The organism is Sphingomonas sp. CROZ-RG-20F-R02-07 (genome assembly GCF_022662335.1).
Classification (GTDB): domain Bacteria; phylum Pseudomonadota; class Alphaproteobacteria; order Sphingomonadales; family Sphingomonadaceae; genus Sphingomonas.
The window spans coordinates 1-56,738 of the sequence record NZ_JAKNQJ010000004.1; the positions used below are offsets into that span (position 1 = coordinate 1).

Consider the following 56,738-nt stretch of genomic DNA (forward strand, 5'->3'; position numbering starts at 1 on the left):
CTGTATCGCAAGGTCACTGTCGCGCCGGCTGTACCTGCGATCGGAGGAATTGTTCGTGGGTCTGTCGGATGGCGCTATGTTGAGCGATGCCGACATCGCGGCGCTGGTGAGGGACTTCTACACCGTCACCCTCAAGCGCGACGGCGATCAGCGCCTCATGGCCGACATGCCCGATGCTTTCCGTGCCGAGCGGGCTGAGCATTACCGCGATCTGGCCGACCGTACGCGGGAGGACCTGGCGAGCAACGCGTTCGGGTCGGTCCGGCAGATCACCTCCGTAATACTCGCTCGGCGCTACGGCGTCGATGCGACGTTCGACAAGCTCAACATCCGCAAGGTCAGCCAGGCGATGCTGCGTGCCGGCATCGAGATCGCCGAGACGCTGAAGGCGAGGGCGGAAGGGAACTTCGACTACGAACCGCGGGACAAGCTGCTGGCGAGCGCCCTCCTCAATGACGGGGCCACACCAACGCCCCCGCCGGCCCCGATCGTAGAACCCGAGGTGGCCACAGGACCCCTCTTTGCGGCGGCGGCCGAGGCGTTCCGAGAGGACCAGCTTCGGCGCAAGGTGTGGGAGCGGCAGACGGCGCTACAGGCTCGCAAGTCATACGAACTGCTCGTCGAGCATTTCGGCAATCGCCCCGTCGCCAGCTTCACCAAGCCCGAGGCGGCGTCGTTCAAGGCGCTGCTCGAAGACCTCCCGGCCAACTACGGCAAGGCGGCCGAATTTCGCGGGATGACCGCAAGCGACATCGTCTCCGCCACCAAGGATCGCGACATCGAGCGCCTATCGTCGCGTACCGTTCAACGGCACTTCCACGCCTTGTCGTCGCTGTGGGAAACGGCGGTCGAGCGCGGTCACGCGCCGGCAAACATCTTCAACGGCTGGAGGTTCGCCGCCGCGAAACGTGCGCGCGATCAGCGGGTAATGTGGACCAGCGACGAGCTGCGGACGCTATTCGCGAGCCCGGTATGGGCAGGGTGCCAGTCGCCGAGCCGCCGGTCCAAGCCGGGCGACGTGATCATCCGCGACGAGAAGTTCTGGCTGCCGCTGATCGCCGTGTTCTCCGGCCTGCGTCAGGAGGAGATTTGCCAGTTGCGCCTAGCCGACCTGCGGGAAGTGGATGGCGTTCTGGTGTTCGACGTCAACGCGCGCGACGGCCAGCAGCTCAAGAATGCAAATGCAACCCGCCTCGTCCCCATGCACGACGAGTTGGTCAGGTTGGGGCTGTTGGCATACGTCGCGTCAACGCGGCGTGAGGGTCAAACCATGCTGTTCCCGCAGTTCCGACCAGGAGGGGCGGACGACCGGCTCGGACATAACTACTCCAAGTGGTTCACGCGCTATCGGCAGGATACCGGTCTGTATGCGGTCAAGCGCGACTTTCACTCCTTCCGCCATAGTGTGACGACATTCATGGCGCGCGCCGGTGTGCCCAGGACAACGATAGACGAAGTGATCGGACATTCGACGCCTGGCGAGAATGCCCGCTACAATAAGGGATTGACGACGCGGAACCTGAAGGAGGCCATGGATCGCTGGGCTGTCGGTGTCGACCTCAGCGACCTCTACCCGAAATAGCGCCAAACGCTGGCGCATGTGCGGGCCGAAACTGTAGACAGCTAGGTCCGAACGGCGCACAAATCTCTGGCGCCGCCGCCCTTACCCCTACCTTCCCCTCTCTACCCTTACCTATACCTTCACCTATACGACCACCTTCCCTGCCTCCCTTTGGGGGAAGGTTTGTAGAATGAAGTTTATTGATATGTCTTTCGCAACGGTTCGTCAGGGAGATGCTCCCTTGATGATCGAGGCTATCAATACCCTGTTGAGGCGAGGCGTGGATGTGCGCCGCCCCGAGGGCAACCCGCACCATCTCAAGGTATCGTCGTCTGTGAGCTACTATCCGACCACGGGGCGAATCGTACCGGACGGAAGACACGCTTTGCCGCAGCGTGGTCTGGTCGCCCTGACCCAAGTCCTGTCTGACGGCCTTGATCGGCCGATCATGTAAACAAGTCCCGCCGATCGACGAATCCTCCATGCCCGCGCTGCTGCGGGGAAAAGCGAGGAGGGTTCATGGTACCCGTACACGGCCGGCCCGGCGGCCAGCTTCCCATCATTCCGGTCGCGCTGCTCAAGAAGCATCACGTTCACGAAAAGTACGACACCCGGTTCCGCAGCTGCGCGCGCCTCCTGCAATCGCTGTGGCGCGAGCGGCAGGGGCTCCCGATCGGCGTTCATCGCGACCGCGAGGGCCGCAAGCGTCGGCTCGGGTCGATGCTGTCCACGCAGGCGACGGATACCGGCCGCAACTTCATGAACCCGGCGGTCGCGCATCTGGTTCGTCGCGAGGTGGCGTACCAGGAGGCCGGCGCGCTGATCGATCGCCAGCGCCTCTATGGCAACCTTCTTTCGTCCATGCCGCTTGCGTTTAACGCCTTCGCGCCGCTGGCCTTCGACAAGGCGCTCGCAGCGAAGGTCATGCGGTCCCTGCTCCCCGACCGCGACATCGCAATCGTTCGTCAGGTCCGCTTCGAGCACTCCCCCGGCCGGCGGGACCCCGCCCTGACCGGCGACCGCAGCGCCTTCGACGTAGCGCTGTTCTACGAGCGCAGTGACGGCGGCCCCGGCTTCGTAGGTATCGAGGTCAAATATTCCGAGGGCATGACCGAACCCGCGCCGTCCGCCCTGAACGAGCGTTACGAGGTGCTGGCCCCGGCGTCCGGCCTGTTCAAGGAACCGCTGCACGCGGCGTTGCGGGTCAATCCGTTGCAGCAGGTCTTCCGCGAACATCTCTTGGCGCAGGCGATGCTGATGCGCGGGGATGTCGCGGAGGCGACGTTCGTCTTCCTCGCGCCCAGGCACAACCACCTCGTGCAGCAGGCGGCGTCGCTCTACACGTCGTTCCTGACGCCGTGTGACGACACGCAGGCGAGGTTTGCGAACGTCCATCTGGAACAGTTCGTCGATGCGCTCGGTTGGGCCGGGGCAGGGGACGAGGCGCTCAGCCTTCATGACCGCTACCTCGATTGGCGTCAGGTCGATCAGGTGGTCGAAGATGCGCTGCTTCGTTCGGGGCAGGGATGGGACCCCATCGTCCCCGCCAGCCGCCCGCTGCGCTTGATCGGGCAGGCGGCGTGATGCGCCGCGGTACGTTCCTGCCGCGGCGGACGCTGGCGCGCCTGCTCGCCAACGGACGCCGATCGGCGACCGGGGTGCGGACCGACCCACCGCCGGTGGTGAAGCTGTTCACCCCCGACGCCGGCGCCACATGGCTGCTTGCCGAGGTCGACCCGCGCGATCCCGATCGTGCGTTCGGCCTATGCGATCTGGGCGTCGGTGAGCCCGAGCTTGGCTATGTCAGCTTGGCCGAGCTGGCGGGTGTGCGTGGTCGCTTGGGGCTGCCCATCGAGATCGACCGGTGGTTCGTCCCCGACAAGCCGCTGTCCGGCTTCACCGACGCCGCCCGTGCCGCCCGCAGGATCATCGCATGATCCCGCTTGCGTTCGCGGCGGTCCGTCCCTTATCGTTCGCTCGCTTCCGCGACACTCGGAAGCGGGGCGTGAGAACCTCTTTGTGCAGCACCCTGGTCGGTTTCTTGGCCGGGTGGCATGCGCGCATGTCCAGCCGGCTCGCCGGTAAAGGCGCATGCGCGCTGAGCTGTGCCAGTGTTCTCAACATCCGGCTTCGGCCGTCGCCCCGACTGGACACAGGGGGACGGCAGATGCGGTTGTCAAGATTTGTAGTGGCGCTGGGAGCGTTCGCTTTCACTACGCCCTCAACCACCCCGGCGGCGGCGCCAGCACGCGGGCGGCCAGATCAGGCGTCGGTGACGCCGCCGAGCAGCTTCCTTGGTGGATGGCTCCAGGTGGACCGCTTCCCCCTGGGCTTCAAGCTAAGCACCCTGGTTGCCCGGATGCAGGAGAACCACACCGCGATCAGGTGGCAGAAGGGCAGCCTTGGCTGGATCATGCGGGCGACGAGCTTCAATCAGCTTACCCAGCAGAAGCACAACCTCGGGTTCATCTTCACGGAGATGGAGCCGGGGTCCGGTTCGATCGGTGAGATCGGGGGTCGACAGCTGCTGTTGGCGGGTGCGTTGGTCGACGGACAGGAGTTCGTCGGCCGTCCCTTGGCGGCGTTCGCCAACATGACGTTCCAGGGCCTCATCGGCAAGGATATGGACCCTGCCGCGGGGTATCCCTCGCGGGAGGCCTACAAGGCCGACTGCCCAAACCGGGTCGCGAAGAAGAAAGCAGAGACAGCCGCGCAGGTCGCGGAGTGGAAGCGTACCGGCAAGTACGTCCCCGGTTGGCTGGATAACGGTCCCGACAACCGCTTCGACCTCCGCGGTAACATCTTCGAGGACTGCCAGCAGAGATAGCCAGAGCGTTTCCTAGCGCGCGCAGAACCCGTCCGGGGCGAATGCTCCATCACCGCACCTTCCCGCTCCCCATCGAGAGGACGCATCATGCGCTTCATCGTCGACCTATACCGTATCCTGATCTTGTTGATCCTCGCCATCGCGCTGGTGCTCGGCTCCTGGTTGGGCATCTCGCTGATCGGCGGCCCGCTCGCGAGCGATCCGCTGCGGCTCTATTACGCGACGCTACTGGTCGGCGGCTTCATCGTTATCGTCCTTGGTCTCGGCATTACCGCGACGTTTATCTCGATCCATGACCGCATCGCAGACATCGCGTCACAAAGCGAACGCGCCGCGGATGTACTTGCGCAGGGGAGTGCGCGATGAACCGGCGACATATCCAGACGGGGCTGCTGTTTGTCGCGGTCTGCGTCATCATCGGCTTGGGCCTCGCATTGTTCACGATGTCGCGAGGGTCGACCGATACCGGCAACAGCACGGCGATGATCGATAATACCGCGGGGTTCATCGACAACACGACCGATGCGGCCGACGTGAAGCAGACCGCCACCGATTTCCTGGTCACGGATGGGTTGCGCCGCCACCCCCCGACCTGGGAGAACGTTGGCGAGGGGCCGACAGGCACCGTGTTCTGCTCGACCGACAAGGCTCATATCACCAATGGTTCAAGCCGCCGATTAAACCTTAAGGTGGCAGTTAAGGACGGCGACGAGACCACCCCGTTGGGGTCGCTGGCCGCAGGCCAGACGCTGGCGTTCGATGCCGGTGATCCCGCCGTGTGGATCATTGCCGATGCCGATAATGACGCGGCGCTGTTCCAGTACGAGGTGAACGACTGCCGGAAGGGGCAAGCGGAACCGGCGGCGGCAGCAGCGACGCCGGCCGCCGAAACGCAGATCGCCGACGACGGCTATAGACCGGGACGTTGCCGCCTCGTCGTCGGAGGTCAGATCATCATCGACGGCACTTGCTCCTACCAGGACGACGGCCATGGCAACGTCGACACGATGAGCAAAAGCGACGGCAGCGGCTACCGCGCGATGATCCAGCAAGATGGACCCGATGCAAAGGGTTATTGGAGCAGCCGGCGCGGCAGCAACCGGGCGTTCGATGAGCTAGGCGTGATGGTCCAGTCTGGACCTTGCTGGAAGAACGACGCCGCCGAGATTTGCGTCCGGCCGGCGTGACCATGTCGAGACACGAGCCGGCATCGTTGGTCGTTCCTCCAGCCTCGCCGAGCGTCGGCATCTTCTGGTTCGTGCCAGACGGCGGGGTATCACGGCTCCTGTGCGATCTCACCCCGCTAGGTCAGGCTGAACCGTACGGTGACATGCTGACCCATGATCGTGGGCATGCCGAGTTCTGGGACTATCTCATCGGCCTCGGAGCTGCCCGCCTGCGGGCCGCGGGCATCCCGATGATCCCGCTCACCGCAGAATACGAGGAATACCCGCGGGGGCGCGTCGTCTACGATCGGAGGCAGGCTCTCTTCGTGGCGTATGCCGATCGCCGCGTTCAGTCAGCCGCCTTCCGAACCCGCGTTGTCGCTGAGTTCGAATTGGAGGGACGTCGCATCGTCTGGAAGATGGACAGCCATTATGATCGCAGTCGAGGCATACCATCGCGTCAGGGGGGCTGACGGTCGCCGGCATGCCCACCCGATCCGCGATGACGCCCCGACTGCGCCGTTGCGACCAAAAATCCGTGCACAGACAGTCACTTATATGCCTGTCCCGCAAAGCTAGCTTGGAAATCGCTAATGTGCGACGAAACGAAGCATCAGAAATCGAGGTCTCGTAGCTGGTCACGCAGTTCGGCGGATCGTTCCCGGGCCAGGCGATTGGAGAGCAGGGCACCTGAGAGCAGATCCTCCCAATGCGCAGGTTGTCGAAAGCCTGCCTTCATCTGCCGGAGATGGCATAGGTTCTGGGATGCCCCTGTCATCCGCCTGATCGGCAGAGGGCTCGAATGCTGACGCCGGGTCACACCGATGAGGTCGAGCACGTTGGCTGCCTGACCGTGGCGATCACGCGTGATTGCGGGCGCCATCGTCTTCAAGATATATAGGACTAGCTTCGCTTGAAGGGCGATCTGCATCTCCTCGGTCTTGCCCCCAAGCGGGCGGAATCGAACGGCATCAGGAGACGCACCGAGTCCGTCGTACCTGTCCGCCACCCATTGAGACAACCAGCCGGCGATCTCACCCAAAATGCCCCGATGGACCGCGATCAGCTCATGGACATGCCAGCCGTGGTTAGTGCAGCTCTCGTGCGCATATACGTAGAAGTGCTCCATCTCGCATCCCAATGCCCGCCCGGCACCGTCGATCTTTCTCGCGAGGAACACGTTCATGCTCGTGAGGGCTGCCTTGGCGGACGGTTCGTCGGGCATCCCGAGCTGCGCGAAATTGAGGGTGATATGGCCGTTCAGCAGCAGGCCATGCTGGTCGTTCAGGAATGCGACGCTGTCGAGAAGGCGAGAGCCGCTTTTGAATGGGATTTGGGTCATCGGTAGCCTCATCAGAGGCCCGCGACATGCGAAGCCCCTAATAGCGCGAGATTATTACGTCTTTTACACTTCCCGCCGCTCGATCGAGCGATACTCTAGGCTTCGCCCCGAGCTGTGAGTCGTCTCGGCAGGTGGGTTTGATACGTCCTATCGCCGGCCAAGGGGGTCTTCAGCTAGCGCGCTTTCAGGTCGGTGCCTACGGACGACCGCTGGGTTTCTCTTAGTTCGGACTGTGCCCTGCCAGCCGCGAGATGCCCCTTCGGCTGGACTGGGCAAACCGCTACCGCTACACGCCGGAACGAAGGGTGAGCAAACGATGGCGCGGACCGAACGAGAACGTAGCGCCGGGGAGACGATTGAGCCCGCCTTCATGTGGCGCATTCCGGGCGATGCGCGGCGAGCGAGCCTGGCGGTCACGCGCGCTGACATCATCATCACGTCGCCGCCCTACTGGAAAAAGCGAGACTACGGCGTTGAGGGCCAGATCGGCCAGGAGCCGACGCCGCAAGAGTTTGTGGCGATGATCATCTCCTGCCTTGATGACTGGCGGCGGATCATCCCCTCGTGGGGATCGATCTTTGTCAATATCGGCGACACTTACAGCGCAAAATCACTGGCAGGCGTGCCAGCTCGGCTCGAAGTCGCCGCGCGCGATGCCGGCTGGATCGTTCGGAACCGGATTATTTGGGCCAAAGAGTCCGGCATGCCTGAACCCGCTCAGAACCGGCTAGCCTCGCGTTACGAGTACATCTTCCACTTCTGCCCGACCCACGACTACTACTACGATATGTTCGGCTATTCAGAGAAATACGGGAACGGCACTAATCCGGGCGACGTGTGGAAGATCGGCCTTCGCCGCGACGTCAGCCGCCACCTCGCACCATTCCCACCCGAGCTAGTCGAGCGGCTGATCGACCTGGCGTGCCCGAGCCTTGTATGCAGCACCTGCGGCAAGCCGCGCGAGCGGATCGTGGAGCGGACCCACGAACTCGACATGTCGCGGCCGCAAGCCCGACGCGCAGTTGAACTTGCCCGACAGCATAAGCTGACACCCGCCCATTTCGACGCGATCCGGGCAACCGGCATTTCGGATGCCGGCAAGGCCCTCCACGTCCAGACCGGCACCGGCCGCAACTCGGCTGCCGTGAAGGCGCTCGCCGCCGAGGCGAAGACAGCCCTCAAAGGCTACTTTCGCGAGTTCACCTTTACCAAGAAGCGGACTGCCGGCTGGACAAGTTGTGGCTGCAACGCCGCTTTTCGGCCGGGGATCGTCCTCGATCCTTTCATGGGAACCGGCACCACGCTCCGAACGGCTTGCGCCATGCAGCGGAGCGGCGTCGGCATCGACCTTGCCCTGCTCACAGAATCACGCGTGGAGATCGTGCCTGATGGCGACGGCTGAACCCATTTATCTGCCGACGCTGCCGCGGGTGCGGCAGGCGATGGCCACGCTGATCGGTCTGGGCGCGCACCGCAGCGTCGCCGGTTATCTCGCGGTGCTGAACGAAGCCGCGACGGCGCAGCGTGAAGACAAACTCCGGCCCGATTTCCGCGCCTTCTTCGATCGCTTCTTCCGCATCGGCGATCCGCCGCAGAAGAAGCCCTACGCCGTGCCGCTTACGACGAACCCGAATTCGATCCTCTTCAATGCCAACGTGGCGGGATCATATGCGCCGAGTTCAATCCGGCCGGTCAGTCCTTTGTACAACGTGCTCACGATTGAAGGCGGCGGCACGCAGGCCGTCTTTACCCTCCGCGAACACCACGCCGAACTCGCCCGGCAGACGATGCTGCCGGAGGCGCTGCCGCTCTACGCCTTTGCCACGTTCTTCTACCGCGATTTTGGCTTCGATAGCCTGCCGACCCGCGCGGTGATCGAGCAGGCGGTCAGCCGCGACTTCTGCTTCGCACTCGGCGGCGAGCCCTACGGGCACGGGCTGTTCGCTGACGATTTCGCAACCTTCTCGGCGGCCGACTACGAGCAGATCGAGATTGCCGCATGATCCGCAGCGACAAGGCGCGCCAGCTGACAGCCGAGCAGCTCGGGTTGGTCCTGGAGGATGCCGCCGCACCGGTGCCGCCGCCGGCCGCAAGTTCCGACGATGCAGCTTTGTCCGCCGACGATGCCGAGCTTGTGGCCGTTCAAAACGCGATAGCGGACGGGTACGCGGGCGCCATCCTGAGCGGGGTGCCAGGCACCGGCAAGAGCCGCAAAGCCGCGCTGATTGCGGCGGCGCTGACTGGCGGCGATCCCGGTCGCACGCCGTTCGTGCAGTTCCATTCTTCCTACCAGTACGAGGACTTCATCGAAGGCTATGTCCCGGAGGGTCAGGGATTCACGCGGCAGCTCAAAGTATTTGGGCAGCTCTGCCTCGATGCTAGCGAGACCACCGGTCTCTACGTGATGGTCATCGACGAGATCAGTCGCGCCGATGTCGCCCGCGTTTTCGGCGAGGCTCTGACCTATATCGAACGCAGCAAGCGCAACCGGCAGTTCAAGCTTGCCTCCGGCACCGACCTCAGCGTCCCGGACAATATCTTCATCCTCGCCACCATGAACCCGTGGGATCGCGGCGTCGACGACTTGGATGCGGCGCTCGAACGCCGCTTCGCCTTCATCACAATGCCGCCCTCCGAGACGGCCTTGCGCGCGCTCCTAACGGAAAACGGGCTCGAACCGGCCCTGGTCGAGCGGGCTGCCATCTTCTTTCGCGCCTTGCAGGCGCACCAAAACGACCGCTGCCACCTCGGCCACGGCTTCTTCGTGCACGCGCACGATCTCGCCAGCTTGGCGCGCCTCTGGGACTTGCAGCTTGCCTACGTGCTGCGCCGCGCCTGCCGGGACAATGACGCCGCCTTCGCGCAGCTGGCGCAGCAGTGGGAGGCGGTGATCGCGCCGCCGCCGGCCGGCGGCGCGCAGCAGTCGTAACACGGACGCATGACGCTCATCATCAAGGCGCGCGAGCATAAGCCGGTCGTCGTTCCGGCCGAGCTGATCCTGCAAGATCGCAGACTTGACCTGTTTCCGGACCTTAAGGGCGAGAAGCTGTTTCGGATCAGGCTGCGCGCCGACGTGCTCGAGGTCCAGCCGACCGGTTACATCGGCTTTATCCCATTAAATAACCGCGTCGCGATCGAGGTTGCCCCGCGTATGCCGGTCGCGAACGTCGAATATCTGATGGCGCGTAGTAAAAGGGGCCCGGCCGAAACGCTGCCTTACCTGCATTCCTTCGGGGCGGGTGCCGTCAATGCCGCGCCCTTCATGCAATTGCTGGCCACCCGCTACGCGACATTGCTGGACGAGCTGCGGTACGAGGGCGTCTATAAGACTTACGCCCGACGCTGCTATGTCAGCGCCAGTCCGAGCGGGCGGCTGCTACCCCTTCAGACGGCCCTCCGCAGTCGGACGGCACAGCGGGCTACCGCCGTCTATGAGCGCTTCGACCGCACGATCGACAATCCGCCCAACCGCGTAATCCTCACGGCAGGACGGCGATTGCTGCGCGGCGCGCTCTTCGGCGGCGGCGGCGAGCCGAAGCTGGCGCGCTTCATCGAGCGCGGCTTAGAGCTCCTAGATGGCGTTCCAGACGACCCCGAGCCTGAGGTGCCGTCGATTGCCGGGCTTCCAGAACAACGGCCGATGTTACGGCAGCTGGTGGCGCTGTCCGCCGTCATCCTGCGCGAAGAGGGTATCCGCCTCCGCGGCGAAGGCCTGCTGCGGCTGCCGTCTTTCCTTATCAAGATGGAGGATGTATTCGAGGACTACACACGGATTGTGCTGCAAGAGAGTGTCGAATTCATCGGTGTAGACGTTTACGACGGAAACAAGCAGCCACCGGCAGGCGCGGCGAAATTGCTGTTCACCGATCCAGGCGTTTTCGGCAACCGCGACACAACGCCCGACATTGTCATCAGCCGCAACGGCGCTCCGATCGGCATTGTGGAGGTTAAATACAAGCCGTGCGAGACTGCACCCGAACGCGACAATCTCAACCAGCTGCTGACCTATGCGATCACCTACGGCGTAAAGATTGCGGTTTTACTGTATCCGGCGATGGACAAACAGCAGACTGGCGTTGAGCGCCTGGGCGCCGTGCAGGGCATCGATTGCTACCGGGCGCTGATTGACCTCTCAAACGTACAGATTGAAGTTGAGGAAGCAGCATTGAGCGCCGCGCTTGGAGCGTTGTTCGCCGCAAATGCCGCTGCCTAACACTTTGGTTGAGCAAGCTACATCGCCAATTGGCTCTACGTGCTAAAGGGCGACAGCCGCGCGATCTTCACGGTCGCCAACCACGCGCAGGCGGCGGATTGTCCGGCAGCATTGCAGCATCACCCTCAGACTGATGCGGCGATCATCGTCTTGAACGTTGATACGCTCGGCATCGGCTTAATGCGATGGATCGCGCGATGGCAATTCGCGCACAGGATCGCCAGCCGCTCTAGCTTGGTCATGCGCGGTCCACCCTTGATCGCGTCCTCGTGGTGTACTTCGCAATAAGGCATGCCATACCGTGTTGCCGCGTCGAAGCCGCAAGCCTGGCAAGATTGATCACCGCCGGCTGCCGCAATTTTCATGTCGCGCAGGTTCGCGTCACGCTCGCGGCGAAGATGTTTGACCAACTTTGCGTCTCCCTCGGCTATTTCGATGTCGGCGCTATCAGACCAGCTTGCCGGGCATGGCGCGTATTTGCCATCTTCCTCCATCCACTCCAGTCCGACGAGCACGTCTCGTTTGCGGTCACTGAATGTTAGCCGCAGCAAGTCCGGGTAGATGTCGTTCGCCTCGTTCTCAGCTTGATGCGCGTGACCGTAATCAAGGTAGGCCTTTTCACCGTCGAGACGCAGGCTGCATACCGCCACCACCGACGCCCCCCGGGGCGGCCAAGATAAGTGCGACAGCTTCGCCTGATTTGACCCCTTAAACCATGATAGTGGCAGATCATCGCGCCAGCCTTTCGCGGCGGCATTGTGCCAGGTGATCGAGATCATTGGCGACTCCTCAAATTTCTGTGCTGGGTTCGCCGACCTGTCGCGCGAGGTCTTGGCAGTCTCAGCGCCCTTGCCGCACGCTCTACTCAGAATGGCGCCGACAGCGCCACGCGTTCACTCTTTTTCGTGCGATCTGCCGAAGTATGACCGAGGCGAACTTCTCACATGGATCGCATCCCGGAGGCGTGAATGAAGCGCTGGGTCTCGCCGACACCGAGGGTTGACTGACACTTCAAATGCGCCGCTCTCCCGGACAACGGGTCTGCTCGGGCTCTTCCTCCCAGAACCAGCCCTGCGCTTCCCACTTAGCGCGTGTCCAGTCGTGCTTCAGGATATGTGCCGCAAGATTGACGATTCGCTCCCGCCGGTCGTCGGTCCGGTTCTCTTCGCGGCTTAGGTCTCGAACCAGCGCCACGAGTTCTGCGTCGTCCTTCTTAGGGTCTTCGTCGGGATTCATTCGCAAAGCGATCTCTGCCCATATCCGGCGCGCATCCTTCTCGTTCTCGATGTTGACGGCTTCGGAGATCAATAGCCGGACGGCCCCGCGCCACTCCGCACGCTGCTTGATCACATTCTCTTCAGCCAGCCGCCATCGATTGGTGATGAGGACTCCGGCTAGAGTGATTCCCGCGGCGATCACGCCGCCGAGCAAACCTGCAAGCAGCGTCGCGGTCACGCGTTGTTCACTGGACCGCTGCCGGACCCATCTCTTGTCCGCTCCTGATCCCCTTTGGCATAGCTCGACGTATGCGCCTTATGGTCGCGCTTCATCCACTTCATCTGTTCGTGCAGCTCCTCGTTCTCCCGGCGCATCCGTAGAAACGCCAGGACACCGGCGAAAACCGCCATCGAGTAGACGGCTAGGCATGCAATGAGGATCAAAGAGCCGCTCAACGCGCCGACGCCGGTTGACTAGATGCCCGCGGCGTCGCCAGCGAACCGACATCCGTGCCACCAACGCAAGATGACGCGGTGTGCCGCATGTCGGCAAGCAGAAGTTGAGTTTCCGCCGGGGGCAGGGCGGGGTTTGTCTTCTCGTCCTCGAGAAACATCAGCGCGTTGGCGCAGGCCGCTTGCCTTTGCTCGAAAGCTAGGCGGCGCTGGGCGATGAGGATCTCGCCCGACTGTTTTGTCCCGTCTACCTCGATGCGCGCCATGGCCTCGGTGTGAGTGGCGTAAGCGACGTAGCCGGCGACCGGCGCGGTCGCTGCGGCCGAAATGAGGGCGGCGATGACAACATCGCCGAACAGCCTTCCCTTTGCCAGCACTCCCTCCCATGCCGCTGCCGGCTCTTGATGCCCATATCGCCTGGGATGTTAGCATATGCCAAGCACATTGATAGCTATAGGTCGGGCGCATCAAGCGAGCGCAGCCGTTGCGGTTGACGAAGATAATGCCGTCCAGAATGCCCTTTTGACAGGCGAAGACATACTGAGCGCGCCGCCCCGGTGTGATGAGCAGTTGACCGAACGCCCCAACCCACTGCTACAGAGACCTCATCGAGCGGCACAGCTCAACGGCCGAAAACGGCAGATTTGCTGGGGATGCAAAACGGGGAACAGGCTCCTGCCGCCCCAGCCAAGCAAACATATGCCGGCCGGATCCGACGCACCCGCGTTTCGGGGGCGCTTATCGGGACGCAGTGAGTGCGCTCAAGACTTGCGCCATCGGGCAGCCGAGCGCCGCGTCCGCGATGCAGGGCGTGGGAGAAGCGGCGCGGTCATAGATGTTGCTCCGGTTCAGGCCGGTGAGGTTGCGGATCTGGTCGAGCGTCGGGGCCCGGTAGCGGATGCGGATCCGGTGCTGTCCCGTGCGATCCGTCAGGCGCTCCAGGACGATCGCGCCGCCTGGGGCGGGATCGTCGGTCGCGAAGCCGGGGACGGACCAGTGGAGGTCGAACAGCGCGGCAAGGCTCGCGACATTGGTATCGTGGCCCGAGATGGCGACGATCGCGGGCGCGCCGGGCGCATCGCTGCGCAGCGCGTCGGCGATCAGCGGTGCCAGCCCGGCGCTGTTCCGCGCGGCGAGATAGGTGGGCCGGGCGAGCAACCGGAATTCCAGCGCGTGGAGGGCGGAAGCGCGCGTGATGTCGGCCGGCGTCGCCCGGCCCCAGCCGACCTCCGCCATCGGCTTGCCATCGGCATATTCCAGCAGGAGGATCTGCGCGGCGGTCGAGCCACGGTCGAGCGCGCCCTTCAATTTGGGACGGCTGGTGGCTGTCGCGGGGACGATCGCGGTCGGCGTCGTGGCGATGCCGCAACCGGTCTTCGCCGCGCCGCACAGGATGGCGTCGATCCGCTCCAGGATCGGCTTCACGCCCGCTTCGACGCCGGCAAGCCCCGCCGGCCCCACCGCGTCGCGCACGGCGGCGGCGGCGAGGGCGGGGTCGATCGGCGTGCCCCCTTCGCCCACCGGGGAAAAGCGCGCGTCGGGCACGTCCTGCGGCGCGTGTGCGATCGGCTGGGTGCAGGCGGGCGTCAGCGCCGTGACATAGGCGGCCGCGGTAGCGATCGTCCGCTCGTCGCTGTCGGCGATCACGCGCACTTGCCCCGCGCGCGGGCATCCGGTGGCGGGCAGCAGGCGCGCCGCGACGAAGGCCGAACGGTCATAGTCGCCTGCCAGCGCGATCGCCGCCGCGCCGTGCGGCGTGAGATAGCCCGGCTCGACCGGCCACGCCGGCCACGGATCGGCGGCCGTACCTGCGGGCAGCGGCACCGCCTTGGTGGGCGGCCGGACGCCGTGGCGCATCACCACCACGACCCGGTCTACCGTCCAGCCTTTGGGCAGTGCGGGCGACTGCGCATGGGCGAGGGAAACGCCGGCCAGGCCGAGCGCGAGAGCGGCAAGCGTCTTCATCATCCGATCCCTAGAAATGGAGCTGCGCGCCCCAGCGGAAGCTGTAGTCATAGCGTTCGCGCTCGACCAGTTGCGCCTTGGTGCCGATGTAGCGCCGCCAGGGTGCGTCGGTGATGTTCAGCGCCTGGCCGAAAAAGGTCAGTTGCGGCGTGACCTGATAGCTGACGTTCGCGTCGAGCTGGCCGTTCCTGTCGGTATATTGGTCCTGCGCGGCACTCGCGCCGAGCGCGTCGAGATAGGGCGAGCGATAGGAATAGGCGACGCGTAGCGCGAGGCCGTATTTCTCGTAGAAGATCTGCGCCGAGCCGACGTCGCTCGATTGCAGGAACAGCGGGATGCGACCCGTGCGCGGGGTGGCGCCGGGGATCGTGCCTTCGCCATGCCCCGCGATATGCGCATAGTTGACTGATACGCCGAAGCCGTCGAGCGCGCCGGGCAGGAAGGTCGCACGCACCGTCGCATTCGCTTCCACGCCCTTGATATAGGCGACGTCGAGGTTGCGCGGCTGCACGACGTCGATCGCGGTATAGGCCGTGCCGGCATAGGTGCCCGATGCCGCGATCTGCGTGCCGGTGTAGATCGGGTTGTCGATCTTTTTGTAGAACAGCCCCACCGACAACAGCCCTTGGCCAGGCAGATAATATTCCGCCGCGGCATCCAGGTTGACCGCTTTGTAGGGCGTGAGATCGGGGTTGCCGAGCGTGACGGTCGGGCGCGGCGAGGTTGTGGTATCGACCGACTGATAGGGCGACAGGTCCGGATAGTTCGGCCGGCCCAGCGACGTGGTCACTGCGGCGCGGAACACCAGATCGCGGCCCGCGTCATAGCGTGCGTTCAGCCCGGGGAAAATGTCGGTATAATCCTTGGCACCGAACGCGTTATAGGCCTCGTCAAGCGCGGATGTCGCAGCGATCAGCTTGGCCTTGGTCCGGTCGCGCGTGTGTTCGACACGCACGCCGGGCAGCAGGGTGAGGCCGCCGAACTTCAGCGTCGCGCTCGCATAGCCCGCAGCGATCGCCTCGTTCACGTCGTAATCGTTGGCAAGGCTGTTGGCGCGCGAGTTTGCCACGTTCAGCGTGACGGTGCCGGGATTGGCGGCGAGGAACGCCTGCGCGGTATCGTAGCCGATGCGCGGCCCGAACGCGTAACGCCCGTCATAGAAGGTCGTGTCGCCGAGATAGGAGACGTTCGCCAGCGTGAAGGTGCGGCCGGCAGTCAGGCCATAGGTCTGATAGTCGCGCGCATTGGTCTTCTCGCGCGCGAGATATTTCGCGCCGAACTTCAGCGTCGAATCGGTGCCGAGCGGGATCGGCAGCGTCAGGTCGGCGCGGCCCTGCCACAGCGTCTCGACTGCGAGACGCACGTCATAGGTCACGCTGTTGAAGCCATAGGCCGTCTGATTCTGGCCGGGTTGCACCGTGGGGATGAAATCATAGGGCGTGCCGGACACGTCGTAATTGACCGTCAGCGCGGTGCCGCTTGTGCGGAAATTATATTCCGAACGCAGCGGGTCGCGCTTCTGCGCCCGCGTCCAGCCGCCCGCCAGATCGAGATGCGCGGTGCCGAGGTCGAAGCCGCCGCCGCCCTGCACCGACTTGGTGTTGTCGTCCTCCTCGCGCCGGCGCACGCGCACGCTGCCGCGGCCGGTGAAGATGCCCGTGGTCGCGGTCTGGTTGCGAAAAGCCGACTGGTTGTCGATAATGAACTGGTCGCGCGTCTCGTTGTCGTCGTAGCGCGAGAAGGTGCCGCGCAGGAACAGCTTGGTGCGGTCGCTCGCATGCCAATCGAGGTTCAGCACCGCGCCCTCGCGAATCCGGGTCAGGTTATAGTCGCGCAGGCCGGCGCTGTCGGGCACGACATAGTTCTGGTTGGCCCCGGTGTTCGCCGCCGGCACGCGGTAGTTGGTCGAGCCCTGAAAATTCTCCGATTCGATCGGGCGCTGCGAATAGTTGAGCGAGAGCACCGCGCCGAACTGGCGGTTGGCGCCGAATTGCCCGCCGATCTGGGCATCGGCTTCATAGGGGTGGCCGCCATTGATGTGGTAGGCGCCATATTCGCCCCGCGCGTCCGCGAAGAAGGGCGTGTTGCGGTCGAAGGCGGTCAGCGTGCGGATGTTGACCTCGCCGCCGATGGCGTTCGCGTCCTGGTCCGCGGTCAGCGACTTGGTGACGATCACCGAACCGATCAGCGCCGAGGGAATGTCGTCGAGCTTGACCTGTCGGCCGTCGGGCTCCGGCGCGGGCAGCGTCAGTCCGTTCAGGACCACGTTGACGAGGTTTGGATTGACGCCGCGGATGATGACGTAGCGGCCTTCGCCCTGATCGTTTGCGACCGACAGGCCGGGGAGGCGGCGGACGGCCTCGGCCACATTCTGGTCGGGCAATTTGCCGACATCGTTGGCGTAGAGCGCTTCCACGAAATTGTTTGCCTGCCGCTTCGCCTCGATCGCCTTGCGCTCGCCGGCCGCGGTGCCGGTGACGACGATGTCGGGCATGGCGTCTGCGTCCGCGTCGCGAAGCGTGTCGGTCGGCACGTCGGATGCGGCGGCCGCGCCGACCTGGGCGTGGGCCGCGGTGGCGTTCGACACGATCGAAATGCCCGCCAGCAGGGCGGCTTGTAACCTGTGCGACATCGATGATCCCCCGATAATGCGCGGAGGCCTAGGGCGCGTCCGCGTAGGCGGGATGACGGAGCGATGACGTGGCCGTTACAACTATGGCGATCGTGCGATAGCGGTGATCGCGTCCATTCCGTCGGAGCTGGATCGCTCGGGCGCATGGCGAGCATTCGCAGGATTGTGCTCCGGTCCGGTGCTCCGCCCCGTCGATCAGCGCAATCGCGTGGTCCAAGCCGCGGACGAACGCAGCACGCCCAGCCGCCTCAATTCTTCCGCGCGATCATGACGCCGCCCAGGAAAATGGTGACCGCCCGACGGATGAGCCTGTGTAAATCGGCCTCATCCGGGGGCGGCGACAAGCCGAGCGCCGCTTCGCGCAGGGCGTCGCTCACGACCATGGACACCAACATCATCGCCGTTGCTTCGGCGTCGTCGATCGCCATCTGCCCGGCCGACGCATAGGCCGCAAGTTGATCGGCGAGCGGCCCGATCCCGTACGCCTTGATCGCTGCGTTATAGATGCGTGCCGTATCGGGAAACTGCGCGCCCTCGCTTATGAAGAGCCGATAGGACGTTATCCCTTCGTCCGAAAAGGCGAGCCGGCAGAACGCCTTCAGATATCCCGTCAGCCATGCTTCGGCCGGCGCGTCGGGGTCGGGTGCGCCGGCGACGGCGGCGAGATCTCCGGCGACGGAGCGCATCACCGCGAGCAGCAGCATCTCCTTGGATGCCACGTGGCGATAGACGGTCTTCTTCGACATCATCGCGGTCGCCGCGATCCGCCCCACATTGGCCTTGGCGAAACCATGCCTGCTGAACTCCGCCCGAGCACATTCGAGCAGGCGTTCCGGAAGCCGGTTGACGGGAAGCGCTTCGTCCATTGTCGATGAGGTACGCCGATCGGCATGAAGGGCAAACGAAAACCGGTGGGTTTCCATTGCGGCGCGGCGCCCTATATTCGGCGTCAGGACCAAAGGATGGACGATCGACGCACGCTGCCGGCTCCTGGCGCAGCGCTCGCGGGATCGGTGTCGCGTACCGGCACCGCAGCCCGACAGCCGGGCTCATGCGCAACTGCCGGGACATCCATCGCGAACTGGAGTTGCTGACCATGGCCACCATTCCGCAGCCCAAGGGCTATCCCCTGATCGGCAATATGGCCGAGATCGATCCCAACGCGCCCGTACAAAGCCTGATGCGCATGGCGCGTGCGCACGGCTCGCTGTTCCGTTTCGATGCGCTGGGACAGGGCATCGTCGTGGTGAGCAGTCAGGCTCTCATCGATGAGCTGTGCGATGAGACGCGCTTTCAGAAGGCGCTTCACCGGCCATTGCAGGAGGCGCGTTATGTCGCGGGGGACGGGCTGTTCACCGCCTATGACGAAGAGCCCAACTGGGGAAAGGCGCACCGCCTGCTGATGCCGGCCTTCGGACCCCTGGGGCTCCGCGCGATGTTCGACCGGATGGTCGACATCGCCGAACAGATGATGGTTCGGTGGGAGCGGTTCGGCGAAAACGCGACCATCGATGTCGCCGACAATATGACGCGATTGACGCTCGATACGATCGCGCTGTGCGCCTTCGATTATCGCTTCAACAGCTTATACCAGAACGAAATGCACCCCTTCGTCGCGGCGATGGTGGGTGGGCTAGACGAAACCGGACGACGGGCGCGGCTGCCTGCCGGCGCGGGCAAGCTAATGCTGCTTCGCAACCGCCGGTTCGAAGCTGATATCAAGGTGTTACGCGATGTTTCGAATCGTTTGATCGAGGAGCGCCTTCAAGACCCGCGCCTCGGCGAACGCGGCGATCTCCTCGACCGTATGCTGACCGCGAAGGACTCCGAAACGGGGTTGACGCTCAGTCGGGAGAATGTCGGCTACCAGATAATCACGTTTCTGGTCGCCGGCCACGAGACCACCAGCGGCATGCTCAGCTTCGCCACCTGGCTGCTCCTCACCCATCCGGAAGCGCTCGCCAAGGCAAGCGCGCATGCGACGCGGTGCTGGGGGGCGAGGCGCCCACGATCGACGATATCGGGCGGCTGACCTATCTGGAGCAGGTCCTGCAAGAGAGCTTGCGGCTCTGGCCCACCGCGCCCGCCTTTGCCGTCCATGCGCGCGAGACGACGACGATCGGCGGCCGCTACGAGGTCACGCCCGACGACCAGTTGCTGATCCTGACGCCGATCCTGCACAGGGATCCGGCCGTATGGGAAGAACCGGAGGCGTTTCGCCCCGAACGGTTCGATCGTGAAGCCGCCGCAAAACTGCCACCGAACGCCTGGAAGCCCTTTGGCAATGGTCAGCGTTCGTGCATCGGACGCGGCTTCGCCATGCAGGAGGCCGTCCTCGTCCTGGCGCTCATGCTGCAGCGTTTTGAGATCGGTCTTGCCGACCGCGACTACAAGCTGCTGGTGAAAGAGACGCTGACGCTGAAGCCGGCGAACCTGCATATCCATGCCCGCCGGCGGGATCTGCCGGCGAGGCAGCGGCGCAGCCAGGCGCCCAGCGCGCCGACGCGCCCGCTCCGCGCCCCGATTGACGCTGACGTCGGCGAAAACGGGCCGTTGCTGGTTCTTTATGGCAGCAATAGCGGCACCAGCGAGGCGCTCGCGCAGCGGATCGGCGCCGACGCCGCGGCCCAGGGCTATGCGCCGACGGTGGCCGCGCTGGACGACTATGCTGGCGGTCTCACCGATGGCATCCCCCTGATCGTCGTCACCGCCTCTTACGAAGGGCGTCCGCCCGACAATGCGGCGCGTTTCGTCGCGGCGGTGGAAAATCTGCCCCAAGGCGCGCTGGCAGACCGGCGTTATGCGGTATTCGGCTGTGGTAACCGCCAATGGGCCCGCACCTGGCAGGCGATCCCGAAGCGCGTAGATGCGGCGCTCGCCAAGGCTGGGGGCCAAGCGATCCTGCCGCGCGGGGAAGGCGACGCCGCCGGCGATTTGTTCGGCGCCTTCGAAAGCTGGTATGCCGATCTCTGGTCCGCGCTTGCGGCAACCGAGGGGCGCGAGGCGGCGACCCAAGCCGAGCCCCGGCTCGACGTGGAAGTGCGGCGCGGGACGCGCGAACGTGCGCTCAAGCTGGACGAGCTGAAACGCGGTAAGGTCGTGGTCAACCGCGAACTGGTCGATTTGCGCAAGCCCAAAGCCCGGTCGAAACGGCACATCGAGGTCGCGCTGCCCGAGGGCATGACCTACCGCGCCGGCGACTATCTCGCTGTACTACCGAGCAATCCGCCGGAGACGGTGCGGCGTGCGCTGGCTCGGTTCAACCTCGATCCGGACGCAGAACTGATCGTTCACGGCGCGCCCGGCGTGCCATCGGCCCTGCCGTTGGACCGTCCCGTCGCGGCCGAGACGCTGCTCAGTGACTATGTGGAACTCCAGCAGCCGGCAACACGCGGGCAGGTCGCGGCACTCGCCACCCTCATTCCTTGCCCGCCGGAGCGCAAGGAGGTGGAACGGCTGGCGCAAGAGGACGCCCATTCAACCGAGATCTTGGCACGCCGGGTGACGCTGCTCGACCTGCTCGAGCGCTTCACGTCGGCCGACATGGCCTTGGGCGCGTTCATCGCCGCGCTTCCGCCGATGCGGGCCCGCCAATATTCCATCGCTTCCTCACCGGGTGTCGATCCCGCACGGTGTGCGCTGACGGTGTCCGTGCTCGAGGCGCCCGCGCTTGGGGCCGATCATCTCCATCAGGGCGTCGCCTCCACCTTTCTCGCGCGGTTGCGGGAAGGCGATACGCTGGGGATCGCGGTGCGGCGGAGCCAGGCCGGGTTCTATTTGCCGACCGATCCGCTCACGCCCGTGATCATGGTCTGCGCCGGCAGCGGCATCGCCCCATTCCGCGGCTTTCTCCAGGAACGGGCCGTGATCCAGGCGGATGGCGAGCGACTGGGCCCTGCGCTGCTCTTCTTCGGCGTGCGCGATCCGGAGGTCGACTTCCTCTACCGGGACGAACTCGAGCACTGGCACGAGACCGGGGTGGTCAGCTTGCGGATGGCATTTTCGTCGACCCCCGACGATGGCATCGCGTATGTCCAGGACGCCATCTGGCGGGATCGAGCGGAGGTTGCCGCCTTGTTCCGCAAGGATGCGCGCGTGCTGCTTTGCGGCGATGGCGAGCGTATGGCGCCGGCGGTTCGCGACACCTTTGTTCGCATCTACGAAGCTGAAACGAAAGTAGATCATGCCGAGGCACTCGCATGGGCCGAGCAGATCGAGCAGGAGGGCGTGCGCTATGTGGCCGACATCTATGCTTGAGCCGTCCGCGGCGGCGGCCGAGGGATGGATCGATGGTGGCACAATTACGTAGCCGCCTTGCCCCCGAACATCAGCGCCCGGCAGGCCGGGAATGCCCCAGCCTTTGGCGGAGCGCTGCGCATTGATGACAGGGGCGGTGGGATCCCACTCGAAGTAGAGGTGATAGCCCTTACCCGTGTTGCCCCGCCGCGTTGTGGACAAGGCGATGTCACGACCGGCTTCAAATCTCGCCGGATCATCGACATCAGGATCCGAGAACTGGCGAACGGGGCGCGTCGGCGTGGGGGCTGGCGGGCGCGTTTGGCATTGCCGAGGCTCAGGTGGCGGCCATTTTGCCCGGCGAGAACGATCGGGCCTGACCGCTAGCGGCATCAAGGTGTCGTGAGCGGGTTTCCATGTTCCCGCTCACGACCCGTCTGCGTCGCCTTTCACTCCGCTCCAGATGCCGTTATGTCAGTTTTTTCATCATCGTGGTGGACCTGCGGGCCGCCTGCCGCGTCATCCATGGGAACCTGCTCAGGCGGGATAATTTGCTCTGCGCCGATCGCGGCCGGATCGATTTGCGGTTCTGGCTTGGCGTCATCGGTCATCGCGGCATTCCTTGGTCGGATTGATCTTCGGATCAGGCGAAATCGCCAAGTTGCGCAGCCGCTTCCTCGTCGCCGGGCTCTTCTTCGTCGGCGGGCTGCTCGACGGCATCTCCCTGTTCGCCCTCAGCATTGATGGCGCCCGTAAGCTCGCCATCGGCGGCGAGAGCGCCCTGATCGTTCGCAGTGTCTGAGAGTTTATCCTTGTCCGTCATCACCAGCTCCTGTGGTCGATACGTTACAAACGCCCCGCGATCGATTAAGGGCGCGGGCATTCACGCCACATATGGATGCTGTTCACGAACCCATTCACAGCGTGAGCGCAGCTTAGCGCCGATAGCCATCGTCGTACCCTCGGTCATGATGATGCCGATGATGATGGTCACCCCAGTGGCCGGGATGGTCGCGGCATGCCGCCAAGCTCGTTGCAGCGACTGCAAGTGCAGCGACGAGAGCTATAGGTTTCAGACGCATACCAAATTTCCTTCGTGTCATGTGCTGGATCATACAGTCACCGCGCCCGTTCGTTCCGCGTGCTGTAACCAAGCGCTACATGACCCCTGCCGTCCAATCGAATAATCGGCGTCTGATGGAGCACGGCAACTTCGCATGATCTACGTAGCGGCACGCGACTAGCGAGGCGCATACTGCAGGACCAGGTGGCGTAGGATGACGGCTGCGATTGCGCGTGCGGCGGTCGCCGTCGGCGCAGATGCGCCGGGCATGATGCACCTTAGTTCTGGGTTAACGCTGTTGCGCGCCAACAAGGATCTCGGCATCCAACTCCGAAGGGAGAGGATCGATTCTGCAAAACTTGTTCGATCGATTCGCGGCCACCGAGCAGGACCACGCACGGGCCGCTTATTGGGCAGACTTCGCGCTTCGGCGCTTTGGTGCCGATGCGCCTCTGAGACTGCGCGAAAGCCTGCTCAGAGATGGAGGCATCGAGTCGAAGCGAGCACTCCGCATGGCAATCAAGAGGGCGGAAGCCAATCTTGGCCATCGAATAGCAATCTTGACCATCTGAGAAATCGATCCACCTCCATCGCGGTTAACACACGATTAGCCAATTGGGGTTAGCCGCAGCTGCGGGGAGGCCTCTTGCATGAACGAAATGATAGTTCTTCTTACAGCGTTGCCGAAGCAACGGTATGCCGCTCGGGCCGTTGCGCAGCTCGCGATCAATCGGTTTGGTACGCGCGCGGCAGAAGAAATGGAGCGGTATCTCTCCGATCCGATCATGCGCGATGTAAGGCGGCAAACCATACTGGCTCTTCGCGAAATCAAGAAGCAGCGCGACTCTCGGATCTTTATCACGGTAGCTTGACGAGACACTGCGCCCGCTTCCGCTGCCGGCAAAGCGTCAGCCCGCGCACTTGGACGAGCTTGCCCGCCACCCGCGCCTTGTCCCAAGGCAGGAACAGGTCGCATCCACCGCACCAATCGCGCCGGCGGGCCTCGCAAGCTAAATATTGATTGCCAGACGACATGCAGCTCTCATGAGGCATCGCACGAACTGGGTTGCCGTAGCATGCCGGAAAGGCGTTCCGCGCTTGCCGGGTGATTGCTAGCTCCTCCTAGAGGCACCTTATAAATTGGTGCAGAGACTGCCAAAACCGCGGCAAACCGTTGGCGCGCCCGGCTGGATTCGAACCAGCGACCACAAGCTTAGAAGGCTCGTGCTCTATCCATCTGAGCTACGGGCGCGCGCGGACATGCGATTAGCGCGGATTGCGTGGGGACGGAACCGGGATCATACCGGCCCGCATGGATAGCGGGCAGGGAATGCGGGCGGTCGCCGCCGGCGAGGTGGCGGGGGGACGGTTCCGCTATTTCGAATTCGTCATGACCGCGTTCGTCGTCGTGTTGCTGCTCTCCAATGTGATCGGGGCGGGCAAGCGCGCGGTGATCGTGCTGCCCTGGATCGGGGCGTGGCCGTTCGGCGCGGGCATCCTGTTCTTTCCGGTCAGTTACGTCATCGGGGACATCCTCACCGAGGTGTATGGCTATGCCAATGCGCGGCGCTGCATCTGGGCGGGGTTCGCCGCGATGCTGTTCATGGTGCTGATGTCATGGGTGGTGGTCGCGTTGCCGCCGGACGCGGGGTGGACGGGGCAGGCCGCATATGAAAGCGTGTTCGGGCAGGTGCCGCGCATCGTGCTGGCCAGTGTCTGCGCCTTCTGGGCGGGCGAGTTCGCGAACAGCTTCGTGCTCGCCCGGATGAAGATCTGGACCGGGGGGCGGATGCTCTGGACGCGCACGATCGGCAGCACGGTGGTGGCGCAGGCGATCGACAGCGCCATCTTCTATCCGCTCGCCTTCTATGGTGCGGCCGACTGGCCGGTGGAGGCGCTCGCGATGGTGATGGCCAGCCAGTTCGTGCTGAAGGTGGGCTGGGAAGTGTTGCTCACCCCGTTCACCTATGCGGTGGTCGGCTTCCTCAAGCGGCGTGAGGGCGTGGACGTGTTCGACACCCACACCGATTTCAACCCGTTCCGTACGCGCGTCTAGGCGGCGACTGCCTCCAGCAGCCCCTCGAACAGGCGCCGGCCGTCGGTGCCGCCATGCGCGTCCTCGATCCGGCGCTCGGGATGCGGCATCATGCCGATCACGTTGCCCGCCGCGTTCAGCAGGCCGGCGATCTGCCGCGCCGAGCCGTTCACGTCCTCCGCATAGCGCAGCGCGACACGGCCTTCGCCTTCCAGCCGGTCGAGCGTGTCGGCATCGGCGAAATAATTGCCGTCATGATGCGCGACCGGGAAGACGATCCGCTCGTCCTCGTCATAGCGGCTGGTGAACGCCGATTGCGCGTTGCCGACGGTGAGCGCCACGTCGCGGCAGACGAAGTTCAGCCCGGCGTTGCGCATCAACGCGCCCGGCAGCAGCCCCGCCTCGGTCAGCACCTGGAAGCCGTTGCAGACGCCGAGGACGGGCAGGCCCTTGCCCGCCTCCTCCACGATCGCGCGCATGATCGGGGAACGCGCCGCAATCGCGCCCGAGCGCAGATAGTCGCCATAGGAAAAGCCGCCCGGCACCGCGACCAGGCCGACGCCGTCCGGCAGGTCGCTGTCGCCGTGCCAGACCATGACGGGCTTCGTACCCGTGACCCGTTCGAGCGCGACGGCGATGTCGCGGTCGCAATTGGAGCCGGGAAAGACGACGACCGCGGTCTTCATCAGGCGCGCTCCACCCGGTAATTCTCGATCACGGTGTTGGCGAGCAGCTTGCGGCACATCGAATCGATCGTCGCGTCGTCGGTGCCGTCGGCGACCTCCAGCTCGATCAGCTTGCCCTGGCGCACGTCCGACACGCCCTCGAAACCGAGATTGCCGAGCGCATGATGGATCGCGCGGCCCTGCGGATCGAGCACGCCGGGCTTGAGCGTCACGAAAACCTTCAGCTTCATCACTTACCCCGGGTCTTGCGGTGCTTTTCCAGATCGAGAACCGCGCCGTCCTCGCCCTCGGGCAGGAGCCCCAGGCGCCGTGCGACCTCCTGATAGGCCTCCGCCTCGCCGCCGAGATCGCGGCGGAAGCGGTCCTTGTCCATCTTCTCGTTGGTGTCCATGTCCCACAGCCGGCAACCGTCCGGGCTGATCTCGTCGGCCAGGATGATGCGGCCGTAGTCGTTATCCCAGATGCGGCCGAACTCGAGCTTGAAGTCGACCAGCCGGATGCCGACGCCGGCGAACAGGCCGGTGAGGAAATCGTTCACGCGGATCGCCAGATCGGCGATGTCGTGCATCTCCTCCTGGCTGGCCCAGCCGAAGGCGGCGATATGCTCGTCGGAGATCATCGGATCGCCGAGCGCATCGTCCTTGTAATAATATTCGATGATCGTGCGCGGCAGCTTGGTGCCTTCCTCGATCCCGAGGCGCTTCGACAGCGATCCGGCCGCGACGTTGCGCACCACGACCTCGATCGGCACGATCTCGACCTGGCGGATCAACTGTTCGCGCATGTTCAGCCGGCGGATGAAGTGCGTCGGCACGCCGATCATGTCGAGCAGCGTGAAGACATGTTCGCTGATCCGGTTGTTCAGCACGCCCTTGCCGTTGATCGTACCCTTTTTCTGGGCGTTGAACGCGGTCGCGTCGTCCTTGAAATACTGGATCAGCGTGCCGGGTTCGGGCCCCTCATAGAGGATCTTGGCCTTGCCCTCGTAGATCTGGCGGCGGCGAGCCATCAAGCGGTCCCCTGATAGGAATGAGCGGTCGCGTTCGCGCGGGCGCGGGCGACGGGATGGCCGCGGGCTATAAGGGAAGCCCGCAAGGGGTGCAATCGCGCGGAGAGCGAGAGGATGCGGCGTGCGCATCATTCTCTCCGCCGCGGTCTCAGGCCAGCCGCTCGATCTCGTCGAGCACGCGCCGCGGGTCGAACGGCTTGGCGATGAACATCGTGTGCGGCGGCAGTTCCGCAGCGGAGGGGCGAAGCGCCCCCGACGCGACGATCAGCAGCGAAGGCGGAAAGCGTTCGGCGATGAAATGGGCGAGCTTCACGCCGTCCATCGATCCCGGCATCTGGATATCGGTCAGCACGATCCGTACGCCGCTATTGGCCTGGAGGATGGCGATGGCGGCGTCGGCGTCGCTCGCCTCATAGACGGTATAACCCTCGTCCTCGAAAAAATCCGCGAGGTTCAGGCGGATCATCGGTTCGTCGTCGACCACCAGGATCGACCGTTCGAGTTGGGGTACGTCCGATGCCATGGTCGTGGCTCCTGCTGCAGCCCGGACGCGGCCGCAACGGCCGGGCGATGTTCGTGGAAAAGAGACGCGCGTTGGAAAGGCCGAACGGGCGTGGACCCGGTTCGATCCCGCAAAAGCGCGCGATCCCGCGGTTTCGGGCAGGCGAGCCGACATGTTTGTAGGAGGTAATGGAGCGCGGTAAGGGGCGCTTATGACCTTGGACCATCTCGGCCCGCGCATCTGCATCATGGGGCCATCCAACAGCGGCAAGTCCACGCTGGCGGCGGCGATCGCGCACGCACAGGCGCTGCCCGTGGTTCATCTCGATCAGCTTCACCATCTGCCGCATACCGATTGGGTGCCGCGACCGGCAGACGAATTCGCGGCACTTCACGATGCGGCGATCACGGGCGCGCACTGGGTCATTGAAGGCAATTATTCGCGATTGCTTCCGCAGCGACTGGAACGTGCGACGGGTTTCATCCTGCTCGACATCGGCACCGTGGCGAGTCTGTGCCGGTATCTGCGGCGCTGCTGGATCGAGCATGACCGGCGCGGCGGGCTCGAGGGCGGCCGCGACAGCGTGAAATGGGGTATGATCCGCCATATCGCGGTCACCACAAGGACCAATCGACGGCGCTATGAGCAGCAATTCCGCGCGGTCGGCCTGCCGAAGGTGAGGCTCGCCTCCGCCCATGCGCTTGCCGACTTCTATCGTCTGAACGGCCTGAGCCGGCGTCGCCGTGGTTCCGCCTCCTGAGCCGCCGCCTAGCGCTCAGCCCAGTTCCGCTGCGCCCATCGTGGTGCGCAATTTCGCGATGATCCGGCCGCATTCCTGCTGCAGCCTCTCGGTGCGGGCGCGGATGTCGGAGCCGATCAGGCGGGTCTGGTTGGCCACGCTGGCGGTCTGGGCGAACCTGCCGTCGAGCGCGGTGAGGGCTTCGCGGGTTTCGAGCGTGGCACTCTCGAGCAGGGCGATCATGCCCTGAAGCTCGTCATTGGTGCTGTGCTGATGCCGGGTGATCTCGATCGTCTGCGTGGCCGACGTCCGTCCGGCTTCGAGTGCGCAGGCCAGGGTGTTGCTCACGCCCGCCGCCGAATCCGAGGCTTGGGTGATGTCGCGGATGCGTTCGGCGATCTGGTCGGTGGTGCGCGCGGCCTGCTGCGAAAAGCTCTTCACCTCCTGCGCCACCACCGCGAAGCCGCGCCCCATCTCGCCCGCGCGCGCCGCCTCGATCGTGGCGTTCAGCGCCAGCAGCTTGGTCGCGCGGCTGATCCCGCTGATATGAAGCGAGGCCTGCTGGATCGAGGCGACGCTGCGGCTCAGCGTCTCGCTCGCCGCCTGCGCGGTCGTCGAATGGCGCGCCGCTTCGATCATCATCTCGGCCGAATGACGCGCGGCATCGCCGACCGATTCGACGCTCGCCGCGATCGTGCGCAGCCGGTCCAGCATGGTGCACGTCACCTCGCTGGTATGCGCGGAGATCGTCTGCGCGGTCTCCGCCTGTTTCTGCTGCTCGACGATGTTGGACAGCGTCCGGTCGGCACTGGCATCCAGTTCGGTCGCCGACATGCGCAGGCTGTCGATCAACGAGGCGATATCGTCTTCAAGCCCGTCGGCCACCGCGCACGACGCCGCGATCATGGCCGCGCGGTGCCGCTCCTCGGCCTCCACGCGCCGCAGCACCTGTTCCTCGCTTTCGCGGCGCGCGCGGCGCGCTTCCGCCAGCGCGTTTTCGGCTTCGAGGCGCGCCGCCTGCTCTTCGCGAGCGGCGCGTTCGGCGGAGCGCGACTTGTCTTCCAACCGGGTGTTCAGGCCGAGCACGCGGCGGATCAGCAGGGCGGTGATCGCCAGGAAGATCAGGATGCAGCCGGCGATCAGCGGCAGGATCGCATAGAAGGATTCGAACCCGGGCGTCAGCCGGCTCCAGGTCAGCGTGGCGACGACGTGCCCGCTCCAATCGGTCAGGTCGGTCTGCGCGTCGGACGGGTCGGAATCGTCGGGCGGCAAGCGGCGAAGATCGGGCAGGCCGAAGCCGCTCGACCATTCGTGCAGGAGGCTGGAATCGAGGAGGCGGATGTCGACGAAGATGCGATAGTTGTGGCGATCGAACTGCGCCGCCCCATCTTCGCGCACGATCGGCGAGAATGCGATCAACGCGGGCATTTTGCCGAACCGGGTGAGGAGCACCGTCGCGTCGTTCCTCTTGCGCACCGCCTGTTCGGTGGCGGGGATGCGCGCGAGCAACTGCGCCATCGTCGAAGGCGAGATCATCCGGTCGAGCGGCGGCACGTTTCGCTTCGGCAGATGGCCGAACAGCGTGTGACCGCGGGCATCCAGAATATAGTTGCGCGCGATCGGCGTTCCGTAATTGGACTGGATCCACCTCTGGTCCATCGTCCCATAGACGTGGCTGGCGGCGTCGTTCCAATGGGAGTTGATGAAGGTCTCGTTGCTGATCCGCGATCGTTCGCGGTCGACCGCACCGTGGATCGTCGAGGCCGCGCGCATATTGGCGTCGAGGTTCGCATGCGTGATGAGGAACGCGATCACGACGGCGGAACTGAGCAGGGCGATCCCCGCCATCGCGAGCAACGGCATCGTGACCGCGAAGCGCGGTCCACGCAGATCGTGCAGGCCAGGCTTGAAGCGCCGGAGCAGGGCGGGAGACGAAACGGTCACGCACTCGGCCTAACATACCAGAGTTAATATATATTTTGCCGCAGCAGCGCCGGGCCCGGCGGTGGATCGATCGGGAACGGCTCCGCCCGAGCGGTGGCGCGCTGCGCTTCGCCTTGCCGGCCGGCGCGATGCCGCTAAACATCGACGCGGATAAGGAGACGGGCGTGGAGCAGGGGACGATGGCCGCACGGCAGGGCGGGGGGGCACCCACGCGGGCCGACATCCGTCTGGTCATCACCGCCTCCGCGCTCGGCACCGTGTTCGAATGGTATGATTTCTTCATCTACGGCACGCTGGCCGCCAGCGGCATCATCGGGCGGACCTTCTTTCCCGCCGGCAGCCCCATCGCGCAGACGCTGCTCGCCTGGGCGGGTTTTGCGGTGGGGTTCGGGTTCCGCCCCCTCGGCGCGGTGCTCTTCGGTTATCTGGGCGATCGGCTCGGGCGCAAATACACATTTCTCGTCACGATCGCGCTGATGGGGATCGCCACGGCGGGCGTCGGGCTGGTGCCGTCTGCCGCGGCGATCGGCCTCGCGGCGCCCGCGATCGTGATCCTGCTGCGCATCGCGCAGGGGCTGGCGCTGGGCGGCGAATATGGCGGGGCTGCGATCTATGTCGCCGAACATTCGCCGCCGGGCAAGGCGGGCTTCTACACCAGCTTCATCCAGGCGGGCGTCGTCGGCGGATTCATCCTCAGCCTCGCGGTCGTGCTGGTTACCAAGGCCATGGCGCCGGTGGGGATGTGGGATGCGTGGGGATGGCGGATCCCGTTCCTCTTCTCGCTGCTGCTGCTGGCGGTGTCGCTCTGGATGCGGCTGAAGCTTTCCGAAAGCCCGGTGTTCGTCGCGATGCGCGCCGCGGGCGAGCGGGTGCGCAACCCGATCGCGGCGAGCTTCACGCATCCGGGCAATCTGAAGCGCATGCTGGTCGCGCTGTTCGGCATCGCGGCGGGACTGACGGTGATCTGGTACACCGCGATGTTCACCGTGCTGTCGTTCCTGCAGGGTACGATGCGCGTCGAGGAGACGACGGCGCAACTGATCGTCGGCGCGGGCGCGCTGATGGGGCTGGTGTGGTTCGTCGCGTTCGGGCGGCTGTCGGACCGGATCGGGCGCAAGCGGCCGATCGTCATCGGTTATGCGCTGACGATCGTGCTGCTCTTCCCGATCTTCTGGGCGATCGGCGCGGCCGCCAATCCCGCGCTGTCGCAAGCCGCGCGGGCCGCGCCCGTCGTGGTGTCGGGCCCGGCCTGCCGCTACAGCCCGTTCGCCGCGCAGCAAGCCGATGCCTGCGGGCGGCTGCTCGATTATTTCTCCAAGAAGGGCGTCGCCTATACCAAGCGCACCACCCCGGCGACCGTGGTGACGATCGGTGGCGTGCCCGTGGGCGACCTGTCGCCCGCGGGGCTGGACCGGGCGCTGGCCGGGGCGGGCTATGATCTGGTGAAAGTGACTCCGCCGCCGCGCAATCTGGTGGCGATCCTGATCGCGATCCTTGCGCTGGGCGCGCTGTCAGGCATCACCTACGGCCCGGTGGCGGCGCTTCTGGCGGAAATGTTCCCGCCGGCGATCCGCTACAGTTCGCTGTCGATTCCCTATCATATCGGCACCGGCTATTTCGGCGGCTTCCTGCCACTGGTCAGCCAATATATCGTGGCGCGGACGGGCGATCCCTTCGCCGGGCTGTGGTACACGATCGCGGTGGTGGGAATGGCGCTGGTGGTGACGCTGTTCGGGCTCGACGAGCGCACGCACGGCCGATAGCCGCTCGACCGGGCGGCGCGCGGGGCCTACCGCGGCGCGGTGATGCCGATCTCCCTTGCCCCCATCTCCTCACCCCTGCGCCTGCGTCTCGATGGTGCCGCGCTGACCGACAATTGGCGCACGCTGGCGGCGATGAGCGGCCCGGCCGCGTGCGGCGCGGCGGTAAAGGCGGATGGTTATGGTCTCGGCGCTACCGCCGTCGCGGCGCGGCTGGCGGCGGCGGGTGCGCGCGATTTCTTCGTCGCCACCTGGGGCGAGGCGCAGGCGCTGGCGGCGCTCGGCCTGTCGGTCTCGGTGCTGCACGGCGTCCGCGACGAGGACATGGCCGCCGCGCGTGCGGGGTTCGCGCGGCCGGTGCTGAACACCGCGCAGCAGGTCGCGCGGTGGCGGGCGGCGGGCGGCGGCGCGTGCGACGTGATGGTCGATACCGGCATGAACCGGCTCGGCGTGTCGGCCGAGGAGGTGCGCGGCGGCCTGATCGCGGGGCTCGCGGTCGAGACGCTGATGAGCCATCTCGCCTGCGCCGACGAGGATTCGGCGATGAACAAACGCCAGCGCACCGCCTTCGCCGCGCTGGCGGGCGTAACCGGCGCGCGGCGGATGAGCCTCGCCAATTCGGCCGGCATCGCGCTCGGTCCGCACTATGCCTTCGACCTGACGCGACCGGGCCTCGCGCTGTACGGCGGCGTGCCGCGGGCCGAATTCGCAGGGCGCATTCGCCAAGTGGCCTATCCGCAGGCGCAAGTGCTGCAACGCCGTCGCGTCGCGCCGGGCGAGACGGTCGGCTACAACGCCACCTGGACGGCACCGGCGCCGACCGAAGTGGCGATCCTGAACATCGGCTATGCGGACGGCTATTTCCGCGGTTTCTCCGACCGCGGCGTCGCGCTGGCGGGGGGCGCCCCCTGTCCGGTGATCGGCCGCGTCTCGATGGACCTGCTGATGATCGACGTCGGCGCGGCTGCGGCCCTGGCCGAAGGCGACTGGGTCGATCTGGCCTTCGCGCTGCCGGAAGCGGCGACCGCGTCGGGTATGTCGCAATATGAGCTGCTGACGTCTTTGGGGGGGAGATTGGAACGATCGTTCAGCTCTTCCTGAACCATGCCGTGCTCCCGGCAATGCGCATCGCCACCCGACCATGTTGCGGTGCGGGATCGGAACGCCTAGCGTCGTCCCAAATCACCGTGGGGGGGGGCTGCCATGAAGAAGCAGAATGCCGGAGTGGGGCCGGTCGTCATCAAGAAATACGCCAATCGCCGGCTCTACAACACCGAGACGTCGTCCTACATCACGCTCGAGCATCTGGCGGCGATGACGCGCGAGGGGCGCGACTTTAAGGTGGTCGACGCCAAGACCGACGAGGACATCACCCACACCATCCTCACCCAGATCATCATGGAGGAGGAAAGCCGCGGCGAGACGATGCTGCCGGTGAATTTCCTGCGCCAATTGATCGCGATGTACGGCGATTCCATGCAGGCGATGGTGCCGGGCTATCTCGAAGCGTCGATGGAGAGCTTTCGCCGCAACCAGGAACAGTTCAAATCCGCCGTCGAGGGCGCGCTGGCGCAGGGGCCCTTCGCGGGCACGCCGCTGGCCGAGATGGCCAAGCGCAACATGGCGATGCTCGATGCCGCGACCAAGGCGTTCAAGCCCGAGGGCGGCGCGGCCGGGCATGCCGGCACGGGCATGGGGAGCGGCGCGGCGCCCGCTTCCAAGGATGCCGAGATCGCCGATCTCAAGGCCGAACTCGCCAGCCTGAAGGCCAAGGTCGACAAGCTCGGCTGAGCGTTCAGGGCCGCGGTGCGCGGTAGGGCCGGTCGCGGCGCAGATAGACGAGGGTGCGCCAGCCGGCGCGCGGCCGCGCGAACACCAGCCGGTAATCGCGCGCGAGCGCGGCCTTCACCGCGAACAGGCTGGCCGGGTTCCAGATCGACAGCACGCGCGTCGAGGTGACGATCACCGGCGGCCGCGTGGCGAGGATGCGGCGCACTTCGGCGCCCTCGTCGATCCCGGTCGCGCCGCGTTCGGTCGTATAGGCGAGCAGGTTGGGAAAGGCATAGCCGGTCGGCAGGCAGGCGTCGGCCAGCAGATAGGTCGCGGTGTCGCCGATGAAGACATAGGGGCAGCCGCCGCCCGAATTGGCCTTCACCACCGCCGCCACCGCGCGCGCGTTCGGTCCGTCGGCGGGCATGAAGGCGCGCTCGACGGCGAAGAGCGTGAGCATCAGCCCGAGCGTCGCCACCAGCAGCCGCGGCGCGCGGCCGAGCGCGGGTGCGGCCGCGACCGCGAGCGGGGCGAGCAGCGGCAGCGCGTAATGATCGAAGAAGGTGCCGATCGCGAAAAAGCCGGCGAGCGCCGCGGCGAGCCACAGCAAGGCCAGCCGCGCCGCACCGGCCCCCGCGCCGGCGCGGGGCCGCCAGCGCCAGGCCAGCCCCGCCCCGATCATCAGCGGCGCAAGCTGCGCCCCGATGCCGAGCAGCCGCATCGCGAGCTCGCCCGCCGGATACCCCGCGCGCAGGCCGATCGAATCGACATTGGCGAAGCGCCACGCGGCATAGGCGCCGTGCGCGGCGTACCAGCCGATCGCGGCGATCGTCGGGCCGGCGCCCGCCAGCATCCACAGAAGCGCGGCCGGCACCGTCACGCGCCACCGCGCCCCCGCACGGCGGAGCGCCCAGAGATGCGCGCAGCCGAAAAACGCGCCTTCGAAGCCGGGCGTGTATTTCATCTGGATCGCCACGCCGGCCAGCAGGCAGGTGGCCAGGCCGCTCGCCACGATCGCGCCGGTCCGGTGCCGCTCGGCGAGGCGCGGCAGCCGCAACATCCACCAGCCGCCCAGTGCGATCAGCAGATTGTAGAACACCGGCGCCTGGCCGCCGCGTCCGCCGAGCAGCGACAGCCCGATCAGATACGCCGCGCCCGCCGCCACCGCGCCGACGTCGCGCGCGCCCAGCGTCCGGGCGGCCTGCCGCACCACGATCGCGGTCACCGCCGCAGCGGCGCAGGCGGCGAGCTGATAAGCCAGCACGCCGTCGCCCGGCAGCAGCCGGATCGCGGCGAACAGGAGGAACAGCCCGATCGGCTTGCGATCCCAGATGTCGACATAGGGCACCGCGCCGTGCAGCATGCGGTCGCCGACGAGCAGATAATATTGCTCGTCGACATGGATCACCGGATTGCCGAAATCCCACGCGCGCAGCAGCACCGCGAGCAGCAACAGCGCCGCCGCACCGCCGCGAAGATGATCCTGCGCACCGCGGCGCAGCAGACGGGGGCGCCGGTCGCTCAATAGAAATGCGCCAGCGTCAGCCCGCGTCGCGTACCGTCGCACAGCGTGAGCGCCACGCGCGTGCCGGGCGCGCCGACCGACCAGGCCGCCATCGGGCTCGTCGCATAATCCGCGGCGACCGGCTGGCCGTCGATCGCGCAGATCGTTTCGCCCGCTGCCCATCCGGCAGCGGCGGCCGGTCCGCCGCGCATGACGTGGAGGACCCTCAGCCGATCCTGTTCCAGCCCCAGCAACAGGCCGCTGGTCGATCGCAGGGGGGGCGGATCCACCGCCGTGTTGCGGCTCAGCACCATGCGTCCGGCGCCCGGATCGAGCAGCACGCGATAGCGCTGGAGAAACCCCGATCCGATCCGCCCGGCCACGCCGATTGCCTGCGAAAAACCGCCCTGTGGCTCGATCCGCACCTCGACGTCATGGGCGTCGCCGTCGCCGAGCGACACATGCGGCACGATCGCCAGCCCGCTGACGATGGGACCCGCCAGCCCGAACGAGATCGCGCTGGTGGTGGCCACGCCCGCCACCGCCGCGCGGCGCCAGGCGAGCGCAGAGAGCGTGATCGCGGACCCGTCGCCGGTGTCGACCACCATCGGCGCGAGCACGCGGCCGTCGATCGCGAGCGCGCTTTCATAGACATGACGCCCTGGCGAGATGGCGAGCGGCGCGCTGGCGCCGGTGAACGGCATCCGGCCCGACCGCAACAGGCGGAAGCGCTTGTTGGCATAATCGATGTCGAGCGCCGTGCCCGCCAGCACGTCGCGCCCGATCAGCATGTCGACCGGCTGCGCGCTGCCGGTGGCGATCGCGGGCAGCGCCGCGACGCTCGCCCCGCCGCCGCTGCGCACCAGTCCGCCAAAGGCGAGCCGATCGGTGGGCAGCCAGCCGACCGCCACCGCACCGCCGATCGCCGTCGCGCTGCCGCCGCTCAGCACGCGCGCGGGATCGGCGGCGGGCGACGCCCTGGCCAGCACCGAATAGCTGACGCCGGTGTCGAGAATACCGGTCAGCAGCCGGCCGTCGAGCGTCAGGCGAAAGCGGATCTGGTTGCCGGGGGTGAGATCGAACGGCACCCAGCGCTGCTCGCTGTCGATCGCCAGCCGCACCACGCCGTCCGATCCGCCGGGCGCCGCTCCCAGGAGCAACAGGCACAGCGGGAGGAACAGCCGGATCATCGCCGGTGTGCGTAGCCGGATCGGGCGGCGGCGGCTACTGCTGGCGGCCGGGAGGTGCGGCGATCGGCAGGACCAGCGTCACACCGTCCAATGTCAGCACGCGCGACCCAGCAATCACCGGGATCGGGACCGGCGCTATCAGCACGTAAAGCCGCCCGGGAACCAGCGCGCCGCGATCGAACGCGGCCCTTTCGGCTTCGAGGCGCCGTGTCGTGGCCCGGCTGGTCCGTGCGGCATAGACGCTGGTCACCGGCCGCCCGGCGTCGACCGCACGCCAGGCGACTTCCTGGAATAGGCTGAGATTGCGGGTCACGTCGCCGGGAATGAACGCCACCGACCGCGAATCGCCGATCACGCGAGACCAGCGGGGATCGCGCGTTCGCACGTAGAGCCGGTGGCGATCGGCCTCCCGACTCTGCGCGCGGATCGCGCCGGCCATGCCGGTCAGGTCGATCACTTGAAGCGCGATGGCGCCGATCAGCACGAAGGCGGCGCGCTCCGCGGAAAGCCGGTACACGGACAGCACCGCCATCAGCACCAGCACATAGCCGATCGGCCAGAACAGCCGACCCGACGCGCGCACCGGATCCAGTATCGCCAGCATGACGGGCGGCAGCGGCAACCGCGCGATGGCGAGGATCGCAAGTACGATCAACGCCGGAACCAGGCCGCGCAACCGTTGGGCGACGGCCCGCTCGCCTTCGCGCGCGGGCCGGATCCGGGCGATGGCGATCGCCGCCGCGACGAGCATCAGCCCCCCCGCGCCGAGATACTGAAAACCTTCGAAGCTTTGCTCGGTGCTCCGTGCGCGCGTCGGCAGCAGGTTGGAAAAATTGTCGAGGCCCGGATTCCATAAGGCGTCGAGCGGCATCGCGAACACGCCGAAATTGCCGGCGGGCACCTGCTCGCCAACGCCGAGCCACCGGGCGATCACGCCGACAAGCGCGAGGATGAAGATCGTCTGTACAAGAGTTGCCCAGCGCGTGCGGCGATCGCCGTCCACGAAACGCACCAGCATCGCCGACGCCCAGATGGCCCCCACCATCACGAGCAGATAGCTGTGGATCATCGCCGTCACCGCAATGAGCGGTGCCCACCATCGCAGCCGATGGCCGCGTTCGGCATCGAGAAACAGCCAGAGCGCCGCCAGGAAGGTCCAGTGCGCCATCAGGTTCATATGGACGAACCGGTTGGCGAGCGTCGGTGGAAAGGCGAGCAGTACGACGCCGACCCACAAGGCGAGCGGCCCCGGCGCGTGGCGACGCAGCAGCAGCCAGGCGACCAGCGCTTGCAGGATGAGGCTGAGTAGGACGAACGGCCCGACGAACTGCGCGTCGCCAGGCAGCAGCGCAGCGAACGGCTTGACGGTCAGCGTCAGGAGCGGATTGCTGTCGGTATAGAGAAGCGGCACGCCATCGGGCGCGTTCAGCGTCGCCGTCCGGAGGGAAGCGCCCGCGGCCGGATCATGCCAATAGGCATGCGCACCCAGTGCATTCTCGCCATTGTCGGTGCCGCGGATCAGCCAGCCTGTGTTGCCGGGCTGAAGGATGGCTGGGTGAAAGAAGGCGAGAAATGCCGCGACCGGCAGCAACAGGAGGAGAAAGGGCGTGACGATCCGGGACATGCGTGTCCTCTGCCCGAACCGCGCGGAAAAATGGTTAACGGGGGGGGGGGGATGCCGGGATCATCGTCGATGTGCGTAGCCGGTCTGGGGTCTGCGGCTACCCGTTGGATGGTCGCCGGGGAGGGGCCACAAGCGTGTGTTTAGCCGCCTCGTAAAATGGTGGCCTTCCTGCGCGACCGCCGGATAGCCGGTGGAACGCCAACCGTCCAAACGGGTCCGCGATCGGCTTTCACGATGCTCGCCCCTCCATCTGGGAACGGGCGAGCATAGCGGGCCGGGTCGGGAGGGTCTCGGCATTCTCCGGTGGTACCGCGACGGCAGCCGACGGATCGTCGTCCGTCCGCCGCGGCTGTTCCCAGGCTATTTGCCGAACCGAAACCGGAGTCCGAAGCCGATATACCGGCCTTCGTCACGGACATCCTGGGCGTAATCATAGCCGTAATAATCTTGGGTGTAGTTGTTGAACGGCTTTGCCAGCAGATTGCTCGCATCGACGCTCAACGTGAACTGCTTCGTCACGTCATAGCTGAACGAGAAATCCAGACGGCTGATCGACTTGGTATGCCACGTCGTCTGGTTGCCGAGAATGTCGGTGCCGAAGGATCGGATGTAGGGATTGCGATAGTTGTAGGACAATCGTGTGGTGATGCCGTGTTTCTCGTAGAAGACCGCGGCGTTGTAGGCCCATTTGGACAAGCCCACGATCTGCACGAAGTCGCCATAGGTGAACGCGCCGGTTCCGATCGCGAATTGCGGCGTGCGGTTCTTGCCGTCCAAATAGGTGGCGTTCGTCTGGATGCCGAAGCCTTTGAGTGCTCCGGGCAGAAAGTCGAAGAACGTCTGGAAGTTGACCTCGGCACCCTTGATCTTGCCTTCGCCCGCGTTTTCGGGGCGGCTCAGTTGCAGGAACCCATATTGGGGATCATCGACGTAACGCGTGTAGTTGTTGATGAAACCATTGAGGTTGCGGTAGAAGAGCGCTGCGCTGACGAAGCCCGACTTCGAAAAATAATATTCGAGGCTGGCATCGTAATTGTGCGACGTGAGTGGCCGCAGATTGGGGTTGCCCCCCGAACCCGTGGCGGTGATCCGCGACGTGGGATCGCTGGGATCGATCGGCTTGTTCGGATTGCGGATGACCTGGTTGATCTGGACGGCCGGGTCCAGCTCGCCGAAATCCGGTTTCGTCCGGGTGAAGGTGTAACCCAGGCGAAGCTGCAGTTTGTCCGTGAACTTGACGCGCATGCTGGCATTGGGAAGCAGATCGAGATAATCCTGCCGGAGTCGCTGCGGCGTCTCGACCGTGACGCCGTTATTGGTGATCTGCGACGTGCCCGAATACAGGCCATGGGTGATGACGGCGCGTAGGCCGGCCACCCCGTCGATCACGATCGAGCCGATGTTCACGCCATATTTGCCCTGCAGATAGGCCGCATAGGTCTGTTCGCTCGCGTGATAGGTGTTGGCCGGATCGATCTGCACGTCGTCGGTCGCGAACGCGGTCTGCGCATCCTTGTAACCCTGATCCGTCGGATTGAGCGCGACCAACTGCGCCAGTGCCTGCCGGGATGCCGGGAGCAAGGCGGCCTGGTTGTTGTAAACCCCCGTGTAGGAGGGAACCAGATATTGCGTAAAGCCCTGCACCGGATCGCGGAACGGGTTCTGGCTGAGAACCAGCTTGCCGATCGGCAGGCTGGCGAAGGGGATCTGCAGATCCTCGGTATAGGCGTAACGGTTGCCCGACAGGTAGCTGGCACTGCGATCTGTGATGCGATAGCCGAATTGCAGTTTGTGGAGCAGCGGCCATGTGCTGGTGTCGAGCACGAGATCGCTGCGCCACTGAAAACCGTTGCCCGCCGTCCGGTACTTGGTCTCGTAATAGCCGCGCCAGATATAGTTGTTCGGATTGGTGATGTCGTAGTTCGGCAGGCTGAAGGCGACGCCGCCGTCCTTGATGAAATCGGCCTGGATCGTCGGTGCAGTGGTCAGCGCGGAATCGATGCTGTGCGCGCGGGTATGATAGACGCTATGGCTGTAGGCCGCATCAGTCGTGAGCGTGGCGATGCCCGTCGTCCATTTGCCCCCGATCGCGACCTGATAGGTGTCGGTCGAGGAGAGGCTGGTCGAACGATACATCTGCGGACGGTAGCCGCCGCTTTTGGTGAGGCTTTTCACCTGCCGGGTGCCGTCGACCAGGACGACGTCGGATAACGTCGGGGCCGCGCCGGTGGCGCTTTCGCCACGCAGATCGGCTTCGAAGTCGTCGACGATGCTTTGTTCGCGGTATCCCTGATAGATACCCTCCAGATAGAATTGGAGGTCGTTGCTGGGTTGCCATTGCATTGAGAAATTGCCGGACGGCCGGTCGCGCTTGCCGCTCGTATTGTAGAGGCCGACCGTATAGGGATATCGGATATTGTTGCCGACCGACGCCGGCGTGATGATGGAAGCCGGGCTCGCATCCGTTATGTACGTGTTGTTGAACCGGATGCCATTGTGATATTGCGACTGGGCATAGGTCACGTTCGCTAGGAAACCGATTTCGCCGATACCGGTGCTCCAGCGGTCGGAAACGAGAATGTTGCCGCCCGGATCGAATTTTCGGCTCTGGTCGTTGTACGTGCCGCGGATTCCGCCTGCCATTTCAAGTCCTTTGAAATCAAAGGGACGGCGCGTGCGCACGTTGATGAGGCCGGCGAGGCCGGGCTCGATCAGGTCCGCAGTGCCTGATTTGTAGATTTCGAGCGCGGCAAGTGCCTGCGACGGAAAGTCCTGCAAGGCGGCCTGGCGTTGTTCGGCAGTGAAGAATTCCCGCCCGTTCAACGACGTCGCGACGTCCGGCAGGCCACGAACGAGAATGCCGCTGACTTCGTCATTGTAGCGCTGGACCTGAACGCCCGCGATGCGCGCCAGAGTCTCGGCGGCGTTGTCGTCGGGAAGCTTGCCGATATCCTGCGCGACGACGGCATCGAGGATCGAATCCGAATCCCGCTTCAGCGTGGCCGCGCTGGCAAGGCTCTGGCGAACGCCGGTGACGACGATGTCGCTGCCGGACTTGGCGTCCTTGGCATCCGGCACGTTCTGGTTGCCGCTGTCCGTCTGATCGGTCTGCATCGGCGCGGCGAGTGCCTGCGCCGGAAGCGATGACAATGCTGCTGGCGCGACAGTCATCAGAAGTGCGAAACGAAGCAGACTGCGCTTCGCGTGGGTTCGATTCCAGTTGGGCAACGCGGCGCATTCGGCTGCGGATCGGTGTGACGTCCCCATAGTCCTTCCCCCTTTTAAGCTCGTGTTCTCCCCAGTGAGGTGGCTAGCATATCGTATCCTATATACTCTGCAATGAAATTGTCAGTCTAATGCAACATGAAGCGACAATTTTGCGTCGAAATGCTCGTTAGGATGACAATTATAATGTCAGACCAATGCTTTGGGGTCCGCTGCCACGTTACATCGGCGAAGGGACTTGCGCCCAAGCTCGAGCGACGAGACGGGCATGGGCAACCGCATCGAACTCGGGGAACGCCCTCGCGAAAGTCGGGTAAGACGGCGGATCGATTCCGGCAGTGCTTACAGGCACGCCTCGAGATACGCCTGGTCGAAGCCATATTGGCGCGCCTTGTCGAGCGTATAGGGGCGCAGGCCCATCGAGCGATATTCGCCGATGATCTTGCCGTCGGCGCTCTCGTCGAGATATTCGAACTTGAACAGCTCCTGGGTGACGATCACCGGGCCCTCCATGCCGATCACCTCGGTGACGTTGGTGACGCGGCGCGAGCCGTCGCGCAGGCGCTTCACCTGGATGATGAGCTCGACCGAATCGGCGATCTGGCGGCTGATCGCTTCCTTGGGCACCTTGATGTCCGACATCATCACCATGTTTTCCATGCGGGCCAGCGCCTCGCGGGGGGAGTTGGCGTGGAGCGTGCACATCGATCCGTCGTGACCCGTGTTCATCGCGGCAAGCATGTCGAAACACTCGGACCCGCGGATTTCGCCGAGGATGATGCGATCTGGGCGCATACGCAGCGCGTTCTTCACGAGATCGCGGATGCTGATCTCGCCTTGCCCTTCAAGGTTGGCGGGGCGCGTCTCTAGCGGCAGCCAATGCGGCTGTTGCAGGCGAAGCTCGGCCGCGTCCTCGATCGTCAGCACGCGCTCGCCGGGGTCGATCATCTTGGAGAGCGCGTTCAGCATCGTCGTCTTGCCCGAGCCGGTGCCGCCCGAGATCACGACGTTGAAGCGGCTGGCGCCGGCGATCTTCAGCGCCGTTGCCATTTTGGGGCTCATCGATCCGCCGCCCGCCATCATGTCGAGCGTGATCGGCTTGGCGGAGAACTTACGGATCGAGATCGCGGTGCCGCGAAGCGACAGCGGCGGCACGATGACGTTGACGCGGCTGCCGTCCTTCAGGCGGGCATCGGCGAGCGGCGTGGTCTGGTCGACGCGCCGGCCGACCGAATTGACGATGCGCTGCGCGATCTGGAACAGATGCTCCTCGTCGCGGAACTGGACCTGCGCGAGCTCGAGCTTGCCCTTGCGCTCGACATAGGTCTGCTCGGGGCCGTTGACCATGATGTCGGTGATGTTGGGATCGGCGAGCAGCTCCTCGAGCGGCCCCAGGCCCAGCAGCTCGTCGACCAGCACCTTTTCCAGCGCGAACTGTTCACGCCGGTTGAGCGTCAGCTTCAGTTCGGCGAGCACCTCGCCGATGATCGGGCGGAATTCCTCGGCCAGCTCGTCCTTGCCGAGCGTCGCCGCGGCTTCCGGATCGACGCGTTCCAACAGGCGGGGGAGGACCTGTTCCTTGATCTTGTGGATCGAGTTCTCGAAACCCTCGTTCTTGCTGCTGCCCGAGTCGGCGCTCGCGGCCTGACGATCGGCCAGCCGCTGCATCGCATCCATCGCGGTGCCGGGCATGTTGCCCATCGGCGCTTCGGTTTCGCCGGGCATCGGCAGCGTGTCGAGCGGCGGAAACTGGCTGCCACCCTCGGGCTCGGGCCGCGCCGGGGCGCCGCCCTGCATCGGCCGCGCCACGCCAAAGGCCGGCCGTACCGGCTGCCCACCCGCTCCATTTCGACGCCCGAACGCGCTCATGCCTTGTCCCTCATGGTCGCAGCCGGGTTAGGGCGTAAGTTTCAAGAATTGCCTAACCACAATGCTTGGCGCCGCGGCGTGCGAACGATAGGTCGGTGGGATGCGCCTGGCCTTGCTCATCCGATCCGCTTGCCCTGGGGCAGGCCCCCGCCGGGGAACATGGGCGAGCCTGGCGTTTCTCCTGCTCCTCGTGCTCCTTCCCGGGCCTGCCCATGCCGACGATATCGGCGCGACCGCGCGCGGGGTCGTGCGCGTGGTGACGATCGCGGTGGTGGATGGGCAGGTGGTGGGCTTCGGCCATGGCAGCGGCTTCGCGGTCGCGCCCAACCGTATCGTCACCAACGCGCATGTAGTCGAACTGGCGGAACGCTATCCGGCCAATGTCGTGATCGGCGTGGTGCCGTCCGAGGGCGCGAAATCCTATCAGGGCCATGTCGTCGCCTATGACGCGCATACCGATCTGGCGCTGATCGAGTTCAAGGGCGGCACGCTGCCGCCCGCGGCGCTCTATACCGGGCCGGTGGGCGAGGGCGATGCGGTGGTGGCGCTCGGCTATCCCGGCAATGTCGACGTCGCGACCGCGCAATCGGCGGCGGACTATATCCATCCCGTCTCGCCGGTGCGCTCCGAGGGCGGCTTTTCGGCGCGGCGCAGCCTCAGCGGCGTCGACGTGCTGCTCCACACCGCCAGCATCGCACGCGGCAATTCGGGTGGGCCGCTGCTCGATCGCTGCGGTCGGGTGATCGGTGTCAATTCGGCGATCACGCAGGGTGAACAGGGTGATTCGAATTTCGGTTTCGCGATCGCGGAGAGCGAGCTGGCGCGGTTCCTAGGCGCCGCCAAACAGCCTTACGCCGCGATCGGGACGGCCTGCACCTCGATCGAGGACCGGTTGCGCCAGGATGCGGAGGCCGATGCGCGCAGCATCGCCGATGCCACGACGGCGCGGCACGACGCGGCCACGCACGCGGCGATGGCGCGCGAGGATGCGCTGGCCAAGGCGCGCAATGCGGCGGAGCGCGGGCGGGAAAACGTGATGGCGCTGGCCGGGCTGTTGCTGGTGGCGGGGGCGCTGACGATCGGCGGCGCGGGGCTGCTCGAATTGCGGGGCCGGCGCCGTGCGGCGATCTGGACGGCGGTGGCGGGCACGCTCGGCATGCTGGCGGCGGTGATCGTGTTCCTGGCGCGCCCCTCGGGCGACGTCACCGTGCCGGCCGAGGCGCGCGCGTCGACGATCGGGTCGCCTGCGCCCGATACGGCGTTGGGCGCGATGACGTGCACGCTGATCCCCGAGCGCAGCCGGCTGACCGTCTCGCCCGGCACCGACGTCGCGCTGAGCTGGGGTCAGGGCGGGTGCGCGGACGGGCGCACCCAGTTCGCCGCCAACGGCACGCGTTGGGAGCGGCTGGTGGTGCCCGACGACGTCCAGACGATCTCCGCGCTGCGCTTCGATCCGGCGACGCGGATCTATTCCGACACGCGCTATCTGATGTCGGAGGCGGGGATGGCGGCGGCGCGCGCGGCACGGGGGCCGGTGCAGGGCCGGGCGTGCAGCGCCGATCCGCAGGTCGCGAGCCGGATCGCGCAACAGCAGGAGGCGATCCGCGCCACGCTGCCGCCGCTCCCCAACGAAAAGCTGGTCTATTCCTGCTCGAAACGCTGACGCTCGCGCGCCAGCAATGCGGTCTTGCGCGCGACGCCCCAGGCATAGCCGCCGAGCGCACCGTCGCCGCGGCGGACGCGGTGGCAGGGGACGATCACCGCCACCGGGTTCGCGCCGCACGCGCTGCCCGCGGCGCGCACCGCGCGCGGGTTGCCCGCCAGAGCGGCGAGCTCGGCATAGCTGCGCGTCTCGCCCGCCGGTATGGTGGCGAGCGTGCGCCATACCGCCTCCTGGAACGCGGTGCCGCGGATATCGAGCGGCAGCGGGGCGCCGGGGGTCTGCCCTTCGACCACGGCCACGACGTCGGCGGCCAGCGTCGCGAGCGCTTCGTCGCCCGGCTCGATCGTGGCGGCGGGGAAGCGGGCGGCGAGCGCATCGGCATCCTCGTCGAACGCCACGCGGCACAGGCCCTTCGCCGTGGCGGCGATCAGCAGTGGGCCCAGGCCGGTGGCCGCGATCGTCCAGCGGATGGCGACGCCGGCACCGCCGCGCACCCACAGGCTGGGACTCATGCCCAGTCGCTTCGCGCCATCGTCGTAGAAGCGGCTGGGCGCGGCATAGCCGGCCGCCAGGATCGCATCGGTCACGTTCGTCTCCTCGGTGAGCGTCTCGGCCACCTGCGCGGCCCGCACGCCGCGCGCCCAGGCGGCAGGGCTGACGCCGGTCGCGCGCGTGAACAGCCGCTGGAAATGATGCGGCGCATAGCCGACGCGCGCGGCCAGCGCATCGAGCGGGATCGGGCCGTCCGCCAGGGCCGCGACCGCCTCGGCCACCGCACGCGCGTCCCTTGCCAAGGTATCGGGCGTGCAGCGGCGGCAGGCGCGGAACCCGGCGGCTTCGGCGGCGGCGGGATCGGGATGGAACACGACGTTCGCGCGCAGCGGCCGGCGCGCGGGGCAGCTCGCGCGGCAATAGATGCCGGTGGTCGTCACCGCGACGACGAAGCGGCCGTCCGCACTCCGGTCGCGGGCGGCGAAGGCGGTCCAGGCGGTATCGGCGTCGATCATGTGCGGCGGTGTACGCGCTCCCGCCGCTTACCGCATCCCGCGGCTTGCGTTCGAACTCTGCGGGCGCCCGTCAGCGGCACCAGCTCACCACCAGGCACGCCGTCGCCGCGAACGCCGCCAGCACCGTCGCGCCGCCCAGCAGGTTCGTCACCCAGCCATTGGTCTGCGCGCCCATCACCGCGCGATCGTTGGTCATCAGCATCATCATGAGCAGCAGCGGCGGCACGGAAAATCCCTGCACGATCCCCGACCAGACGAGCGCGCGCATCGGATTGAAGCCGAGGAAGTTCAGCCCCACCGCCAGCACCGTCACGCCCACGATCGTACCGTAGAAGAGCTTCGCGCCCGGCACCGGGGTGTTGAGGTCGCCGGTGCGCCCCAGGCCCTGCACCAGATCATAGGCCGCGCCCGTCGTCATCACCGGCACGGCGAGAAAGCCGACGCCGACCACGCCCAGCGCGAACAGATATTTGGCGGCCGGCCCCGCCAGCGGCTGGAGCGCCTGCGCCGCCTGCGCCGCGCTCGCGATATCGGTCTGGCCGTTCGCGTGGAGCGTGGCGCCGGTCGACAGGATGATGAAATAGAGGATGACGTTCGAAAAGATCATGCCGGTGAGCACGTCGCGCCGCACATGGCGAAGCTCGGCCCGCGTTGCGCCCTTGCGCTGTTCGGGCATGGTGCGGCCCGCTTCGATCTGCTCTTCCACCTCCTGGTTCGATTGCCAGGTATAGACATAGGCGGACAGCGACGTGCCGATGCACGCCACCACCATCGCCAGCATGTCGCTGGTGAACGCGACGTGCGGCACGAAGGTGGCGTGCAGCACCGCGCCCCAATCGGGCTTCGCCAGCAGCGCGGCAGCGACATAGGCGAACAGCGCGAGCGTCAGCCCCTGGAAGATCGTGCGGATCAGCGCATAGGAACCGAGCAGCTGGAACAGCGCGATGCCTGTGGCCGCGGCCACCACGATCAGCGGGATCGGGATCGGCACCAGCAGCCCCATCGCCGCGCCCATGCCGCCCAGATTGGCCGCCGCCTCGATGATGTTGCCGACGAACGCGCCCGCCATCAGCGGGAACAGCAGCCCGCGCGGATAGCGATCGCGGATGATCGCGAAGAGCCCCTTGCCGTAGACCTGCCCGAGCTTGGCCGACAGATAGGTGACGACATACATCATCGGCAGCAGCAGGGGCGCGATCCAGAGGAATCCCAGGCCGAACTTCGCGCCGGCGCTCGCATAGGTGCCGATCGCGGACGGATCGTCGTCCGCGGCGCCGGTGATGATCCCGGTGCCGAGCCGCCGGAGCAGGCCGCCGTGCGACGAAGGAAGGGGATCGCTCATGCCCTTGCCCTAACCCGATCGCACCCCCGCCGCCTTGGCCTCGATCAGCCGCGCGGCAGCGATATGGCCGATCCGCTTGCATCCCCGCGGGGCCGATGCTAACCGCCGGCCACCATTCGACAAGCGCGGTTTCGCGCCATCCCGTCGCTTGGCCCGGCAATGTTGAGCAACGAGGAAACGAATCGCGTGGAGGCATCCGGCGGTATTCAGGCGAGCTTAGGCGGGCGCTATGCGCTGGCGCTGTTCGAGCTCGCACGCGACGCGAACGCGATCGACCGGGTCGAGGCGAGCCTCGCGACGGTTCGCGACGCGCTTTCCGCTTCGGACGATTTCCGCACGCTGACGACGAGCCCGCTCGTCTCGCGCGCCAACGCCGCCAAGGCGGTGTCGCAGACGGCCGACCAGCTCGGCCTCGACCCGACGACGCGCAGCTTTCTCGGCGTGCTGGCCGAAAACCGCCGGCTCGACCAACTGCCCAAGATCATGCGCGCCTTCCGCACGCTGGCCGCCACGCATCGCGGCGAGGTCGCGGCCGAGGTGACGTCGGCGCATCCGCTCGACGAAGGCCAGGTCGACGCGCTGAAGCAGCAGCTGCGCACCCGCGTCGGCCGTGAGGTCTCGGTCGATCTCTCGGTCGATCCCGATCTCCTCGGCGGGCTCGTCGTCCGCATCGGCTCCCAGATGATCGACAGCTCGATCCGCACCCGTTTGAACGCTCTCGCGCACGCGATGAAAGGCTAATTCATGGATATCCGCGCCGCAGAAATCTCGAAGGTCATCCGTGACCAGATCAGCAATTTCGGCGACCAGGCCCAGGTCTCCGAGACCGGCCAGGTGCTGAGCGTCGGCGACGGCATCGCGCGCATCTACGGGCTCGACAACGTCCAGGCGGGCGAGATGGTCGAATTTGCGAACGGCGTGCAAGGCATGGCGCTCAACCTGGAGGCCGACAATGTCGGCGTCGTGATCTTCGGCTCGGATGCCGAGATCAAGGAGGGCGACGTCGTCAAGCGCACCGGCACGATCGTGGACGTGCCGATCGGCAAGGGGCTGCTCGGCCGCGTGGTCGACGGCCTCGGCAATCCGATCGACGGCAAGGGCCCGATCGAGACGACCGAGCGCAGCCGCGTCGAGGTGAAGGCGCCGGGCATCATCCCGCGCCAGTCGGTCAGCGAGCCGATGCAGTCGGGGCTGAAGGCGATCGACGCGCTCGTGCCCGTCGGCCGCGGCCAGCGCGAACTCATCATCGGCGATCGCCAGACCGGCAAGTCCGCCGTCGCGATCGACGCCTTCATCAACCAGAAGGGCGTCAACGCCGGCACCGACGAGAGCAAGAAGCTCTATTGCGTCTATGTCGCCGTCGGCCAGAAGCGCTCGACCGTGGCGCAGCTCGTTCGCACGCTGACCGAGCAGGGCGCGATGGAATATTCGATCGTGGTCGCCGCGACCGCGTCGGACCCTGCGCCGCTCCAGTTCCTGGCGCCCTATACCGGCACCGCGATGGGCGAATATTTCCGCGATCGCGGGATGCACGCGCTGATCGTGTTCGACGATCTGTCGAAGCAGGCGGTCGCCTATCGCCAGATGTCGCTGCTGCTGCGCCGCCCGCCGGGCCGCGAAGCCTATCCCGGCGACGTGTTCTATCTCCACAGCCGTCTGCTGGAGCGCGCCGCCAAGATGTCGGACGCGAATGGCGGCGGCTCGCTGACCGCGCTGCCGATCATTGAGACGCAGGCGGGCGACGTCTCGGCCTACATCCCGACCAATGTGATCTCGATCACCGACGGCCAGATCTTCCTCGAGACCGACCTGTTCTTCGCGGGCATCCGCCCGGCGATCAACGTCGGCCTGTCGGTCAGCCGCGTCGGCTCCGCCGCGCAGACCAAGGCGATGAAGAAGGTGTCCGGCTCGATCAAGCTGGAGTTGGCGCAGTATCGCGAGATGGCGGCGTTCGCGCAGTTCGGCTCGGACCTCGACGCCTCGACTCAGCGGCTGCTGGCGCGCGGCGCTCGCCTGACCGAACTGCTGAAGCAGAAGCAGTTCTCGCCGATGCCCTTCGAGGAGCAGACCGCGTCGATCTTCGCCGGCACCGCAGGCTATCTCGATGCGGTGAAGGTCGAGGACGTGGTGCGCTACGAGGCGGCGATGATCGCCGATCTGCGCGCCAACCACGCCGATGTGCTGACCAAGATCCGCGACACGCGCGATCTGGGTGACGAGGCCAAGACCGGGCTGAAATCGGCGTTGGACGCATTCGCGAAGACGTTCGCGTAATCATGGACTGATCCCCGGCCGAGGCGGGGGATCAGGCTTTCTTCTGGACTGGACTCCGGCCTTCGCCGGGGAACGAAGGCGCTAAATGGCATCTCTCAAGGCCCTCAAGATCCGCATCGGCTCGGTGAAGTCGACGCAGAAGATCACCAAGGCGATGAAGATGGTCGCCGCCGCCAAGCTGCGCCGCGCGCAGGAGGCGGCGGTCGCCGGCCGTCCCTATGCCGAGCGGCTGGAGCAGGTGATGGCCAGCCTCGCCTCCAAGGTGAGCGTCAGCGAATCCTCGCCGAAGCTGCTGGCGGGCACCGGCAAGGATCAGGTGCATCTGATCGTCGTCGCCACGTCGGAGCGCGGCCTGGCTGGCGCGTTCAACACCAACATCGTCCGCGCCGCGCGCAAGCAGGCCGAGGCGCTGGAGGCGGCGGGCAAGACGGTGCATTTCTACCTCGCCGGCAAGAAGGGCCGGGTGCTGCGCCGCTTCTACCCGACGCAGATCGTCGCCGATTACGAGCTGGGCGGGATCAAGCGCGTCGGTTTCGGCGATGCGCAGGGCCTGGCGCAGGATCTGATCGGCCGCTTCGAGGCGGGCGAGTTCGACGTCGCGCATCTGTTCTACGCCAAGTTCGTCTCGGCGCTGGTGCAGGAGCCGACCGGCATGCAGATCATCCCGGTCGCCATCCCCAAGGATGCGGCGGCGCCCGGCGGCAACGTCGCCGCGGTCGAATATGAGCCCGACGAGGAGGCGATCCTCGCCGACCTGCTGCCGCGCAACGTCGCCATCCAGATCTTCCGCGCCATGCTGGAGAACGCCGCCTCCGAACAGGGCAGCCGGATGAACGCGATGGAGAATGCGACCAAGAACGCGGGCGACATGATCAACCGCCTCTCGATCCAGTATAACCGCACCCGCCAGGCCGCGATCACGACCGAGCTGGTGGAAATCATCTCGGGCGCCGAAGCGCTCTAAGAATCGCAAGCAGGAAGAACCGCAATGGCCACCGCCGCTGAAGACATCCGCCCGACCCAGGATACGGGCCGCACCAACAATGTCGGCACGATCGCCCAGGTGATCGGCGCCGTCGTGGACGTGCATTTCCCCGAGAACCTGCCCGCGATCCTCTCCGCGCTCGAGACGGACAACAACGGCAACCGGCTCGTGCTCGAGGTGGCGCAGCATCTGGGCGAGAACACGGTGCGCACGATCGCGATGGACGCGACCGAGGGTCTGACCCGCGGGCAGACCGTGCGCGATACCGGCAGCCAGATCATGGTGCCGGTCGGCCCCGCGACGCTCGGCCGCATCCTGAACGTGATCGGCGAGCCGATCGACGAGCGCGGCCCCGTCGGCACCGACATGCGCGCGCCGATCCATGCCGAGGCGCCCCCCTTCATCGACCAGTCGACCGAGAGCGCGATCCTCGTCACCGGCATCAAGGTGATCGACCTGCTCGCGCCCTATGCGCGCGGCGGCAAGATCGGCCTGTTCGGCGGCGCCGGCGTCGGCAAGACCGTGTTGATCCAGGAGCTCATCAACAACATCGCCAAGGGCCATGGCGGCGTGTCGGTGTTCGCCGGCGTCGGCGAGCGCACCCGCGAGGGCAACGATCTCTATCACGAATTCCTCGACGCGGGCGTCATCGCCAAGGATGCGGACGGCAATCCGACGCCCGACGGCTCCAAGGTGGCGCTGGTGTTCGGCCAGATGAACGAGCCGCCGGGCGCACGTGCGCGCGTCGCGCTGTCAGGTCTGACGATCGCCGAATATTTCCGCGATACCGAAGGGCAGGACGTGCTGTTCTTCGTCGACAACATCTTCCGCTTCACCCAGGCGGGCGCGGAAGTGTCGGCGCTGCTCGGTCGCATCCCGTCGGCGGTGGGCTATCAGCCGACGCTGTCGACCGACATGGGTGCGCTGCAGGAGCGGATCACCTCGACCAACAAGGGCTCGATCACCTCGGTCCAGGCGATCTACGTTCCCGCGGACGATCTCACCGATCCGGCGCCGGCCACCTCGTTCGCGCATCTGGATGCGACGACGACGCTGAACCGCGCGATCTCGGAACTCGGCATCTATCCGGCGGTCGATCCGCTCGATTCGACCAGCCGCGTGCTGGAGCCGCGCGTGGTCGGGCAGGAGCATTACGAGACGGCACGCGCCGTTCAGTCGCTGCTCCAGCGTTACAAGTCGCTGCAGGACATCATCGCCATCCTCGGGATGGACGAGCTGTCCGAAGAGGACAAGCTGACCGTGCAGCGCGCTCGCAAGATCCAGCGCTTCCTGTCGCAGCCCTTCCACGTCGCAGAGGTCTTCACCGGCATCCCCGGCAAGTTCGTGCAGATCGAGGACACGATCCGCTCGTTCAAGGCGGTGGTCGACGGCGAATACGACCATCTGCCCGAGAGCGCGTTCTACATGGTCGGCGGCATCGACGAAGCCGTCGCCAAGGCCGAGAAGATGGCGCAGGAAGCGTAAGGGAAAGCCCGATGCTCCATTTCGAACTCGTCACCCCCGAAAAGCTGATCCGCTCGGAAGAGGTGTATATGGTCACGGTGCCGGGCACCGAGGGCGACTTCGGCGTGCTGGAGGGCCATGCCCCCGTCATGTCGACGATCCGCGACGGTGCGCTGGTGATCCAGCGCACCCAGGGCGCCGCGCCCGAGACGATCGTGATCGAGGGCGGTTTCGCCGAAGTGAACGATCGCGGACTGACCGTGCTGGCCGAACGCGCGCTGTAAGCAGACTATCGAGCGATAGCCGATATTCTCCTACACTGTTCCCCGGCGAAGGCCGGGGTCCAGTTGCAAAAGCTTTTCTGAAAGCCACGGAGGTTCCCAACTGGGCCCCGGTCTTCGCCGGCGAACGGATGGGTCGTGTTGATCGCCGAACCGCCCCCGGTCATAAAAAGCTATATGGGTCCACGTCCACGCTGACCCGCACCTTCGCCGACCATTCGACACCGCCGAGCCAATCGCGGATCACGTCCTGCACGTCGAGCGCACGGCGAGCGTGTACCAGCAGCCGGTGGCGATGGCGGCCGCGCAGCATCGAAAGCGGCGCGGGCGCGGGGCCATAGACGTGCATGCCCTCCACGTCGGGCGCGGCGCGGCCGATCCGGGTGGCGGCGTCCTGCGCGGCGGCGGCCTCTTCGGACGACACCACGATCGCGGCATAGCGGCCGAAGGGCGGGGCGCCCGCGTCTCGCCGCGCCTCGGTCTCGGCATGGTAGAAGGCGTCCGCGTCGCCCGTCACCAGCGCCTGCATCACGCGCGCGCGCGGGCTGTGCGTCTGGATGAACACGCGGCCGGGCTTGGCGCCACGCCCGGCGCGGCCGGACACCTGGCGGATCTGCTGGAAGGTGCGCTCCGCCGCACGCAGGTCGCCGCCTTCCAGCCCCAAGTCGGCATCGATCACGCCGACGAGCGTCAAATTGGGGAAATGATAGCCCTTGGTCACGAGCTGCGTACCGACGACGATGTCGATGTCGCCCGCCTCCATCCGCCCGACGAACTCGGCCGCCTTGGCGGGGGACCAGATCGTGTCCGACGTGACCACCGCGACCTTTGCCTCGGGGAACAGCGTGGTCACCTCGTCGGCGATCCGCTCCACGCCGGGGCCGCAGGCGACGAGCGTGTCCTCGCCCTGGCATTCGGGGCAGGCGCGCGGCGTCGGCATGACATGGCCGCAATGATGGCAGGCAAGGCGGCGGACGAGGCGATGCTCCACCATCCACGCGGTGCAATTGGGGCATTGGAAGCGGTGGCCGCAGGTGCGGCACAGCGTGAGCGGCGCATAGCCGCGGCGATTGAGGAACAGCAGCGACTGTTCGCGCCGGGCGAACGTCTCCTCCAGCGCCTTTACCAGCGGCGGTGCGATCCAGGTGCCGCGCTGGGGCGGCTGCTCGATCAGATCGATCGCTTCGATGGTCGGCATCTCCGCGACGCCATAGCGGCCCGGCAGCTTCAGCTCGGCATAGCGGCCGAGCGCCACCTGCTGGCGCGTCTCGATCGCGGGCGTGGCGGAGGCGAGGATGACGGGGCAATGCTCGAACTTGCCACGCATCACCGCCACGTCGCGCGCGTGATAATGCACGCCCTCTTCTTGCTTGAAGCTCGTCTCGTGCGCCTCGTCCACCACGATCAGCCCGAGATCGGCATAGGGCAGGAACAGCGCCGACCGTGCGCCGACCGTGACCAGCGCCTGCCCGTCCGCGATCGCGCGCCACGCGCGGCGGCGCTGCGTCGAGCGCAGGCCCGAATGCCAGGCGACGGGTTCGCAGCCGAAGCGATCGTGGAAACGCTTCAGGAACGGCTCGGTCAGCGCGATCTCGGGGAGCAGGACGAGCGTCTGGCGGCCGGCGCGGATCGCGGCGGCGACCGCCTCGAAATATACCTCGGTCTTGCCCGAACCGGTCACGCCGTCGAGCAGCGTGGGGGCGAAGGCATGCGCCTCGACGCCAGCCACCAGCGTGTCCGCGGCGGCCTGCTGGTCGGGCGAGAGGATGGGCACGGCATGGCCGGGATCGGGCCGGGGAAAGGGGCTGTCGATCGCCACCGTCACCGCCTCGATCGCGCCCGATTTCACCAGGCCGCGGATCACCCCGTCCGAAACCTCCGCGATCGTCGCCAGTTCGCGGATCAGCCCCTGGCGGTCGCCGATCCGGGCCAGCGCCTGTTCGCGCTGCGGCGTGAGGCGGGGCGGGACGGTGCCAGTGGCGCGGTATTCGGTCGCGGTGCGCGCGCCCTCCAGCGCGGAGGTGGAGGCGAGCGTCATGCGCAGCACCGCGGCGGGAGGGCTGAGATAATAGGCCGCGGTCCATTCGACGAGCCGGCGCAGCGGCGCGCGCAGCGGCGGCACGCCGGCCACGCCCAGCAGCGGTCGCAGGCGGTTGTCGCCCACCTCTGCGTCGGACGGCATCCGCTCCGGTTCCCACGCCACGCCCAGCAACTGCCGGGGCCCCAGCGGCGCGATCACCACCGATCCGGGCTCCACCGTCATGCCGTGCGGCACGCGATAGTCGAGCGGCCCGAGAGCGGCGTTGAGGAGCAGGACGCGGGCGCGGGACATCGGCGCCGTATATGGGGCGCCCCGCCTGCAAGGTGAAGCCTTCGGACCGTCAGGCGGCGTGCTGGATGCCGCGGCGGCGCTCGTCGCGGCGGCGCTCGCCGATCCGGATCCGCTTGGCCGCGTAGAGGCGCGTATCGACCAGATGGACGAAGTCGCGCACCGCCTCCACATCGCCCGGCAGCAGGGCAGCGCCGACGGTTGCCGAAGCGGCCATCGTCAGCCCGTTCGCGGTGACGGGCATGTGCAAGGCGGCTTCGACTCGAGCGGCCAGCGCGTTCGGGTCTGCGGCAAGACGGGGATCGTCCACGATCAACGCGAATTCGTCGCCGCCGAGCCGCGCCGCGAAGCTGCCGCCAAGCCAGGCTTCGCCGAGCTGCTGCCCGATGCCGCGCAGCACGTCGTCGCCCGCCAGATGGCCGAGCGTGTCGTTGATCTGCTTGAAGCCGTCGAGATCGATCAGCACGAGCGCGAGCGGGGTGTCCCCGGCATGCGCGGCCGCAATCCGCTCGGCGAGCGTGCGGTCGAACGCGGCGCGATTCGCGATGCCGGTCAGTTCGTCGCGGTCGGCGCGGCGGCGCAGCCCCTCCTCCATCGCATGGCGGTCGGTGATGTCCTGGAACACGCCCACCAGCGCCTCGGGCTCGCCGCCTGCGGTTTCCAGTTCGCCGATGATCCGCACCCGGCGCGCTTCGCCGGCGGTATTCAGGAAATCCGTTTCCAGGTCGAACGGCGTGCCGGTTTCGATCGTGTGCGCCAGCGCGCCGGTCACCAGGGCGCGGGCGTGCGGCGGATATTGCTGGAGCGCACCGCCCAGCGGCGGCGTATCGCCCACCGGCAGACCGTGGATCCGGTAGACATTCTCGGACCATTCGATCGCCTCGTCGGCCAGGCGCAGCCGCCACGATCCGATCATCGCCAATCGCTGGGCCTGCTGCAACTGGCGTTCGCGCCGCTCGCTCAGGCGCGTCATCGCCACCGCTTCGGATGCCATGGCGCGCGCGGCGATCAGGGCATCGACCAGCACCGCCAGCCGCGTCAGCGCCTCGGCCTGCGCGTCGGTGAAGGTGCCGGGTTCGCACGCTGCCACGCATAGCGCGCCGATCCGTTCGCCTCCCGGAGCATGGAGCGGCGTGCCGGCATAGAAGCGCAGCCCATGGCTGCCATAATGATGCAACCGTCCCTCGCATCGCGGGTCCACCGCGGCGTCCGGAAAAACGGTCATCCCCTCGGTCGTGATCGTCCAGTTGCAAAAGGCGATGGCGCGGGGTTCCGCGAAGCATTCGGCGCCTTCGACGGCCTTCGTCCACGCTCGGTCGCGATCGACCAGCGTGATGGCGGCGATCGGCAGGCCGATCAGCCGCGTGGCGATGGCCACGACCGAGTCGAACTCGCGCTCGGGCAGGCTGTCCATGAGGTCGAGCGCGTGGAGCGCCGCCAGCCGTCCAGTCTCGTCGGCCATGGCGTCGGATGATGTTTCGGGAATGACCATAGTTCCGGGGCTTAGCCGGATATACGTTAAGGAAATTATGTGGTTGCGCTTGCCCGCCGGTGCCGGGGCGGGCATCCATCTCGGCGATGGACACCCCGCTGCCGATCCTGTGGAGCGAGCATCTGGCGCGCGATCGCCGCCGTTCGCCGCACACCGTGCGCGCCTATGGAGCGACCGGGGAACGGCTGATCGGCTTTCTGTCGGCGCATTGGGGCGAGCGCGTCGATCGGGCTGCGCTCGCCCGAGTCACCGCGGCCGATCTGCGCGCCTTTCTGGCGCATCGGCGGGGCGAGGGGCTGGGCAACGCCTCGGCGGCGCGCGAACTTTCGGCGGTGCGCGGATTGCTCGCCTGGGCCAATGGCGAGGGCACCACGCCGCGATTGAAGGGGCCGCGGGTGAAGCCGGGCGTGCCGCGCCCCATCTCCCCGGCGGAAGCGGTGGCGCTGGCGGAGGAGGTGGCGGACGATGCCGCCGAAGACTGGATCGGTGCGCGTGATTGGGCGATCCTCCTTCTTCTCTACGGCGCCGGGCTGCGCATCGGCGAGGCGCTGGCGCTGACCGGGCGGATCCTGCCGCTCGGCGACACGCTCGTCGTCACCGGCAAGCGCGACAAGATGCGAACGGTGCCGCTGTTGCCGCAGGTGCGCACCGCGATCGAGGCCTATGTGGCACGCGTGCCCTGGGAATGCCCGCGCGATGCGCCGCTGTTTCGCGGCGCGAAGGGCGGGCCGCTGTCGCCGGGGGTGCTGCGCCAAGCGGTGCGCGCGGCGCGGGGGCGGCTGGGGCTGGCGGCGCGGACCACGCCGCACGCGCTGCGCCACAGCTTCGCCACGCACCTGCTCGGCCGCGGCGCCGATCTGCGCGCGCTCCAGGAATTGCTGGGGCATGCGAGTTTGCGCTCGACGCAGATCTACACCGCGGTGGACGCCGCGCACCTGCTCGACGTGTACCGGAACGCGCATCCCCGGGCGTGAACCGCGCCTCGATGGAGCGAATGGCGCGCTGGGGGATTGTGGCTCGTAACGCCCCCGTACCGAGGCGGCGTTCGATGGGAGCTTCCTCCCGCTGAAAGGATAGAATGATGACGCTTTTCCGCACCGCCGCCCCGATCCTCGCCGCGCTGGCCATGACCGCGGCGATGCCCGCCACGGCGCAGACCACGAACGAGGTGAAGGTGAGCCACGACACCGGCATGCACGACGGCATGCGCACCCACACGACGAAGGTCGTGCATGTCCGCAAGCACAAGACCCGCCGCGCCAAGCGCATCCTAGGCGTGAAGGTGGGCCACAAGACGCGCACGACCAAGGTCGTCCGCGAAACGACGCGCTCCGCCAACGGCGACGTGTCGACGTCGGTGAAGACGTCG

General features: G+C 66.3%; 51 protein-coding genes, 1 tRNA gene and 1 pseudogene (1 of these 53 running past the window's edge). 28 read left to right on the forward strand and 25 right to left on the reverse strand.

Annotated elements, in window-relative coordinates:
- From L8H00_RS07645 to L8H00_RS07680, 8 genes are all read left to right on the forward strand, one after another.
- On the forward strand, positions 1-1,582 hold a 1,582-nt coding region (locus tag L8H00_RS07645), incomplete at its 5' end, for a site-specific integrase (protein ID WP_242096715.1).
- A gap of 169 nt (positions 1,583-1,751) precedes the next feature.
- Positions 1,752-2,015 carry a hypothetical protein gene (locus L8H00_RS07650; protein ID WP_242096716.1) on the forward strand — a complete coding sequence of 88 codons (264 nt, stop codon included), beginning with the start codon at positions 1,752-1,754 and terminating at the stop codon, positions 2,013-2,015.
- 65 nt (positions 2,016-2,080) lie between these two features.
- Positions 2,081-3,145, forward strand: a complete 1,065-nt coding sequence (locus tag L8H00_RS07655) for a hypothetical protein (RefSeq protein WP_242096717.1) — start codon at positions 2,081-2,083, stop codon at positions 3,143-3,145.
- On the forward strand, positions 3,145-3,498 hold the full coding sequence (locus L8H00_RS07660) for a DUF2958 domain-containing protein (protein ID WP_242096718.1): 354 nt from the start codon (positions 3,145-3,147) through the stop codon (positions 3,496-3,498). Before L8H00_RS07655 ends, L8H00_RS07660 begins: the two co-directional genes overlap by 1 nt.
- Complete coding sequence (locus L8H00_RS07665) at positions 3,495-4,388, forward strand: hypothetical protein (RefSeq protein ID WP_242096719.1); 894 nt, start codon at positions 3,495-3,497, stop codon at positions 4,386-4,388. The genes L8H00_RS07660 and L8H00_RS07665 overlap by 4 nt, the downstream gene beginning before the upstream one ends.
- Before the next feature lie 87 nt (positions 4,389-4,475).
- Complete coding sequence (locus L8H00_RS07670; RefSeq protein WP_242096720.1) at positions 4,476-4,754, forward strand: hypothetical protein; 279 nt, start codon at positions 4,476-4,478, stop codon at positions 4,752-4,754.
- Positions 4,751-5,575, forward strand: a complete 825-nt coding sequence (locus L8H00_RS07675; protein WP_242096721.1) for a hypothetical protein — start codon at positions 4,751-4,753, stop codon at positions 5,573-5,575. The genes L8H00_RS07670 and L8H00_RS07675 overlap by 4 nt, the downstream gene beginning before the upstream one ends.
- Before the next feature lie 143 nt (positions 5,576-5,718).
- On the forward strand, positions 5,719-6,027 hold the full coding sequence (locus L8H00_RS07680) for a hypothetical protein (RefSeq protein WP_242096722.1): 309 nt from the start codon (positions 5,719-5,721) through the stop codon (positions 6,025-6,027).
- Between the two features lie 140 nt (positions 6,028-6,167).
- On the opposite strand, the gene L8H00_RS07685 is transcribed toward L8H00_RS07680, so the two are convergent.
- Complete coding sequence (locus L8H00_RS07685) at positions 6,168-6,896, reverse strand: hypothetical protein (RefSeq protein WP_242096723.1); 729 nt, start codon at positions 6,894-6,896, stop codon at positions 6,168-6,170.
- Positions 6,897-7,212: 316 nt separating this feature from the next.
- Between L8H00_RS07685 and L8H00_RS07690 the strand changes: the two genes are divergently transcribed.
- Genes L8H00_RS07690 through L8H00_RS07705 form a run of 4 tightly spaced genes read left to right on the forward strand, consistent with a single transcriptional unit; the run spans position 7,213 to position 11,109 of the window.
- Positions 7,213-8,298 (forward strand): site-specific DNA-methyltransferase, encoded by a 1,086-nt coding sequence (locus L8H00_RS07690; RefSeq protein WP_242096724.1) that lies wholly within the window; start codon positions 7,213-7,215, stop codon positions 8,296-8,298.
- Positions 8,285-8,899 carry a hypothetical protein gene (locus L8H00_RS07695; protein ID WP_242096725.1) on the forward strand — a complete coding sequence of 205 codons (615 nt, stop codon included), beginning with the start codon at positions 8,285-8,287 and terminating at the stop codon, positions 8,897-8,899. Before L8H00_RS07690 ends, L8H00_RS07695 begins: the two co-directional genes overlap by 14 nt.
- Entirely contained in the window at positions 8,896-9,825 is a 930-nt protein-coding gene (locus tag L8H00_RS07700) for an AAA family ATPase (protein ID WP_242096726.1), read from the forward strand. The genes L8H00_RS07695 and L8H00_RS07700 overlap by 4 nt, the downstream gene beginning before the upstream one ends.
- 9 nt (positions 9,826-9,834) lie before the next feature.
- The gene (locus L8H00_RS07705; RefSeq protein WP_242096727.1) at positions 9,835-11,109 is read left to right on the forward strand and encodes an McrC family protein; all 1,275 of its coding nucleotides are present in this window, start codon (positions 9,835-9,837) and stop codon (positions 11,107-11,109) included.
- 125 nt (positions 11,110-11,234) lie between these two features.
- Here L8H00_RS07705 and L8H00_RS07710 read toward each other — a convergent pair whose 3' ends face one another.
- From L8H00_RS07710 to L8H00_RS07740, 7 genes are all read right to left on the reverse strand, one after another.
- The gene (locus L8H00_RS07710; RefSeq protein WP_242096728.1) at positions 11,235-11,888 is read right to left on the reverse strand and encodes an HNH endonuclease; all 654 of its coding nucleotides are present in this window, start codon (positions 11,886-11,888) and stop codon (positions 11,235-11,237) included.
- Positions 11,889-12,120: 232 nt separating this feature from the next.
- Positions 12,121-12,564 carry a hypothetical protein gene (locus L8H00_RS07715; protein ID WP_242096729.1) on the reverse strand — a complete coding sequence of 148 codons (444 nt, stop codon included), beginning with the start codon at positions 12,562-12,564 and terminating at the stop codon, positions 12,121-12,123.
- A complete protein-coding gene (locus L8H00_RS07720; RefSeq protein ID WP_242096730.1) occupies positions 12,561-12,737 on the reverse strand; it encodes a hypothetical protein in 177 nt (58 codons plus the stop codon). The genes L8H00_RS07715 and L8H00_RS07720 overlap by 4 nt, the downstream gene beginning before the upstream one ends.
- A gap of 41 nt (positions 12,738-12,778) precedes the next feature.
- A complete protein-coding gene (locus L8H00_RS07725) occupies positions 12,779-13,156 on the reverse strand; it encodes a hypothetical protein (RefSeq protein WP_242096731.1) in 378 nt (125 codons plus the stop codon).
- Between the two features lie 361 nt (positions 13,157-13,517).
- On the reverse strand, positions 13,518-14,744 hold the full coding sequence (locus tag L8H00_RS07730) for a histidine-type phosphatase (protein WP_242096732.1): 1,227 nt from the start codon (positions 14,742-14,744) through the stop codon (positions 13,518-13,520).
- A 10-nt stretch (positions 14,745-14,754) separates the two neighbouring features.
- Positions 14,755-17,376 carry a TonB-dependent receptor gene (locus L8H00_RS07735; protein WP_242096733.1) on the reverse strand — a complete coding sequence of 874 codons (2,622 nt, stop codon included), beginning with the start codon at positions 17,374-17,376 and terminating at the stop codon, positions 14,755-14,757.
- 248 nt (positions 17,377-17,624) lie between these two features.
- Positions 17,625-18,242, reverse strand: a complete 618-nt coding sequence (locus L8H00_RS07740) for a TetR/AcrR family transcriptional regulator (RefSeq protein ID WP_242096734.1) — start codon at positions 18,240-18,242, stop codon at positions 17,625-17,627.
- A gap of 275 nt (positions 18,243-18,517) precedes the next feature.
- Between L8H00_RS07740 and L8H00_RS18955 the strand changes: the two are divergent.
- Positions 18,518-21,027: pseudogene (locus tag L8H00_RS18955) on the forward strand (cytochrome P450); the annotation flags it as partial.
- Positions 21,028-21,183: 156 nt separating this feature from the next.
- Positions 21,184-21,633: a hypothetical protein gene (locus tag L8H00_RS18960; RefSeq protein ID WP_242097047.1), complete on the forward strand. Its 450-nt coding sequence runs from the start codon at positions 21,184-21,186 to the stop codon at positions 21,631-21,633.
- Between the two features lie 428 nt (positions 21,634-22,061).
- On the opposite strand, the gene L8H00_RS07755 is transcribed toward L8H00_RS18960, so the two are convergent.
- Both L8H00_RS07755 and L8H00_RS07760 read right to left on the reverse strand, forming a co-directional pair.
- A complete protein-coding gene (locus L8H00_RS07755) occupies positions 22,062-22,223 on the reverse strand; it encodes a hypothetical protein (protein WP_242096735.1) in 162 nt (53 codons plus the stop codon).
- A 32-nt stretch (positions 22,224-22,255) separates the two neighbouring features.
- Entirely contained in the window at positions 22,256-22,435 is a 180-nt protein-coding gene (locus tag L8H00_RS07760; RefSeq protein WP_242096736.1) for a hypothetical protein, read from the reverse strand.
- An 890-nt stretch (positions 22,436-23,325) separates the two neighbouring features.
- Between L8H00_RS07760 and L8H00_RS07765 the strand changes: the two genes are divergently transcribed.
- Complete coding sequence (locus L8H00_RS07765; RefSeq protein ID WP_242096737.1) at positions 23,326-23,547, forward strand: hypothetical protein; 222 nt, start codon at positions 23,326-23,328, stop codon at positions 23,545-23,547.
- Between the two features lie 303 nt (positions 23,548-23,850).
- Here the strand turns inward: L8H00_RS07765 and L8H00_RS07770 are convergent.
- Positions 23,851-23,927 (reverse strand) — tRNA-Arg (locus L8H00_RS07770).
- Between the two features lie 60 nt (positions 23,928-23,987).
- On the opposite strand from L8H00_RS07770, the gene L8H00_RS07775 reads away from it, so the two are divergent.
- Complete coding sequence (locus tag L8H00_RS07775) at positions 23,988-24,731, forward strand: queuosine precursor transporter (RefSeq protein ID WP_242096738.1); 744 nt, start codon at positions 23,988-23,990, stop codon at positions 24,729-24,731.
- Here L8H00_RS07775 and purQ read toward each other — a convergent pair.
- The 4 genes from purQ to L8H00_RS07795 form a co-directional block, all read right to left on the reverse strand.
- Positions 24,728-25,396, reverse strand: coding sequence for a phosphoribosylformylglycinamidine synthase subunit PurQ (purQ, locus tag L8H00_RS07780; protein ID WP_242096739.1), 669 nt, complete (start codon positions 25,394-25,396; stop codon positions 24,728-24,730). The genes L8H00_RS07775 and purQ overlap by 4 nt on opposite strands.
- Positions 25,396-25,626 (reverse strand): phosphoribosylformylglycinamidine synthase subunit PurS, encoded by a 231-nt coding sequence (gene purS, locus L8H00_RS07785; RefSeq protein WP_242096740.1) that lies wholly within the window; start codon positions 25,624-25,626, stop codon positions 25,396-25,398. Before purS ends, purQ begins: the two co-directional genes overlap by 1 nt.
- On the reverse strand, positions 25,626-26,405 hold the full coding sequence (gene purC, locus L8H00_RS07790) for a phosphoribosylaminoimidazolesuccinocarboxamide synthase (RefSeq protein ID WP_242096741.1): 780 nt from the start codon (positions 26,403-26,405) through the stop codon (positions 25,626-25,628). The genes purS and purC overlap by 1 nt, the downstream gene beginning before the upstream one ends.
- A 148-nt stretch (positions 26,406-26,553) precedes the next feature.
- Positions 26,554-26,928, reverse strand: coding sequence for a response regulator (locus tag L8H00_RS07795; protein ID WP_242096742.1), 375 nt, complete (start codon positions 26,926-26,928; stop codon positions 26,554-26,556).
- 190 nt (positions 26,929-27,118) lie between these two features.
- On the opposite strand from L8H00_RS07795, the gene L8H00_RS07800 reads away from it, so the two are divergent.
- Positions 27,119-27,667: an AAA family ATPase gene (locus tag L8H00_RS07800; protein WP_242096743.1), complete on the forward strand. Its 549-nt coding sequence runs from the start codon at positions 27,119-27,121 to the stop codon at positions 27,665-27,667.
- A 15-nt stretch (positions 27,668-27,682) separates the two neighbouring features.
- On the opposite strand, the gene L8H00_RS18965 is transcribed toward L8H00_RS07800, so the two are convergent.
- Positions 27,683-29,590: a methyl-accepting chemotaxis protein gene (locus L8H00_RS18965; RefSeq protein ID WP_242096744.1), complete on the reverse strand. Its 1,908-nt coding sequence runs from the start codon at positions 29,588-29,590 to the stop codon at positions 27,683-27,685.
- A gap of 179 nt (positions 29,591-29,769) precedes the next feature.
- Here L8H00_RS18965 and L8H00_RS07810 point away from each other — a divergent pair, with 179 nt between their 5' ends.
- The 3 genes from L8H00_RS07810 to phaR all read left to right on the forward strand — a co-directional run bounded on the left by L8H00_RS07810 (position 29,770) and on the right by phaR (position 33,141).
- On the forward strand, positions 29,770-31,353 hold the full coding sequence (locus tag L8H00_RS07810; protein WP_242097048.1) for an MFS transporter: 1,584 nt from the start codon (positions 29,770-29,772) through the stop codon (positions 31,351-31,353).
- A 42-nt stretch (positions 31,354-31,395) separates the two neighbouring features.
- On the forward strand, positions 31,396-32,451 hold the full coding sequence (gene alr / locus L8H00_RS07815) for an alanine racemase (RefSeq protein WP_242096745.1): 1,056 nt from the start codon (positions 31,396-31,398) through the stop codon (positions 32,449-32,451).
- Positions 32,452-32,553: 102 nt separating this feature from the next.
- Positions 32,554-33,141 (forward strand): polyhydroxyalkanoate synthesis repressor PhaR, encoded by a 588-nt coding sequence (gene phaR / locus L8H00_RS07820; protein WP_242096746.1) that lies wholly within the window; start codon positions 32,554-32,556, stop codon positions 33,139-33,141.
- 4 nt (positions 33,142-33,145) lie between these two features.
- On the opposite strand, the gene L8H00_RS07825 is transcribed toward phaR, so the two are convergent.
- The 5 genes from L8H00_RS07825 to L8H00_RS07845 all read right to left on the reverse strand — a co-directional run bounded on the left by L8H00_RS07825 (position 33,146) and on the right by L8H00_RS07845 (position 42,532).
- The gene (locus tag L8H00_RS07825) at positions 33,146-34,645 is read right to left on the reverse strand and encodes a hypothetical protein (RefSeq protein WP_242096747.1); all 1,500 of its coding nucleotides are present in this window, start codon (positions 34,643-34,645) and stop codon (positions 33,146-33,148) included.
- Positions 34,642-35,814: a hypothetical protein gene (locus L8H00_RS07830; protein ID WP_242096748.1), complete on the reverse strand. Its 1,173-nt coding sequence runs from the start codon at positions 35,812-35,814 to the stop codon at positions 34,642-34,644. The genes L8H00_RS07825 and L8H00_RS07830 overlap by 4 nt, the downstream gene beginning before the upstream one ends.
- 34 nt (positions 35,815-35,848) lie before the next feature.
- Positions 35,849-37,438, reverse strand: a complete 1,590-nt coding sequence (locus L8H00_RS07835; RefSeq protein ID WP_242096749.1) for a DUF6311 domain-containing protein — start codon at positions 37,436-37,438, stop codon at positions 35,849-35,851.
- Between the two features lie 360 nt (positions 37,439-37,798).
- Positions 37,799-40,609, reverse strand: coding sequence for a TonB-dependent receptor (locus L8H00_RS07840; protein WP_242096750.1), 2,811 nt, complete (start codon positions 40,607-40,609; stop codon positions 37,799-37,801).
- A 396-nt stretch (positions 40,610-41,005) separates the two neighbouring features.
- On the reverse strand, positions 41,006-42,532 hold the full coding sequence (locus L8H00_RS07845) for a CpaF family protein (RefSeq protein ID WP_242096751.1): 1,527 nt from the start codon (positions 42,530-42,532) through the stop codon (positions 41,006-41,008).
- A 190-nt stretch (positions 42,533-42,722) separates the two neighbouring features.
- On the opposite strand from L8H00_RS07845, the gene L8H00_RS07850 reads away from it, so the two are divergent.
- Positions 42,723-44,195: a trypsin-like peptidase domain-containing protein gene (locus L8H00_RS07850; protein ID WP_347340718.1), complete on the forward strand. Its 1,473-nt coding sequence runs from the start codon at positions 42,723-42,725 to the stop codon at positions 44,193-44,195.
- Here L8H00_RS07850 and ada read toward each other — a convergent pair.
- Positions 44,174-45,202 carry a bifunctional DNA-binding transcriptional regulator/O6-methylguanine-DNA methyltransferase Ada gene (gene ada / locus L8H00_RS07855; RefSeq protein WP_242096753.1) on the reverse strand — a complete coding sequence of 343 codons (1,029 nt, stop codon included), beginning with the start codon at positions 45,200-45,202 and terminating at the stop codon, positions 44,174-44,176. The genes L8H00_RS07850 and ada overlap by 22 nt on opposite strands.
- A 70-nt stretch (positions 45,203-45,272) precedes the next feature.
- Entirely contained in the window at positions 45,273-46,544 is a 1,272-nt protein-coding gene (locus L8H00_RS07860; protein ID WP_242096754.1) for an Nramp family divalent metal transporter, read from the reverse strand.
- Between the two features lie 186 nt (positions 46,545-46,730).
- Between L8H00_RS07860 and L8H00_RS07865 the strand changes: the two genes are divergently transcribed.
- From L8H00_RS07865 to L8H00_RS07885, 5 genes are all read left to right on the forward strand, one after another.
- Positions 46,731-47,285, forward strand: coding sequence for a F0F1 ATP synthase subunit delta (locus L8H00_RS07865; RefSeq protein ID WP_242096755.1), 555 nt, complete (start codon positions 46,731-46,733; stop codon positions 47,283-47,285).
- A gap of 3 nt (positions 47,286-47,288) precedes the next feature.
- Positions 47,289-48,818 (forward strand): F0F1 ATP synthase subunit alpha, encoded by a 1,530-nt coding sequence (atpA, locus tag L8H00_RS07870; RefSeq protein WP_242096756.1) that lies wholly within the window; start codon positions 47,289-47,291, stop codon positions 48,816-48,818.
- An 85-nt stretch (positions 48,819-48,903) separates the two neighbouring features.
- Positions 48,904-49,782, forward strand: a complete 879-nt coding sequence (locus L8H00_RS07875; RefSeq protein ID WP_242096757.1) for a F0F1 ATP synthase subunit gamma — start codon at positions 48,904-48,906, stop codon at positions 49,780-49,782.
- A 24-nt stretch (positions 49,783-49,806) separates the two neighbouring features.
- Positions 49,807-51,288 (forward strand): F0F1 ATP synthase subunit beta, encoded by a 1,482-nt coding sequence (gene atpD, locus L8H00_RS07880; RefSeq protein ID WP_242096758.1) that lies wholly within the window; start codon positions 49,807-49,809, stop codon positions 51,286-51,288.
- Positions 51,289-51,299: 11 nt separating this feature from the next.
- Complete coding sequence (locus L8H00_RS07885) at positions 51,300-51,551, forward strand: ATP synthase F1 subunit epsilon (protein WP_242096759.1); 252 nt, start codon at positions 51,300-51,302, stop codon at positions 51,549-51,551.
- Between the two features lie 160 nt (positions 51,552-51,711).
- Here the strand turns inward: L8H00_RS07885 and L8H00_RS07890 are convergent, their stop codons facing one another.
- Positions 51,712-53,880 carry a primosomal protein N' gene (locus L8H00_RS07890; RefSeq protein ID WP_242096760.1) on the reverse strand — a complete coding sequence of 723 codons (2,169 nt, stop codon included), beginning with the start codon at positions 53,878-53,880 and terminating at the stop codon, positions 51,712-51,714.
- Between the two features lie 49 nt (positions 53,881-53,929).
- Entirely contained in the window at positions 53,930-55,339 is a 1,410-nt protein-coding gene (locus tag L8H00_RS07895; RefSeq protein WP_242096761.1) for a diguanylate cyclase, read from the reverse strand.
- Between the two features lie 116 nt (positions 55,340-55,455).
- Here L8H00_RS07895 and L8H00_RS07900 point away from each other — a divergent pair, with 116 nt between their 5' ends.
- Positions 55,456-56,343: a tyrosine recombinase XerC gene (locus L8H00_RS07900; protein WP_242096762.1), complete on the forward strand. Its 888-nt coding sequence runs from the start codon at positions 55,456-55,458 to the stop codon at positions 56,341-56,343.
- 107 nt (positions 56,344-56,450) lie between these two features.
- Positions 56,451-56,738: the 5' portion of a hypothetical protein gene (locus tag L8H00_RS07905; protein WP_242096763.1), read on the forward strand. 6 nt of this gene lie beyond the right edge of the window; the window shows 288 of its 294 coding nt (coding positions 1-288); it begins with the start codon at positions 56,451-56,453; the stop codon falls past the right edge of the window.

Excerpts from the sequence above, each read along its gene's own strand:
- L8H00_RS07650 (WP_242096716.1), top strand. The coding sequence starts at position 1,752 with ATGAAGTTTATTGATATGTCTTTCGCAACGGTTCGTCAGGGAGATGCT.
- L8H00_RS07655 (WP_242096717.1), top strand. The coding sequence starts at position 2,081 with ATGGTACCCGTACACGGCCGGCCCGGCGGCCAGCTTCCCATCATTCCG.
- L8H00_RS07660 (WP_242096718.1), top strand. The coding sequence starts at position 3,145 with ATGCGCCGCGGTACGTTCCTGCCGCGGCGGACGCTGGCGCGCCTGCTC.
- L8H00_RS07665 (WP_242096719.1), top strand. The coding sequence starts at position 3,495 with ATGATCCCGCTTGCGTTCGCGGCGGTCCGTCCCTTATCGTTCGCTCGC.
- L8H00_RS07670 (WP_242096720.1), top strand. The coding sequence starts at position 4,476 with ATGCGCTTCATCGTCGACCTATACCGTATCCTGATCTTGTTGATCCTC.
- L8H00_RS07675 (WP_242096721.1), top strand. The coding sequence starts at position 4,751 with ATGAACCGGCGACATATCCAGACGGGGCTGCTGTTTGTCGCGGTCTGC.
- L8H00_RS07680 (WP_242096722.1), top strand. The coding sequence starts at position 5,719 with ATGCTGACCCATGATCGTGGGCATGCCGAGTTCTGGGACTATCTCATC.
- L8H00_RS07685 (WP_242096723.1), bottom strand. The coding sequence starts at position 6,896 with ATGACCCAAATCCCATTCAAAAGCGGCTCTCGCCTTCTCGACAGCGTC.
- L8H00_RS07690 (WP_242096724.1), top strand. The coding sequence starts at position 7,213 with ATGGCGCGGACCGAACGAGAACGTAGCGCCGGGGAGACGATTGAGCCC.
- L8H00_RS07695 (WP_242096725.1), top strand. The coding sequence starts at position 8,285 with ATGGCGACGGCTGAACCCATTTATCTGCCGACGCTGCCGCGGGTGCGG.
- L8H00_RS07700 (WP_242096726.1), top strand. The coding sequence starts at position 8,896 with ATGATCCGCAGCGACAAGGCGCGCCAGCTGACAGCCGAGCAGCTCGGG.
- L8H00_RS07705 (WP_242096727.1), top strand. The coding sequence starts at position 9,835 with ATGACGCTCATCATCAAGGCGCGCGAGCATAAGCCGGTCGTCGTTCCG.
- L8H00_RS07710 (WP_242096728.1), bottom strand. The coding sequence starts at position 11,888 with ATGATCTCGATCACCTGGCACAATGCCGCCGCGAAAGGCTGGCGCGAT.
- L8H00_RS07720 (WP_242096730.1), bottom strand. The coding sequence starts at position 12,737 with ATGGCGGTTTTCGCCGGTGTCCTGGCGTTTCTACGGATGCGCCGGGAG.
- L8H00_RS07730 (WP_242096732.1), bottom strand. The coding sequence starts at position 14,744 with ATGAAGACGCTTGCCGCTCTCGCGCTCGGCCTGGCCGGCGTTTCCCTC.
- L8H00_RS07735 (WP_242096733.1), bottom strand. The coding sequence starts at position 17,376 with ATGTCGCACAGGTTACAAGCCGCCCTGCTGGCGGGCATTTCGATCGTG.
- L8H00_RS07740 (WP_242096734.1), bottom strand. The coding sequence starts at position 18,242 with ATGGACGAAGCGCTTCCCGTCAACCGGCTTCCGGAACGCCTGCTCGAA.
- L8H00_RS18960 (WP_242097047.1), top strand. The coding sequence starts at position 21,184 with ATGGTCTGCGCCGGCAGCGGCATCGCCCCATTCCGCGGCTTTCTCCAG.
- L8H00_RS07755 (WP_242096735.1), bottom strand. The coding sequence starts at position 22,223 with ATGACCGATGACGCCAAGCCAGAACCGCAAATCGATCCGGCCGCGATC.
- L8H00_RS07760 (WP_242096736.1), bottom strand. The coding sequence starts at position 22,435 with ATGACGGACAAGGATAAACTCTCAGACACTGCGAACGATCAGGGCGCT.
- L8H00_RS07765 (WP_242096737.1), top strand. The coding sequence starts at position 23,326 with ATGAACGAAATGATAGTTCTTCTTACAGCGTTGCCGAAGCAACGGTAT.
- L8H00_RS07775 (WP_242096738.1), top strand. The coding sequence starts at position 23,988 with ATGGATAGCGGGCAGGGAATGCGGGCGGTCGCCGCCGGCGAGGTGGCG.
- purQ (WP_242096739.1), bottom strand. The coding sequence starts at position 25,396 with ATGAAGACCGCGGTCGTCGTCTTTCCCGGCTCCAATTGCGACCGCGAC.
- purS (WP_242096740.1), bottom strand. The coding sequence starts at position 25,626 with ATGAAGCTGAAGGTTTTCGTGACGCTCAAGCCCGGCGTGCTCGATCCG.
- purC (WP_242096741.1), bottom strand. The coding sequence starts at position 26,405 with ATGGCTCGCCGCCGCCAGATCTACGAGGGCAAGGCCAAGATCCTCTAT.
- L8H00_RS07795 (WP_242096742.1), bottom strand. The coding sequence starts at position 26,928 with ATGGCATCGGACGTACCCCAACTCGAACGGTCGATCCTGGTGGTCGAC.
- L8H00_RS07800 (WP_242096743.1), top strand. The coding sequence starts at position 27,119 with ATGACCTTGGACCATCTCGGCCCGCGCATCTGCATCATGGGGCCATCC.
- L8H00_RS07810 (WP_242097048.1), top strand. The coding sequence starts at position 29,770 with ATGGCCGCACGGCAGGGCGGGGGGGCACCCACGCGGGCCGACATCCGT.
- alr (WP_242096745.1), top strand. The coding sequence starts at position 31,396 with ATGCCGATCTCCCTTGCCCCCATCTCCTCACCCCTGCGCCTGCGTCTC.
- phaR (WP_242096746.1), top strand. The coding sequence starts at position 32,554 with ATGAAGAAGCAGAATGCCGGAGTGGGGCCGGTCGTCATCAAGAAATAC.
- L8H00_RS07830 (WP_242096748.1), bottom strand. The coding sequence starts at position 35,814 with ATGATCCGGCTGTTCCTCCCGCTGTGCCTGTTGCTCCTGGGAGCGGCG.
- L8H00_RS07835 (WP_242096749.1), bottom strand. The coding sequence starts at position 37,438 with ATGTCCCGGATCGTCACGCCCTTTCTCCTCCTGTTGCTGCCGGTCGCG.
- L8H00_RS07840 (WP_242096750.1), bottom strand. The coding sequence starts at position 40,609 with ATGACTGTCGCGCCAGCAGCATTGTCATCGCTTCCGGCGCAGGCACTC.
- L8H00_RS07845 (WP_242096751.1), bottom strand. The coding sequence starts at position 42,532 with ATGAGCGCGTTCGGGCGTCGAAATGGAGCGGGTGGGCAGCCGGTACGG.
- ada (WP_242096753.1), bottom strand. The coding sequence starts at position 45,202 with ATGATCGACGCCGATACCGCCTGGACCGCCTTCGCCGCCCGCGACCGG.
- L8H00_RS07860 (WP_242096754.1), bottom strand. The coding sequence starts at position 46,544 with ATGAGCGATCCCCTTCCTTCGTCGCACGGCGGCCTGCTCCGGCGGCTC.
- atpA (WP_242096756.1), top strand. The coding sequence starts at position 47,289 with ATGGATATCCGCGCCGCAGAAATCTCGAAGGTCATCCGTGACCAGATC.
- L8H00_RS07875 (WP_242096757.1), top strand. The coding sequence starts at position 48,904 with ATGGCATCTCTCAAGGCCCTCAAGATCCGCATCGGCTCGGTGAAGTCG.
- atpD (WP_242096758.1), top strand. The coding sequence starts at position 49,807 with ATGGCCACCGCCGCTGAAGACATCCGCCCGACCCAGGATACGGGCCGC.
- L8H00_RS07885 (WP_242096759.1), top strand. The coding sequence starts at position 51,300 with ATGCTCCATTTCGAACTCGTCACCCCCGAAAAGCTGATCCGCTCGGAA.
- L8H00_RS07890 (WP_242096760.1), bottom strand. The coding sequence starts at position 53,880 with ATGTCCCGCGCCCGCGTCCTGCTCCTCAACGCCGCTCTCGGGCCGCTC.
- L8H00_RS07895 (WP_242096761.1), bottom strand. The coding sequence starts at position 55,339 with ATGGCCGACGAGACTGGACGGCTGGCGGCGCTCCACGCGCTCGACCTC.
- L8H00_RS07900 (WP_242096762.1), top strand. The coding sequence starts at position 55,456 with ATGGACACCCCGCTGCCGATCCTGTGGAGCGAGCATCTGGCGCGCGAT.